Here is a 56,480-nt window from a genome sequence, read left to right on the forward strand (position 1 = left end):
CACGTTTGCCCCTGGTGCGACTTGCCTATTCGGCCCGCCGGTCCCGCTCGGCCGCGGCGGGGTCGAAGGGCGCGTGGCCGGCCTTGTTGAGCACCGGGTTGGCGTACTGGGCGAGCCACCAGTCGCGCAGCTCGGCCGGCACCTGCTGCAGGCGGGCCTGGAAGCGGGCACGGTCGGCGTCGGTGACCTCCGCGAGGTCGACCAGTTCGGGCGCGATGCCCAGCGCCTCCAGGGCGAGTCGGTGGCTGGGGAAGAGGCGGTAGCCAGCGAGCACCTGGCGGTCGATCTCGGCGGCGACGGCGTCCGGGGTGTCGAAGGAGGCGTCGAGCGGCCTGCCAAAGCTGAGCCGCACCCGCCCCTTGTGGCCGGTGATGCCGGCGACGATGGACTGGATGTCCTCGTACTGGGCCTTCTGGTAGGCCCCTTCGTGGTGCACCGCATACAGCTCGCGGGCCTTCTGCACGTCGCAGGGGTCGTACTCGTAGCTGATCGCTACCGGCACCAGGCGCAGTTCGGCGATCGCCTCGCCGAGGCTCGCCTGGCGGTCCTCGGCGCGGCGCGCCATGGTCATCATTTTGATGATCGCCGGGTCGGTGCGGTCGATACCGTCCTTGGCGCGCCCCTCGCGCTGGGCCATCCAGATGGAGTGGTTGTCGGCGGTGATGGAGTGGCGGATATAGCCGGAGAGCTTCTGGTAGGCGGCCAGCATGGCGCGCTTGCCGCGGGCGCTGCGCGGCACGATGAAGCTCTTGTTGAGGCGCATCAGGTCGGTGACGTAGGGCTTCTTGAGCAGGTTGTCGCCGATGGCGATGCGCACCGTGTCGCGCCCGGCCAGGTAGAGGGCGTAGTTGACGAAGGCCGGGTCCAGGGAGATGTCGCGGTGGTTGCCGATGAACAGGTAGGCGGTGCCCGGGTCCAAGGCGTCGAGGCCCTTGGTCTCGAAGGCGTCGGTGGTGGTGCGGATCATCCGCTCCATGTAGCCGGCGACGCGCTGCTGGAAGCCCCGCACGCTCTCCACTCCGCGCACCTGGCGGCGGATGGCGAGGCTTGCCAGGGCGCGCGAGAGCCCCGGCATGACCCGGGAGAGCCGCGGCAGGCGGTAGCGGGTGAGGGCGTCGAGCAGCTCCGGCTCGTGGGCCAGGCGTGCCAGGACGCAGGCGACCTCGTCGTCGTGGTAGGGGCGGATCTCGGCCCAGGGATCCCGGGCGTCGCTGGTGGGTCGGGTCTCGGTCATGGTGGTCAGGCGTCGCTTGCGGTACCCGCCTCGCCGCCCAGCCAGGCGATGAGGCGCTCGATGTTCTCGCCTAGGGCCTGGGCCATCAGCACGAAGTCGGTCTCCAGGCGCAGCAGGGCATCGTCGCCGTCGTCGGCGGCGTTGGCCTCGTCGACCAGGGCATCACCGAAGCGCAGCGACTTGAGCGCCAGGTCGTCATGCAGCACGAAGCTTAGCCGCCCTTCGATCTCCACGGCCAGCTTGCTGGCCTGGCGGCCGCTCTCCAGCAGCTGCTGGATCTCGTCGCTGTCGAGGTCGACCTGGCGGGCACGCAACACGCCGTCGTCGCCCTTGGCCTTGAGCTCCACCTGGTCGCCCAGCACCAGGTCGGCGGGGCGCGAAGCGGGGTCGGTCAGCCACTGGGTCATGGCGCGCATGGGCAGGGCCTGGGTGGCCAGCGGGGTGACCTTGAGGCTGCCCAGGGTCTCGCGCAGCAGGTCGAGCACCTCCTCGGCACGGGTGCGGGAGCTGGCGTTGATGCCGATCAGCCGGCGGCGGGTGTCCCACCACAGGTCGACCTTCTGGCTGCGCACGAAGGCCCGTGGCAGCAGCTCCTCCACCACCTGCTCCTTGAGGGTGAGCTTCTCCTGGCGGCGCAGCTTGCGTCCCTCGCGGGCCTCCACCTCGGCGGCACGCTCGTCGACCTCCTCCTTGACCACGCCGGCGGGCAGCAGGCGTTCCTGGCGCAGGGCGCTGAGCAGTCGCTGGCCCTGCAGCTCGTGGAGGCGGGCGGTGTCGGCGCGTCCGCCGGGGAAGGTCCAGCCCAGGCGGCGTGGATCCTGGCCGCCCAGCGGGCGTGCGGCCTGTTCGGCCAGGGCCTCTTCCAGGGTGGCGGCGTCCAGCTCAGGGGCGTCGTGCAGCCGATAGAGGTGTAAGTGCTTGAACCACATGAAGCATTTTCCCGCAGAAAAGGGGCGCCATTATCACCGAAGGGGGACGGGGGTGCCAGCCTGGATGCTGGGTCGGATTTGAAACGAGTGTTTGAATGCGAGGCGGCGGCGGGCCTAGAATCGAGCCCGGCACCCCATCCACCTTATCCGACGGAGCCCTGCCATGGACCCACGATCCACCCGTACCACCCTGCGCGTGCGCGGCTACCACCTGGACGGCTACGGCCACGTCAACAACGCCCGCTATCTGGAGTTCCTGGAGGAGGGGCGCTGGGCCTATTTCGATGCGCGGCCAGAGCTCTTCGCCCGCCTGCAGCGCGGCGACATCGCCTTCGTCGCGGTCAACCTCAACATCGACTACTGCGCCGCGGCGGTGGCCGGCGACGATCTGGCCATCGACAGCCGCCTGTGCGAGCTGGGCTCGCGCAGCGCCCGCATGGCCCAGGAGATCCGCCGGGTCGCCGACGACACCCTGGTCAGCCGCGCCACCATCACCTTCGTGCTGCTCGACGTGGCGGCCAACCGTGCCATCCCCATCGAGGGCGAGCTGCGCACCCTGCTGGCCCCGCTGGTGGTCGAATAGCGCCTGCCTTTGCCTCGCCCGGGGTGGTATGATGTGACGCTGTTATGGCGCCCCGGGCAACACCACGGCGGGCGGCCAACCTCTTGCAGTGCAAAGGATTCGACGACCCATGGGTGACATCGCCAGAGAGATTCTGCCAGTCAACATCGAGGACGAACTCAAGCAGTCGTACCTCGATTACGCGATGAGCGTGATCATCGGCCGGGCGCTGCCGGATGTGCGCGATGGCCTCAAGCCGGTGCACCGGCGCGTGCTGTTCGCCATGCACGAGCTCGGCAACGACTGGAACAAGCCCTACAAGAAGTCCGCCCGCGTGGTGGGCGATGTCATCGGTAAGTACCACCCCCACGGTGACAGTGCCGTCTACGACACCATCGTGCGCATGGCCCAGGACTTCTCCATGCGCCATGTCCTGGTCGACGGCCAGGGCAACTTCGGCTCCATCGACGGCGACAGCGCCGCGGCCATGCGCTACACCGAGGTGCGCATGTCGCGCCTGGCCCATGAGCTCTTGGCCGACCTCGAGAAGGAGACCGTCGACTGGGTCGACAACTACGACGGCACCGAGCGTATCCCTGACGTGCTGCCCACCAAGGTGCCCAACCTGTTGGTCAACGGTTCCTCGGGCATCGCCGTGGGCATGGCCACCAACATCCCGCCCCACAACATGGTGGAGGTGATCGACGCCTGCCTGGCGCTGATCGACGACTACACCCTCACCGTCGACGACTTGATGGATCACATCCCCGGGCCGGACTTCCCCACCGGGGGCATCATCAACGGCCGTGCCGGCATCCTCGAGGCTTACCGCACCGGCCGCGGGCGCATCTACGTGCGTGCCCGCCACACCATCGAGCATGACGACAAGAGCGGCCGTGACCACATCATCGTCACCGAGCTGCCCTACCAGGTGAACAAGGCGCGGCTGATCGAGAAGATAGCCGAGCTGGTCAAGGAGAAGCGCATCGAGGGCATCGCCGAACTGCGCGACGAGTCCGACAAGGACGGCCTGCGGGTGGTGATCGAGGTCAAGCGCGGCGAGTCCGGGGAGGTGGTGGTCAACAACCTCTTCGCCCAGACCCAGCTGCAGAACGTCTTCGGCATCAACATGGTCGCCCTGGAGGATGGCCAGCCGCGCACCCTCAACCTCAAGGAGGTGCTCGAGGCCTTCATCCGCCACCGCCGCGAGGTGGTTACCCGGCGTACCCTCTATGAGCTGCGCAAGGCGCGTGAGCGCGGCCATATCCTCGAGGGCCTCACCGTCGCCATCTCCAACATCGACGAGGTGATCGAGCTGATCAAGGCCTCGCCGAACGTCGCCGAGGCCAAGGAGAAGCTGCTCGCGCGCAACTGGTCGCCGGGGCAGGTCACCGGCATGCTGGAGCGCGCCGGGGCCACCTCCTGCAAGCCCGAGGACCTCGAGGAGGGCTTCGGCCTCAACCCCTCGGCCACCGAGTACCGCCTCTCGCCGGCCCAGGCCCAGGCGATCCTGGAGCTGCGCCTGCACCGCCTGACCGGCCTGGAGACCGAGAAGCTCCTCGACGAGTACCTCGGCATCCTCGAGAAGATCGCCGAGCTGATGGCGATCCTGGCCTCCGCCGAGCGCCTGCTGGAGGTGATCCGCGAGGAGCTCGTCGCGGTGCGTGACCAGTTCGGCAACCCGCGCAAGACCGAGATCCAGGCCAGCCACCTCGACCTCTCCATCGAGGACCTGATCGCCGAGGAGGACATGGTGGTCACCGTGTCCCGCTCCGGCTACGCCAAGACCCAGCCGCTCTCCGACTACCAGGCCCAGCGCCGTGGCGGACGCGGCAAGTCGGCCACCGCCATGAAGGACGAGGACGTCATCGAGCACCTGCTGGTGGCCTCCACCCACGACACCGTGCTGCTGTTCTCCAACCGCGGCAAGGTCTACTGGCTCAAGGTCTACGAGATGCCGGCGGCCAGTCGCGGCTCGCGGGGCAAGCCGCTGGTCAACCTGCTGCCGCTGGACGAGGGTGAGGCGATCAACGCCATCCTGCCTGTGCGCGACTACGACCCCGAGAGCTACATCTTCTTCGCCACCGCCCGCGGCACGGTGAAGCGCACTAGCCTCGAGCAGTTCTCGCGGCCGCGCAGCGTGGGCCTGATCGCCATCGACCTGGAGGAGGGCGATCGCCTGATCGGCGCCCAGATCACCTCGGGCAGCGACCACGTCATGCTGCTCTCCTCCAACGGCAAGGCGATCCGCTTCGAGGAGGGCAGCGTGCGCGCCATGGGTCGCACCGCCCGCGGCGTGCGCGGCATGCGCCTGCTGGATGACGCCGAGGTGATCAGCCTGATCATCCCCCAGAGCCAGCAGATCGATGCCGAGGCCGGCGTGGAAGGAGAGTCCGAGGGCGAGGAGGGCGCCGCCATCGAGCAGGCCAACGGCGGCCAGATCTATATCCTCACCGCCTCCGAGAACGGCTACGGCAAGCGCACCCGCCTCGAGGAGTTCCCGCTGCGCGGCCGCGGTGGCCAGGGCGTGATCGCCATGCAGACCAGCGAGCGCAACGGCGCGCTCGTCGCCGCCATGCAGGTCTACGCCTCTGACGAGATGATGCTGATCACCGATCGCGGCACCCTGGTGCGCACCCGCGTCGACGAGGTCTCGATCAGCTCGCGCAACACCCAGGGCGTGATGCTGATCCGCCTGGGCAACGACGAGACACTGGTCAAGACGGTGCGCATCGACGAGCCGGAAGACACCCCGGAGGAGGCAGGGGACGTCGACCAGGACGGCCAAGAGGACACGGGGGCAGCCCCCCAAGCCGATTGAGGGGTCTGACCTCAGGGGAGATTCAGGACCTATGACACGCCACTTCAACTTCTGCGCCGGCCCGGCGGCGCTGCCTACCGCGGTGCTGGAGCGGGCCCGCGACGAGATGCTCGACTACCACGGGCGCGGCCTCTCGGTGATGGAGATGAGCCACCGCTCGCCGGAGTATGTCGCCATCGCCGAGAAGGCCGAGGCCGACCTGCGCGAGCTGCTGGCGATTCCCGCCAACTATCGGGTGCTCTTCACCCAGGGCGGCGCCACCCAGCAGTTCGCCGCGGTGCCCTATAACCTGCTGGGCGAGGGCGGCCGACCGAGCTTCGTCGACACCGGCATCTGGAGCCGCAAGGCGATCAAGGAGGCGCGCCACCTCTTCGGCGAGGTGGACATCGCCGCCTCGAGCGAGGCCAACGGCCACACCGCGGTGCCGCGGCCGGAGGCGATCCGCCTCGCCGAGGATGCGGCCTACCTGCACGTCACCGCCAACGAGACCATCGGCGGCCTGGCCTTCGACTACCTTCCCGAGGCGGTCCGCCCCGACGGGCGCGAGGTGCCGCTGGTCGGCGACATGTCCTCGACGATCCTCTCCGGGCCGCTGGATGTTTCGCGCTTCGGGGTCATCTACGCCGGTGCCCAGAAGAACATCGGCCCGGCCGGCCTGGTGGTGGTGATCGTGCGCGACGACCTGCTCGACCGCGCCCGCGCCGACATGCCGACCCTGTTCTCCTACAAGGAGCTCGCCGCGGCGGGCTCCATGGTCAACACCCCGGCCACCTATAGCTGGTACCTGGCCGGGCTGGTGTTCGAGTGGCTCAAGGACGACATCGGCGGCCTTTCCGCCATGGAGGCGATCAACGCCCGCAAGGCGGCCAAGCTCTACGCCGCCATCGACGCCAGTGAGCTCTACGCCAACCCCATCACCCCGGCCAACCGCTCACGCATGAACGTGCCTTTCGTGCTCGCCGACGAGCGACTGGACGCGCCGTTCCTGGCCGAGGCCGAGGCGGCGGGGCTACTGAACCTCAAGGGGCACCGCAGCGTCGGCGGCATGCGCGCGAGCCTCTACAACGCCGTGCCCGAGGCCGCCGTGGACGCACTGATCGATTTCATGACCGACTTTGAACAGAGAAGGGGCTGAGGGATGAGCGAGACTCCCATCGATCTCGAGGCGCTGCGCCACCGCATCGACGACCTGGACAGCGAGCTGCTGCGGCTGATCAACGAGCGGGCTGCCGCCGCCCAGCAGGTGGCCCAGGTGAAGACCGCCGAGGACCCTCAGACGGTCTTCTACCGGCCCGAGCGCGAGGCCCAGGTGCTGCGCCGCATCATGGCGCTCAACAAGGGGCCGCTGGACAGCGAGGAGGTCGCCCGGCTGTTCCGCGAGATCATGTCCGCCTGTCTGGCCCTGGAGCAGCCCATCAAAGTTGCCTACCTGGGCCCGGAGGGCACCTTCACCCAGCAGGCCACCCTCAAGCACTTCGGCGAGAGCGCGGTCAGCCTGCCCATGGCGGCCATCGACGAGGTGTTCCGCGAGGTGGAGGCCGGCGCGGTCAACTACGGCGTGGTGCCGGTGGAGAACTCCACCGAGGGCGTGATCAACCACACCCTGGACTCCTTCATGGACTCCGGCCTGCGCATCTGCGGCGAGGTGGTGCTGCGCATCCACCACCACCTGCTGGTGGGCGAGACCACCCGCCAGGACAAGGTCTCGCGCATCTACTCCCACCCGCAGTCCTTCGCCCAGTGCCGCAAGTGGCTCGACGCCCACTATCCCCAGGCCGAGCGTGTGCCGGTTTCTTCCAACGCCGAGGCGGCGCGGCTGGTCAAGACCGAGTGGCACAGCGCCGCCATCGCCGGCGACATGTCCGCCAAGCTCTACGGCCTGACGCGCCTGGCCGAGAAGATCGAGGACCGCCCGGACAACTCCACGCGCTTCCTGATCATCGGTAACCAGGACGTGCCGATGTCCGGCGAGGACAAGACCTCCATCGTGGTGGCCATGCGCAACCAGCCCGGCGCCCTGCATGACCTGCTCGAGCCCTTCCATCGCCACCAGATCGACATGACCCGCCTGGAGACCCGTCCCTCGCGCAGCGGCGTATGGAACTACGTGTTTTTCATCGACTTCAAGGGCCACCGTGACGAGCCCCGGGTCGCCGCGGTGCTGGAGGAGGTGCGCCTGCGCGCCGCCGAGGTCAAGGTGCTGGGTTCCTACCCGGTCGGCGTGCTCTGAGGCATGGCGGTGACGGAGCCATCCGCGGTCGCCGAAGCGCGCATCCTGATCGTCGGCCTGGGCCTGATCGGCGGCTCCCTGGCCGCGGCCCTGCGTGAGGCCGGCTTTCGGGGCACCATTCTCTCTTGCGACCCGGATGTCGACGAGATCGCGCGGGGCATCGAGATGGGGCTGATCGACGGCGGCGACACCCGCCTCGATGATGTCATCGACGGTGCCACCCTGGTGGTGCTGGCGGTGCCGGTGCTGGCGATGCGTGGCGTGATGCGCGAGCTCGCCGGCCTGCTGGGCCGCGCCGCCCCCGGGGTGGTGGTCACCGACGTGGGCAGCACCAAGGCGGCCATCCGCGACGGTGCCGTCGCCGCCTTCGGGCGGATGCCGCCGAACCTGGTGCTCGGCCACCCCATCGCCGGCTCCGAGAAGAGTGGCGTGGCGGCGGCCAACCCCGCGCTCTATGTCGACCACAAGGTGATCCTGACCCCCGAGCCCGATACCGACCCGGCGGCACTTTCCCGGGTGCGCACGCTGTGGGCGGCGTGCGGCGCCGAGGTGCTGGAGATGGACGTGGCGCGTCACGACCAGGTGCTGGCCCGCACCAGCCACCTGCCGCACCTGCTGGCCTTCTCGCTGGTGGATACCCTGGCGCGCCAGGACGAGCGCCTCGAGATCTTCCGCTACGCCGCCGGCGGCTTTCGCGACTTCACCCGCATCGCCGGCAGCGACCCGGTGATGTGGCGCGACATCTTCATCGCCAACCGCGACGCCGTGCTCGCCTCCCTGGAGGACTTCGAGGCCGGCGTGGCGCGGCTGCGCGACGCCGTGGAACGCGGCGATGGCGACGCCATGCTGGCGACCTTCGACCGTGCCAGCCATGCGCGTCACTACTTCGATACCCTGCTCAACAAGACCAGCTATCAGGCGGAATACCAGATGCAACAGCAAGGTAAGCTGCGCTACCGGGTCAGCCCCGGTGGCGGCGTGACCGGGCGCATCCGCGTCCCCGGCGACAAGTCGATCTCCCACCGCTCCATCATGCTCGGCGCCTTGGCCGAGGGGGTGACCGAGATCAAGGGCTTCCTGGAGGGCGAGGACAGCCTGGCCACTCTGCAGGCCTTCCGCGAGATGGGGGTGGCCATCGAGGGCCCGCACCAGGGGCGGGTAACCGTCCACGGCGTAGGTATGCATGGCCTCAAGGCGCCGTCCGGCCCCCTCTACGTGGGCAACGCCGGCACCGCCATGCGCCTGTTCGCCGGGCTGCTCGCTGGCCAGGCCTTCGACACCGAGCTCACCGGCGACACCTCGCTGACCAGGCGCCCCATGGGGCGGGTGGCCGACCCGCTGCGCCTGATGGGCGCCGAGATCGATACCGCCGAGGGCGGCCGCCCGCCGCTGCACATCCACGGCGGCCGCCCGCTCAAGGGCATCGCCTACGACATGCCTATGGCCAGCGCCCAGGTGAAGTCCTGCCTGCTGCTCGCCGGCCTCTACGCCGAGGGTGAGACCCGGGTGCGCGAGCCGGCGCCGACCCGCGACCATACCGAGCGTATGCTGACCGGGTTCGGCTATGCGGTCCACCGCGAGGGGGACACCTGCTGGCTCGAGGGTGGTGGCAAGCTGACCGCCGCCCCCATCGACGTGCCCTCGGACATCTCCTCGGCCACCTTCTTCCTGGTGGCGGCGGCCATCACCCCGGGCTCCGACCTGGTGCTCGAGCACGTCGGCATCAACCCGACCCGCATCGGGGTGATCAACATCCTGCGGCTGATGGGCGCCGACCTGCGTCAGGAGAACGAGCGCGTGGTGGGCGGCGAGCCGGTGGCCGACCTGCACATCCGCTACGCGCCGCTCAAGGGCATCGAGATCCCCGTGGACCAGGTCCCGCTGGCCATCGACGAGTTCCCGGCGCTGTTCATCGCCGCGGCCAATGCCGAGGGTGTGACCCGGCTGCGCGGTGCCGAGGAGCTTAGGGTCAAGGAGTCCGACCGCCTGCAGGCCATGGCCGACGGCCTGGCCGCCATCGGCGTCGAGCACACCCTGTATCCCGACGGCATCGATATCGTCGGTGGCGCTAATGTTGGCGATCGTGCCGAGGGTCCCAACTACGGTGGCGGGCGCATCGACAGCCTGGAGGATCATCGTATCGCCATGGCGTTCACCATCGCCGGCCTGCGGGCGAGTGACGCCATCGTCATCGATGACTGTGCCAACGTCGCCACCTCCTTCCCCGGCTTCGTCGACCTGGCGCGCAGGGTGGGGCTGACCCTCGAGGAAGAGAGCGGCGAGGAGTGCGCATGAGCGGATCCGAGATCCCGGTACTGGCCATCGATGGCCCCGGTGGCGCCGGCAAGGGCACCATCAGCCGCCTGGTCGCCGAGCGACTGGGCTGGCACCTGCTGGACTCCGGCGCCCTCTATCGATTGACCGCCCTGGCCGCCAGCCGCCACGGCGTGGCCCTCGACGACGAGGCGGCGCTGGCCGAGGTGGCCCGCCACCTCGACGTGGTGTTCGTGGCCGAGGCCGAGGCGACCCGGGTGCTGCTGGAGGGTGACGACGCCACCACCACCATCCGCACCGAGCAGGTGGGCGATGCCGCCTCCCGGGTCGCCGCGCTGCCCGCGGTACGTGAGGCGCTGCTGAGCCGCCAGCGCGACTTCCGCAAGCCCCCGGGCCTGGTGGCGGACGGCCGTGACATGGGCACCGTGGTGTTCACCGCGGCACCGCTGAAGATCTTCCTCACCGCCTCGGCCGAGGAGCGTGCCCACCGCCGGCAGCGCCAGTTGCGGGAGGCCGGGGTGGATGCTAATCTGTCGAGTCTTTTGAAGGAGATTCAGGCGCGCGACGCCCGCGATATGCAGCGCAGCGTGGCGCCACTCAAGCCGGCCGATGACGCCATCACGCTTGATACCACGCGCCTGACGATACCGGAAGTGGTGGATCGGCTGACGGAGCTTCTGACCCAACGTGGTCTGCTCCCCGACGCCTGAAACTCCCTTGCGGCGCCTCCGGCAGCATGTGATGACGTGGCTCGGCACCGACAGCCGAGAGCCGAGCCAGGTCGAACCAGCGCCAACATCGCCGGGGGCTTGGTGAATAAGGCCCGCACTCGCTGGTGGTGCGGAGGAAGCGGCCCTGCCGCACGTTAACGTTGATCACGTAGGAACATCATGAGCGAAAGCTTTGCTGAACTGTTTGAACAGTCTCTCCAGGACATCAACATGGAGCCGGGCGCCATCGTCGCGGCCTCCGTCGTCGACATCGAGGGTGACTGGGTCACCGTCAATGCCGGCCTGAAGTCCGAAGGCCAGATCCCCGCGGCCCAGTTCCGCGACGAGAACGGCGAACTGACTATCGCCATCGGCGACGAGGTCCACGTCGCCCTGGAAGCCGTCGAGGACGGTTTCGGCGAGACCCGCCTCTCCCGCGAGAAGGCCAAGCGCGCCGAAGCGTGGAAGGTGCTGGAAGCGGCCTTCGAGAAGGACGAGATCGTCAAGGGCGTGATCAACGGCAAGGTCAAGGGCGGCTTCACCGTCGACGTCGACTCCATCCGTGCCTTCCTGCCGGGTTCCCTGGTCGACGTGCGTCCGGTGCGCGACACCACGCACCTCGAGAACAAGGAACTCGACTTCAAGGTCATCAAGCTCGACCCGAAGCGCAACAACGTCGTCGTCTCTCGCCGCGCCGTGCTCGAGGCCGAGAACAGCGCCGAGCGTGAGGCCCTGCTCGCCACCCTGCAGGAAGGCCAGCAGATCGTGGGTATCGTCAAGAACCTGACCGACTACGGCGCCTTCGTCGACCTCGGTGGCGTCGACGGCCTGCTGCACATCACCGACATGGCCTGGAAGCGCATCAAGCACCCGAGCGAGATCGTCGCCGTGGGTGACGAGATCACCGTCAAGGTGCTCAAGTTCGACCGCGAGCGCAACCGCGTCTCCCTGGGCCTGAAGCAGCTGGGCGAGGATCCCTGGGTCAACATCAAGGATCGCTACCCGGAAGGTACCAAGGTGCATGCCCGCGTCACCAACCTTACCGACTACGGCTGCTTCGCCGAGCTGGAAGAGGGTGTCGAGGGCCTGGTCCACGTCTCCGAGATGGACTGGACCAACAAGAACATCCATCCGTCCAAGGTCGTGCAGGTCGGCGACGAGGTGGACGTCATGGTGCTGGATATCGACGAGGAGCGTCGTCGTATCTCTCTGGGCATCAAGCAGTGCACCCCCAACCCCTGGGAGACCTTCAGCGCGACCTACAACAAGGGCGACCGTGTCTCCGGCACCATCAAGTCCATCACCGACTTCGGCATCTTCATCGGCCTGGAAGGCGGCATCGATGGCCTGGTGCACCTCTCCGACATCTCCTGGACCGAGACCGGCGAGGAAGCCGTTCGCCAGTTCAAGAAGGGCGACGAGGCCGAGGCCGTGATCCTCTCCATCGACCCGGAGCGTGAGCGCATCTCCCTGGGCATCAAGCAGCTCGATACCGACCCGGTCGCCGAGTTCCTGTCCGTCAACGACAAGGGCTCCATCGTCACCGGCCGTGTGGTCGAGGTCGATGCCAAGCAGGCCCAGGTTGAGCTGGCCACCGACGTCGTGGCGGTGCTCAAGGCCTCCGAGATCAGCGCCGACCGCGTCGAGGATGCCCGCAATGTCCTGAGCGAGGGCGACAGCGTCGAGGCCCGCATCATCGGTGTCGATCGCAAGAACCGCCAGATCGCCCTCTCCATCAAGGCCAAGGAGCAGGACGACACTCGCCAGAACCTGAAGAAGCTGCGCGAGGAGAGCGTCGAGAGCGGTGGCCCGACCACCATCGGCGACCTCATCAAGCAGCAGATGGGTCAGGACTGATCGAGACAGCGTCTCGCCGGACCGAAACCGCCGCCCTCAGGGGCGGCGGTTTTCTTTTTGATGGGGCATCTATCGGACCGTGCCTGTCGATATGTCGAACTCCGCTCTCTTGCGCCGACTATTGTGTTCACTCCGAAACTCAAGTTCAGGGAAGGGTGCCGCCCACACTCTCGATGGGCTGACTTCAGTGCCAATGAGTTTAACTTTACCCTTTACTTGGTAAATCAGCGGGTCGGTCACGTGAAATAGTAACGTCTCGATAAGTACGACAACTTGCGTTAATCGAATAACTCACCCAGACTCTTGCCATAAGACGGTGTTAACCGACATAATGCTTGCCCGTTGTTTCCCGCCAATCCCACCTCAAGGAAAGCGCTAGATGTCACTTCTCAACGACTACATGCAGATGGAACAGCAGCTCAAGGAACTCCAGGCCAATCTGGACAAGCTGCACAACGACAAGCGTCTCCAGACCGAACTCGAGTTCAAGGAGAAGCTCGAGGCGCTGATGAAGGAGTATGACAAGAGCGCCGCCGACGTCATCGCCCTGCTCGACCCGAAGCCCGCGGCGCCTGCCGCCAGGGCTGCCTCTCCCAGCAGCACCGGCGGTCGTCGCAAGCGCAAGCTGAAGATCTACAAGAATCCCAATACCGGCGAAGTCGTAGAGACTCGCGGTGGCAACCAGAAGACGCTCAAGGCATGGAAGGACGAGTTCGGTTCCGACACCGTCGAGTCTTGGCTGGTGCGTGTGGAAGAGTGATCGTAAGCTTCTGACGCGAGGGGCGTGCGTCCCCACGCTCCGAGAGTCAACGGCGCCTGAGAGGCGCCGTTGTTGTTCCTGACCCGAGTCAGCCCTGCTCCTGTGGTATCACTCCCGTCTGTTTCACCGCCCGTTCGGCAGGCGGATTATCGTTTCGTTTCCTCGCCGTCGAGCAACGGCAGCTGGAGCGTCAGCGCCGACTCGGACCTGACCAGTCGTGCCGCATCGCCATTGTAGTGCTCTCCCATCTCCGGCAGCACTGCCAGCAGGGTGACCAGGGTGTCATGGAGCCGCTGGGGGCCGGGCAGGTCGAGGCAGGCGCAGCGGGCCTGGGGCAGCTCGAGCAGCCGCAGGGAAGGGGAAATGGGCAGGCTGCCCGCCGACTCGCCATCCACCAGCACCCCAAGGTCGAGCCGCGGCAGGCCGCTCTGCGGGCCGGGATCGTGGAGCAACAGGAGGGCGGCGGCGCGCTCGCTGGCACCCGGCAGCGGAAGCTGGTAGCCATCGAGCCTCTCCAGCCAGCGACGAGGCGGGGGGAGCGTCTCGCTGGTGGCGTACTCCCGTGCTACCACCGCCGCGCAGGGAGGCAGCGTCTCGACCTCGGGGCGGGGGACGCTGCCGGCGGCCTCTGCCAGGGCCTCGCGCCCCGTCAGGCGATGGTGACGTGGGCTGTGGCGGAAGCGGCGCAGGAAGGCGCGGCTGAAGGCCGAGTGGTTGGTGTAGCCACAGCGCCCGGCCACCGTGCGGATGCTGAGTGGCGTGTGGACCAGCAATCGGGACGCCTTCTCCAGGCGCAATGCCTCGCGGTAGGCGCTGGGCGACTCGCTGTTGCTCAGTTTTGCGTCGACACGGCGCGCCGGGCGGGTAAACACGTAATCCTGGTATCATCTTGTGGTGGGGCCGGGGCCCTTAGCGGCGAGTGATGATCAGGGTATAATCGACGCGTTGTCGGCGGGCCTCTCCCGCCGCCGCCTCCCAGTATCGAGATGGACCCGAATGAAACACCACACCCAACGCAATGGCATGGATGAGCGCGAGAAGCTGCGTCAGTTCCGGGAGCTCGATGATGCCTTCGCCGAGGCGCTGCGCGAGCTGGAGCCTTCGACGGTAGCGGCGAGTGATGCCGAGACGGCCGCGCCAACCGCCCAGGCGGTGCCGCCCTCGGGCGAGGATTTCCAGCGGCGTCTGGAGGCGCTGATGGCGCAGTACGAGCTCTCCGCCGAGCGGGTGCGGGAGCTGGTGGAGACGCTGCGGCGCTTCGACCGCATCGCCTAATCGGTCTCGAGCTCAAGCGCGGCGATGCGCTCGAGCGCCTGGTCGCGGTGGCTGCCGCACAGGTCGGGGTCGAAGGCGAAGCGACGACACACCTCGGGACGCCGCGGATCGCCGAACAGTCGACACAGGTTGTCTTCGTCCAGCTGGACACAGCGCTCCCCGGCAGGCTTGCCGTCTGGCATGCCGGGAATCGGCGAGGAGATCGAGGGGGCGATACAGCAGGCGCCGCAGCCTGGCCGGCATCCCGCCTTCATTTCCCCGGCGCGCGTCTCGCTTCCTACCGTCATGGTGTGGCCTGGGCGATGGCGCCCTTGTCGATTCCCTCGAAAGCCTGCACCCGGGTGTCGTGACCCGTCTCCCGGGCGATCTGCCGGGCCAGCCAGTCGGCGATCCACTCCACCGTAGTTGGCGTCTGCAGCACGTGGCAGCGCTCCTTCGGCAGGCTCAGCGCGAACTCACCCTGGTTCGTGGCGTAGCGGGTAGTCAGCAGCTGATTCCAGCCAGGCTCATCATCGGCGACGATGTCGGCTTGGTCGACCAGGTAGCGATCCGCCAGCCAGTCGGCCCACCGGCGCTCCAGCAAGGGGGCGCGCTTGCCGAGCTGCCAGATATAAAGCCGCGAGCGGTGGCCATGGGCGATACGCTGGCAGTTGCCCGCGTGACGCCGCAGGCCGTGGCTGTAGGTGTAGGCGGCCCCATCGATCTCCTCCTCCCGAAGGCGCAGACGAATATCGCTGACCCGCGGCGGCGGCCGGCGCATCAGCTCCGCCGCCAGGTGGTCGGCCAGGCGCTCGGCGCGGATCTCCCGCCAGGGCAGCAGGGTCAGCGCCTGGTGCGGTGCCCGCAGCTCCATGCTCCAGGGCACGCTAGCGCGCAGGCAGAGTCCCTCGCGGCAGTCGTGGAACTCAAGCCCCGGGGCCCGGGTGGGCACCAGCAGGGTGTGGTCGACGTCGGCATCCAGGCGCTGCTTGATCCACGGCTTCACCTCGCCGAAGTCGAACAGCATGCCATCCTCGCCGAGCTCCCCGTCGAGCTCCACGTTCACGTGCCAGCTGGCGCCGACCAGCCCGCGGGTCGAGCACCACCAGGAGACGTCCAGCTGGGTCAGGCGGTTGACGAATAGCGTCATCAGTCGATTCCCGTGATCTTGTGGGTCTGCAGCGAGAGACGCCACTGGGGGTGGGCCAGGCAGTAGGCCACGCTGGCCGCCACGGTATCCGCAGCGTCGGCGAGGCCTCCGGGTACGGTGTCCATGGGCTGCAGGAAGAAGTGGTCGAAGTCGAGTCGGGCGAAGTGCTCCGGCGGGGCGTCGACCTGGGGATAGACCAGCTTCAGCTCGTCCCCGGCGGTAATCGCCAGGGCGTTGTCGCCCTTGGGACTGACACAGAGCCAGTCGATGCCGGCGGGGGCGGGGAGGGTGCCGTTGGTCTCCGCTGCGACCTCGAAACCGCGCGCCTGCAACGCCGCGATCAGCGGCTCGTCGAGCTGCAGCAGCGGCTCGCCCCCGGTGAAGACCACATAGGGTGTTGCCACTCCCTCCTGGTCCGGCCAGAGCGCGGTCAGATGGTCGGCCAGTGCCTCGGCGCCGGCGAAGCGTCCGCCGTTCTGGCCGTCGATACCGATGAAGTCGGTATCGCAGAAGCGGCAGGCCGCGGTGGCGCGATCCGTCTCGCGGCCGGACCACAGATTGCAGCCCGAGAAGCGGCAGAAGACGCTGGCGCGACCCGCCTGACCGCCTTCCCCCTGCAGGGTATAGAAGGCCTCCTTGACGTGGTACATCAAGCGTCTCCCGTGGCCAGTTCTGCGGCGGGGTCGGGCTGCTGGCAATAGGGCAGGGGGTCCGTGGCGTCGTTGGCGGCGAAGGCCGCCAGGCGCTCGCGGCAGCTGCCGCAGCGCCCGCAGGCAAGCCGCCCGCCCCGGTAGCAGGTCCAGGTGTCGGCGTAGTCGAGCCCCATGGCCAGGCCGTCGGCGAGGATCTCCGCCTTGCTGGCGTGCAGGTAGGGCGCATGGATCTCGACGGCCTCGAAGTTGGCGATGCCCGCCACGGCGTTCATCGCCTCGACGAACGCGGGGCGGCAGTCCGGGTAGAGCACGTGGTCGCCGCCATGGGCGCCGTAGTCGACCCGCCCGGCGCCGATGTTCACCGCCTTGGCGATGGAAAGCGCAAGCAGGATCATGTTGCGGTTGGGTACCACGGTGTCCTGCAGGTTGTCCTCGGCGTAGTCGGCGTCGGGCAGTGCGCGGCCGGCGTCGGTCAACGCGGAATTGTCGATCAAGCCGTGGATGGCGGTGATGTCGACCACCTGGTGCGGCACGCTGAGGCCGCGGCAGACACGGCGCGCGACCTCGAGTTCGCGGGCATGGCGCTGGCCGTAGTCGAAGGAGAGGGCATGGACGTCGAGGCCCTCGCGCAGGGCTCGGTGCAGCACCGTATAGGAGTCCATGCCGCCGGAGTAGATCACCACGGTGGCGCGGCCGGCCGCCTTAGGGGAAGGAGAAGAAGTCATGGGGTCGCTCTGGTCGGAGAATTTGTCGCGCCGCAGCGCGGCGTTCCGGGGTCCGGTCCGGAAGGGGAGGCATTCTACTGGACCCGCAGGGTGAGGCAAACGGCAGAGGCCTGTTGCCAGCGCCATTCGCCATGGCCCTATGGCGTGCTGGTTGCTGCTATAATATGCGCCCCTCATTTCCAGCGCCTTGGTGGCGCCATCGTCCTGACAACGGTGACCTCTCATGCAAGCTCCCGAACTGCTCTCCCCAGCAGGGACGTTCAAGAACATGCGCTACGCCTTCGCCTACGGGGCGGATGCGGTCTATGCCGGCCAGCCGCGCTACTCGCTGCGCGTGCGCAACAACGACTTCAAGCTCGAGAACCTCCACAAGGGCATCGCCTACGCCCACGAGCGCGGCAAGCAGTTCTACGTGGCCTCCAACATCGCGCCGCACAACAGCAAGCTCAGGACCTACCTGCGCGACATGGAGCCGGTGATCGAGGCCGGCCCCGATGCGCTGATCATGTCCGATCCCGGGTTGATCATGATGATCCGCGAGCGCTGGCCGGAGCAGCCGATCCACCTCTCGGTGCAGTCCAACGTGGTCAACTGGGCGGCGGCCCGCTTCTGGCAGCAGCAGGGCATCAGCCGCATCATCCTGTCGCGCGAGCTGTCGCTCGAGGAGATCGCCGAGATCCGGGCCGAGTGCCCGGACCTGGAGATCGAGACCTTCGTGCATGGCGCACTGTGCATCGCCTACTCCGGGCGCTGCCTGCTCTCCGGCTACTTCAACCACCGCGACCCCAACCAGGGCACCTGCACCAACGCCTGCCGCTGGCAGTACAACACCGTGGCCGCGGCCCATGACGAGACCGGCGACCTGGTACCGGCCAACTCCGCCGCGGCCCATGCGGCCAGCGGCGTTTGGACCCCGGAGCAAGGCAGTGGCCTGATCGCCTCAGGGGGCGGCAGCACCCGCCATGGCACCGCCACCGCGGGCGGTGTGGAGGGCCAGGACGAGCTCTCGGCGCTGATCGAGGATGCCACCCGTCCTGGCGAGCTGATGCCGATCTTCGAGGACGAGCACGGCACCTACATCATGAACTCCAAGGACCTGCGTGCCGTCCAGCACGTACCGCGCCTCACCGAGATGGGGGTCACCTCGCTCAAGATCGAGGGGCGCACCAAGTCCCACTACTACGTGGCGCGCACCGCCCAGGTCTACCGCCGCGCCATCGATGACGCCGTGGCCGGCCGCCCCTTCGACATGCGCCTGATGGACGAGCTCGACAACCTGGCCAACCGCGGCTACACGGAGGGCTTCTACCGTCGCCACGTGCATGACGAGTACCAGAACTACGAGCGCGGCAACTCGGTGGGGGTGCACCAGCAGTTCGTCGGCGAGGTGATCAGCTACGACCCCGACCGCGGGGTGCTGGAGGTCGACGTCAAGAACCGCTTCGAGGTGGGGGACTCCATGGAGCTGATGCTGCCCGGCGGCAACCGTCGCTTCACCCTCGAGCATATCGAGAACCGGCGCGGCGAGTCCGTGGGGGCCGCCCCGGGCTCCGGCCATGTGGTGCGTATCCCGGTGCCCGGCGAGGCGATCGCCCCCGAGCGCATCGAGTTCGCCCTGCTGATGCGCGACCTCGGCTGAGACTGTCGCCGGGAGCCGACAGCGTTTCCATTCCGCCTGCACCTTTGAGCGCTATGCTTGTAGCATCACCCCATGGAAACGGAGGTTCCCATGAGCAAGCGATGCGATCTGCGCACGACCCTGGCCCTCGCCGGCCTAGCCCTGCTGCTGGCCACGGGGCCGGCATTGGCACAGCCCCCGGAGCACGCCGGCCAGGGCAAGGGGCAGGAGCAGCGCAAGCTGCCGCCGGGCCAGCAGAAGCAGGAGGGACGCGAGTCCCGCGAGCGGTATCAGGAGGCGCATCGCGACCGCGAGTCCAGGCGGGAGCGTCGTGACGATGGCTATCGAGACCGCGAACGCCGCGACTATCGCGATCGTGACCGGCCCATCATCGACGAGCGCGACCTGCGCCGGCTGTTCGGCGAGCGGCGCGACTGGGTGTCCCGTGACGATCGCGGCGACCTGCCGCCGGGCATCCGCATGAACCTGGAGCGCGGCAAGCCGCTGCCCCCGGGGATCGCCAAGCGCTTCGATGACCGCGTGCTGCGCGACCTGCCGCACTACGACGGCTACGAGTGGCGCCGGGTCGGCCCCGATGCCATCCTGGTCGACGCCGCCAACGAGATCATCTATCGGGTGATCCGCGACGTGCTCTACTAGGCTCGCACGCCTCGGCTCTCAGTCCTGACCATGACGAGCCCGCCCCCGATCGGGGGCGGGCTCGTTGCGTCGCAGGCGCGGTGGGAAGGGCGTAGCGCCGGCGAGGGATCAGCCCTTGCGCAGCGAGGTGTTGAGGTGGTCGACCACCTCGGCCCAGTCGGCATCCTCGTCGATCGCCTCGCGCAGGAACTCCGCCTGCCCCTCGTTCCAGCAGGGGGCGTCGGGCAGGGCGATCTCCTCGGGGATCGGGGCGTGGCGGTCGATGAAGCGCTTGATCGCCTCGGGGTCGGAGGCGAGTCCCAGCTGCTCGAACAGTTCGCTGAAGGGGTGGTCGGGATGTTCCATGGTGGCGCTCCTTGCGTGAGGTGAGGCGGCGCCGGAGGCGGCCGCGGTGGATGCTCCTACCACCATAGCCATTCGTCACCGCCTCTGCTTGATGGGCGTCAACGCTAGGGTGTTCCCGCGCGTGGGCATGCCCCCTCAGGGGCGTTCGCCCACCAGCGGGGTCAGGAAGCGGCGGCGGCGCTCCTCATCGGGAAGCGGCTGGGCGAGCAGGTGCACCAGCTTGGTGAAGGCCGCCTCCGGGGTCATGGCATCTCCGGAGAGCACACCGGCGGCGGCGAGCCCCTGGCCGGCGGCATAGTCGCCGGGCGTGATCGGGCCCTGGGGGCACTGGCTGATCGCCGCCAGCAGCTTGCCCTCGCCGCTGGCGCGTGCCAGTACCCCCAGCAGGGCGGGGTCGTCCGGCAGGTTGCCTCCGCCCCACACCTCCAGCAGGGCGCCCTCGAGGGCGGGGTCGGATAGCCAGGCGTCCAGCTGGCGGGCGGTGATCCCCGGCCACAGCACGATGCGCGCCACGCCGCCGTGGTCGAGAGCGGCGTAGTCGGCGAGCTCGAAGCGTGGCGCACCGCGCTGCTGGCGCTCCAGGCCCCGGCCGGGGTAGAGCACCGCGTCATCGCCGACGCGCTCGCCGAGGAGTGGGTAGTTGGGGCTAGCGAAGGCCTCGGCGTCCCGGGTGTGCCACTTGCGGGCGCGCACGCCACGCAGCAGCCGGCCGCCGAAGGCGATGGCGACCTCCTGGAGCGCCGGGTTGGCGGCGAAGCGCAGCGCCAGGGCGACGTTGTCGGCGGCGTCGCTGCCAGGTGCCTCCAGGGGCTGCATGGCACCGGTCAGCACCACCGGGCGGTCGATGCCCTGCAGCTGGTAGGCGAGGCTGGCGGCACTCCAGGCCAGGGTGTCGGTGCCGTGGAGCACCACGAAGCCGGCGTGGTCGCGGTGGCGCTCGCCGATCATCGCGGCCAGGCGCGACCAGTCGCTCGGGGTGGCGGCGCTGGAGTCGATGGGGGTGTCGACGGCGAGCACCTCGTGGCGGGGCAGCAGGGTGCCGCGCCCCGGCGGCAGTGCCTCGAGGGCGCGGGCCAGGCGCGCTGCGATATCGCCGCCCGGGGCGAGGCCGTGCTCGCTCTCCACCATGCCGAGGGTTCCCCCGGTGTAGATCACCAGCAGCGGGCGGTCGTCAGGGGCGGCGGAAGAGGGCATGGCGGGCTCCGGTCGGTTCAAGACCGGCCCATGATACCCCGCAGCGCGCGAGGCACAACCGCGCTCAGGAGGCCAGGCGCACGGCGTCCATGGAGAGCAGGTCGACCTGCACCTCCAGGGTGTCGAGGTTGCCAAGCTCCAGGATCGGCTCGCCGGCGGCGACGCTGCCCTCGCTCCTAGCCCGTCTGCCCCCAGTCTAGCGGCAGATGGTCCGGTCGACCTTGAGGGCAGCCGGCTAGCGGGTGACCACGCGCCCGTCGGCGTCGCCCTCCAGGCGGCGGTTGCGGCCGGCGAACATCGCGAAGGAGGCCGACAGGGCGCAGATGGCCACCAGCACGCCGGTGATCGTCGCCAGCCCCAGGCCCAGTTGCAGCATCACACCCACGCCCAGCGGCCCCATGGCGGCCAGGGTGTAGCCACCGCCCTGGGCCAGCCCCGAGAGCTTGCCGGCCAGGCGCGAGTTGCCGGTGCGCAGCACGATCAGGGTGAGCGCCAGGCTGAAGCTGCCGCCCTGGCCCATGCCGAGCAGCACCACGCCCAGCCAGCGCAGCGAGGTGGGGGCCTGCAGCAGCAGCCAGAAACCGCTGGCGGCCAGGGTTAGCACGACCAGCAGGGCGGGGCGCTGGTCCCGGCCGAGGCGCGCCAGCCAGGGGGCGGCCAGGGCGGCGGGCAGCTGCACCATCACCGAGGCGCCCATCATCCAGCCCGCCTCGGCCTCGCCGTAGCCACGCTGCACCAGTAGGGTGGGCAGCCAGCCGAAGACGATATAGGCCAGCGACGACTGCAGCCCCATGAACAGCATCACCTGCCAGGCCAGAGGTTGGCCCAGGATCGCGCCCATGGAGCCGCCCCCGCCGGGCAGGGTGGCCTCGTCGCGGCGGGGGGCCAGGGCCACCCAGGCGACCAGGGCCGTCACCGCCAGCGCCGCCCAGCTGGCAAGCCCGAGGGGCCAGCCACCCAGCCACTCGCTGAGCGGGATCGACAGTCCGGCCCCCAGCGCCCCGCCCAGGCACAGCGCCATGGTATAGACGCCAGTCATCAGGTCGGCGCCGGCGGGCAGCTCACGCTTGACCAGCGCCGGCAGCAGGGTGCCGGCCACCCCGATGGCGGCCCCCACCATCAGGGTGCCCAGGAACAGGCTGGCGACCAGCGGCACCCCGCGCAGCGCAAGGCCCGCGGCCAGCAGCGCAAGGCCCGCCGCCAGCGCCCGCTCCGGCCCCAGGCGCCGGGCGAGCCAGGGGGCCAGGGGGGCGAAGAGGCCCAGGCAGAGCACCGGCAGGGTGGTCAGCGCGCCGATGGCCAGCGCCGAGAGGTCGGTCTCCTGCTGGATGCGGGTCAGCAGCGGGGCCAGCGAGGAGAGGGCGGGACGCAGGTTTAGCCCCACCAGCACCATCAGGCCGATGAAGACACCAAGGGTCTGCCTTTGCTGCACCATCTCCGTCGCCCTGGTCACCGTCTCTCCTCCTTGTGTCTGGCCCAGCGTTACGCCTGCTGGCGGCCGCCGCCGTTCCCGCCGCCACGGCGACGACGTTGACGGTTGGCACTCGGTTGGTCGTCGCCGCCGCGACGCGACCCCTGGCCTCGCGCTTGGCCGCTGTCACCGCGACGCTGGCCGTTGCCGCCACGGCCGCCGCCACCGCGCCGGTTGCGGCCGTTCTCGATGGGCTCGGGCTTGGCGTTGGGGTCGGGCTCGAAGCCGGGCTCGATGCGCTTCTCCAGGTCGCGTTTGATCAGCCGCTCGATGCCCCTGAGCAGGCCGTGCTCGTCGACGCAGACCAGCGACACCGCCTGGCCCTCGCTGCCGGCGCGGCCGGTACGGCCGATGCGGTGGACATAGTCCTCGGCGACGTTGGGCAGCTCGAAGTTGACCACGTGGGGCAGCTCGCTGATGTCCAGGCCCCTGGCGGCGATGTCGGTGGCCACCAGCACCTGAAGGTCGCCGCTCTTGAAGGCGGAGAGGGCCTTGGTGCGCGCCGACTGGCTCTTGTTGCCGTGGATCGCCATGGCCGGGATCGCCTGCTTGGAGAGCTGCTCGGCGAGGCGGTTGGCGCCATGCTTGGTGCGGGTGAACACCAGCACCTGGTGCCAGTCATGCTGCTGGATCAGGTGGGCGAGCAGCTCGCGCTTCTTCTCACGGTCGACCCGGTAGATCGCCTGGTCGACGGTCTCGGCGGTGGTGTTGCGTCGTGCTACCTCGATCTTCTCGGGACGGTCGAGCAGCTTGCCGGCGAGCGCCTGGATCTCGTCGGAGAAGGTCGCCGAGAACAGCAGGTTCTGGCGCTGCTCGGGAAGCAGGCGAAGTACCTTCTTGATGTCGTGGATGAAGCCCATGTCGAGCATGCGGTCGGCCTCGTCCAGCACCAGGATCTCCACTTTGGAGAGGTCCACATGCTTCTGCTGCTGGAGGTCGAGGAGCCGGCCGGGGGTGGCGACGAGCACGTCGAGGCCCGGGCGGATCGCGTCCACCTGGGGCTGCTGGCCGACGCCGCCGAAGATGACGTGGCTCTTCAGGGTGAGGTGGCGGCCGTAGTCGGCCACGCTCTCGCCCACCTGGGCGGCCAGCTCGCGGGTCGGGGCGAGGACCAGGGCGCGCACCTGGCGCTTGCCGGGGCGCGGGCCATCGGCCAGGCGCTGCAGCATGGGCAGGGTGAAGCCGGCGGTCTTGCCGGTGCCGGTCTGGGCGCTGGCCAGCAGATCGCCGCCCTTGAGCACGGCGGGGATCGCCTTGCGCTGGATCGGGGTCGGGGTGGTGTAGCCCTGTGCCTCGACGGCACGCAGCAGTTCGGCACGCAGGCCGAGTTCGGAAAAGGTCATGCGGTCTCCGCAGAACGCCGCGGCCGTGCCACGCAAGGCGCGTGGCCAGTCCCGGGCCGGGGCGTGAGAAATTCGGGGGTCAGGTCGCGACAGGAGGGACTCGCTTGGGTGCCGCGTGGTCGCATTATGCCAGAACGCACGCCCCGGCGCAGCTTTTCGTGCAATCACGGATGGCAGCAACGCTCAAGGCGTTGCCGGCGACAGGCCTTTCCGGGGGCGCTGTGAACCCCTCTCTGGGCGCTACCTCGGCCGTCCCTGGTCCTGCGGACTCCCTCCAGGCCTGCCCCCGGCGCCTTTCGCTATCACCGGATGTCTATCTTGGTGGTCCTTGCGGCCGTGTCCGGCGGATGGCCGTGGCGAGCTCGTCGGCGACCGCGTCCCAGCCTTGACCCAGGGCGCGCACCAGCGCCGGGTAGCCGTCCGCCGCCAGCGCCATCTCGGCCGCCAGGCCCTGCATGGCCAGCAGGGTGCCGTCGGCATCCTCCAGGCGCCAGCGCCCGCCGATCACCGCCAGGCCGTCGTGGCGCCCCTGGAAGCGGTCGATCTCCAGGGCCAGGCGCAGGCTGTCGCCCTCCGCCTGGCCGGGACGCTCGAGGACGACCCGGGTGTCGGGCAGACGCGCCGCCAGGCGGTCGCGCAGGCCGCGCTGCAGCTGGGCCGAGAGCGCCTCGGCCCACTGGTGGCCGTTGGCCTCCACCAGGGTGATGTCGTCGACCTGCATGACGATGCCCTCGACATCCAGGTAGTGGGCGAGCCGCGGCGGGGCCAGGCGCAGCTCGTGGGCCGCCTCGGCGCCGCCGGCGGCGGTGACCTCCACCGCCGGCAGGGTGTAGCGCTCGGGGGCCGGCGTGCTGCTGGCGCAGCCGGTGAGGGCGGCCAGTGGCAGGGCCATCAGCAGGGGGAGTAGCCAGCGCCTTGCGGTCATCTCGGGGTCTCCTGGGGTGCGTGATTCGGGCTCGCTCTGCTCGCTTTCCTCACTCTCGCGGTGCCCGGGGGACGGGGTCCTCCGCGTCCAGGCTGTCGAAGAGCAGGGCGCGGGGGTTGTCGGAGAGGGTCCTCGCCACCGGCTGCAGGTCGCGCATCAGCCGCTCCAGGCGCTCCACCGCGCCAACCAGCTGCTGGTAGGCGGCGGACTCCGGTGAGACGCCCTCCAGGGTGTCGCGCAGCTCGGCCAGGGTGGCGTTGAGGTTGGCGGGCACCTCGCGGGTGCCGGGGTCCTCGATCAGTTCGCGCAGCGAGGCGGAGAGGGTGCGCACCTCCGCGAGCATCGCCTCGGAGCTCTGCAGGTTGCGATCGAGGCCCTCGAGCAGCGGCTCGACCTTCAGGTCGTTGAGCTTGGCCAGCAGCTCGGTGATCTGCGACTCGATCAGGGCGAAGCCGCCGGAGGTGGTGGGGAAGACGCGCTGCTCGGCGAAGGTCAGCGGCTCGTACTCACCCTCCAGCTCGCGCTGGAAGTTGAGGTCCACGAACATCGCCCCGGTGAGCAGGTTTCCGCTCTTGAGGGTGGCGCGCAGCCCCAGGTCGAAGAAACGTTCGTAGCGTGTGCGCCACTCCTCGATGTCCACCTCGCGGTTCTCGATCCCCAGCCGCTGGGGTTCGATGCGGATCAGCACCGGAATGGCGAAGCCGCTGCGCCCGGCCGGCTGCTCGGCGGTGAAGTTCCAGGGCACCGCGGCCACGGTGCCGACACGCACGCCGCGGAACTCCACCGGGGCGCCGCGGGAGAGACCGCGCACCGAGTCGTCCACCAGCAGCACGAACTCCAGGTAGCGGTTGAAGGTGCCCTGGCGGGCGTCGTCCTCGTCGGCGTAGAGCCGGAAGGTGGCGTCGGGCTCCACCTGCTGGCCCAGCGGCAGGTCCTCGGGAACGCCGAAGGTGACCCCGCCGCCGAGCAGGGCCTCCAGCGACTCCACGTTGACCCGGAAGCCCTCGGAGTCGAGGCGCAGGTCGACGCCGCTGGCCGACCAGAAGCGGGTGCTGTCGGTGACCAGGGTGTCGTAGGGGGCCTCGATGAAGATGCGGTGCTGCATGCGCCGGGTGGCGGCGTCGAAGGTGGCCTCCTCCACGCGTCCCACGGTGTAGCCTTGGTAGGTGACCGGGTCGCCGACCCTCAGCGAGTTGCCCAGCTGGCTCACCAGGTTGATGCGCAGGCCGTCGGCGCCCGCCGGGGCCACCGGCGGCTGGTCGCTGACCTCGAAGCGGCGCGCCTCCACCTCGCTCTGGCCCGGCTCGAGCTGGATGTAGGCGCCGGAGAGCACGGTCCCCAGGCCGCTGATCCCCTCGCGGCCGACCCGCGGCTTGACCACCCAGAAGCGGCTGTCCTCGACCAGCATCGGCTCGCTGTCCGGGCTCATGCGCGCGGTGATTACGGCGCTGGTGAGGTCCTCGGAGAGATGCATCTGCTCGACGCGCCCCACCTCGACGTTGCGGGTCTTAATCAGGGTGCTGCCGGCCTCGATGCCCTCGGCGTTGGCGATGGTCAGGGTGATCTGCGGGCCGCGGCTGCGGTAGTTGTCCCACACCAGCCAGGCGCCGATCGCCAGCGCCACGATGGGCACGATCCAGATCGGCGAGAAGCGCGCCTGGGGGGAGGGACGGGCGCGGTGCAGAGGGGAATCGGCGTCTTCTTGACGCGTAGCGTCGTCACTCATCCCGGGGTTCCTTCAGGGTGTCGTCCATGGGCAGGCGCGCGGGGCTCGATCTCGTCCGTCGGCAGCGGGCTGTCCCACAGCAGACGCGGGTCGAAGGTCATGGCGGCGAGCATGGTCAGCACCACCACGCCGCCGAAGGCCAGGGCGGCGGGGCCTGGCTCGATGGACATCAGCGCCCCGGCGCGGATCAGGGCCACCAGGATGGCGACCACGAAGACGTCGATCATCGACCAGCGGCCGATGAACTCGGTCAGCCGGTAGAGGCGGGTGCGGGCCGCCGCGTTGAGCTCGCTGCTGCGTTTCACCACCAGGCAGAGCCAGGCCAGCGCCACCAGCTTGCCCACCGGCACGATCACGCTGGCGACGAAGATTACCGCCGCCACCGGCCAGGAGCCCATCTGGATCAGCTCCACCACGCCGCCGATGATAGTGGAGGGGTCGCTGCGCCCGAGGCTGGTGGTGGTCATGATGGGGTAAAGATTGGCCGGCGCGTACATCAGCGTGGCGGCGGCCAGCAGCGCCCAGGTGTATTGCAGGCTCTGGGGACGGCGTGCGTGCAGGCGCTCGCCGCAGCGTTCGCAGCGGCCGTGGCCGGCGGCGTCGAGCTGGCCGATCAGCCCGCAGGTGTGGCAGCCGGTGAGGCCCTGGCCGGCGGCGGTGGTGCCGGTGCGGGTGCCCTGGGGGGCGCGCGGCTCGCCGGCCAGCGAGAACCACATCCAGTCGGCGTCCAGCGACTGGCTGGTCATCAGCAGCAGCACGGCGAAGGCGCAGAAGGCCCAGAAGGAGGGCCCCAGGTCGACGTCGGCCATGCCGGCGATCTTGATCAGGCTGACCAGGGCCCCGACGATGAAGACGTCGGCCATCATCCAGGGCGTCAGCTGGGTCAGCGAGCGGGCGAGGGTGCGGCTGGCCGGTAGCGGGGCATCCCGCAACAGCCCCAGCTGCAGCCAGATCACCCCCGCCAGGTAGAGGGCCGGCAGCACGATGATGGTGAGCACCACCGCCCCGGCCACCACCGGCTGGTGGAAGCCGATCAGGGTGGTGGCGGTCTGGGTCAGCTCGATGCGATTGCCGATGCCCCCCACGCTAAAGCTGATGAAGGGGAAGGCGAGCGCCAGCCCCAAGGCGATCAGCGCCGCCAGCGCCAGCGCCATGCTGCGCTGGGCGGGGCGGAAGTGGCGGGTCACCAGGGTGTGGCCGCAGCGTGGGCAGTCGGCCTTCTCCCCCGGGCGCAGCGGCGGCAGCGCCACCACCCAATCGCACTCCTCGCAGCAGCGCAGGCGTCGCCGCGCCCGCGCCTCGGGCGGCGTGCGCTCGACCCGTGGCGCCTCGCCCTGGAGCAGCGTCGGGGGCGTCAGGCGTCCACGGAGGCGAAGGGGGGAGTGGGCCAAGGGCGGTCTCTCTCGGGCGGTCTCGGTCGGGTGGCGTCGGGCCTGCGGCGAGTGCAGGCCTTTCCGCGGCGCCCGGCACGGGCTTACACTGCGGCGTGCCGCGGTCTGGATGAAGTGTGACATGTCGCCGCGGCCTCTACCATACGCTGGCATTCAGCGCTGAATGTAACGGGGATCCCGATGATAGTACCTGCGGTAGCGGTGGTGGCAGGCCTGGTCCTGCTGGTGTGGAGCGCCGAGCGCTTCGTCGACGGCGCGGCGGCCACCTCATCGCGGCTGGGGCTCTCGCCGCTGCTGATCGGCATGCTGGTGATCGGTTTCGGCACCTCGGCGCCGGAGCTGGTGGTCTCGGCGCTGGCGGCGGGGCAGGGCAATCCCGGCCTGGCGCTGGGCAATGCTTACGGCTCCAACATCGCCAACATCGGCCTGATCCTCGGCCTGGTGGCGCTGGTCTCGCCGCTGGCGGTGCACTCCGCGGTGGTACGCCGCGAGCTGCCCGTGCTCGGCGCCGTCACCCTGCTCTCGGCGCTGCTGATGTGGGGCGGGATGATCGGTCGCCTCGAGGGGGCCCTGCTGCTGGGACTTCTCGCCCTCTTCATGGGGGTGAGCATCTGGCGGGCCCGTGGCGAGGGCGGGGACCCGCTGGCCGCTGTGACCGAGGAGAGCCTGGAGGTTCACCCCATGAGCCTCAAGGCCGGCCTGGCCTGGACCGGCATCGGCCTGCTGCTGCTGGTGGTCAGCTCACGGATCCTGGTATGGGGGGCGGTGGCCATCGCCCAGGGCTTCGGGGTCAGCGACCTGGTCATCGGCCTCACCGTGGTGGCGGTGGGTACCTCGCTGCCCGAGCTGGCCTCCTCCATCAGCGCCCTGCGCCGCCGCGAGCACGACCTGGTGCTGGGCAACGTGGTGGGTTCGAACCTCTTCAACACCCTGGGGGTGGTGGGCCTCGCCGCGGTGATCACCCCCATCGAGGTGGGTCGCGAGGTGCTGCTGCGCGACTGGAGCCTGATGACCGCCATGACGGTGATGCTGGCGGTGTTCGCCATGGGCTGGCGGGGCCGCGAGGGGCGCATCAACCGCTACGAGGGGGCGGCGCTGCTCTCGATGTTCGTCGCCTACACCGCCTGGATGGTCAACCTGGTGGTGACCGGGGGCGGCTGAGGCGAGGCGGGTGCGACAAGGCGCCACGCAACTTCCTCGCCCACCTGCCTGTCGAGACGGGTAGACTGTTCCCAAGTTAAGGATTAATTGAATAATTAAAATGCACTTTCGAGGCGCTGTCATGCGCCTCGCCACGGCCTGCTAGGCTGAAGCGGTACCTCAGGTGGCCAGGTGGAATGCGTCATGGTGTCGGCGAGACTCGGCACCAGAGGCACGACACGCTTCCCAGCGTGCATCCGCATCCCTTGCGTCCGGCTCGTGTCACCCCTGAACCGAGGCAAGCGTCATGGAACTGGATCCCCTCCTGCTGTCGCGACTGCAGTTCGCCTTCGTGGTCTCCTTCCACGCCATCTTCCCGGTGTTCACCATCGGCCTGGCGTCCTACATCGCCGTGCTCAACGGCCTCTTCTACAAGACCGAGAACCCCGCCTGGGACCGCCTGGCGCTGTTCTGGACCCGGGTCTTCGCCGTGGTCTTCGGCATGGGGGTGGTGTCGGGCATCGTGATGTCCTTCCAGTTCGGCACCAACTGGAGCAACTTCTCCCACGCCAGCGCCAACTTCCTCGGGCCGATGCTGAGCTACGAGGTGGTCACCGCCTTCTTCCTGGAGGCCGCCTTCCTCGGTGTGCTGCTGTTCGGGCGCGGCAAGGTGCCCCAGGGGGTCCACCTCTTCGCTGCCATCATGGTGGCCGTGGGTACCTTCATCTCCTCGTTCTGGATCCTCTCTGCCAACAGCTGGATGCAGACCCCGGCGGGGGTGGAGCTGGTCGACGGCCGCTTCCACGTCACCGACTGGGCGGCGGCGATCTTCAACCCCTCCTTCCCCTGGCGCTTCAGCCACAAGGTGATGGCGTCGTTCGTCACCGGCGGCTTCGTGGTGGCCGGGGTCAGCGCCTGGTACCTGCTGGTCGGCCGTGACGTCGAGGCCAACCGCCGGGCGCTCTCCATGTGCCTGTGGCTGCTGCTGGTGCTCACCCCTGCCCAGGCGGTGATCGGCGACTTCCATGGCCTCAACACCCTGGAGCACCAGCCCACCAAGGTGGCCGCCATGGAGGGTAACTGGGAGACCCAGTCGAACGTGCCGCTGCTGCTGGCCGCCTGGCCCGACCAGCTGGCCCAGGAGAACCGTTTCGAGCTCGGCATCCCCAACCTGGCGAGCCTGATCCTGACCCACCACGCCGACGGCGAGGTGCCGGGCATCCGCGAGGTGCCCCCGGAGGAGCAGCCGCCGGTGTGGCTGGTGTTCTGGTCGTTCCGGGTGATGGTGGGCATCGGCCTTCTGATGATCGCCGTGGCCGTGGTCGGACTCTGGCTGCGTCGCGGCGGCCGGCTCTACCGTCACCGCGGCTTCCTGCAGGTGCTGCGCCTGATGAGCGTGACCCCCTTCGTTGCGGTGCTGGCGGGATGGTTCGTCACCGAGACCGGCCGCGCGCCCTGGCTGGTCTACGGCATCATGACCCATGCCGAGGGGCTGACGCCGTCGCTCACCGGCGGCATGGCGCTGTTCACCCTGGTCGGCTATGTGGCGGTCTACGCCGTGGTGTTCGCCTGCGGCACCTACTACCTGACCCGGGTGGTGCGTCAGGGCATGCTGCCCGAGTCGCCCGATGACGATGGCGCCGAGGCGCACCACGCCAAGCGTCCCCTCTCCGCCGCCAACGCCCGCTTCGACGACGACGCGGCCCCGACCTGGAGGCAGTGACATGGCATCCTTCGACCTCTCCCTGATCTGGGCGCTGATCATCGGCTTCGGCGTGATGATGTACGTGCTGATGGATGGCTTCGACCTGGGGCTGGGCATCCTCTACCCCTTCGCGCCCAACGAGGAGGCCCGGGACGTGATGATGAACTCGGTGGCGCCGGTGTGGGACGGCAACGAGACCTGGCTGGTGCTGGGCGGTGCCGGCCTGCTGGGCGCCTTCCCGCTGGTCTACTCGGTCTACCTGCCGGCGCTCTACATCGGGGTCTTCCTGATGCTCGCCGGGCTGATCTTCCGCGGCATCGCCTTCGAGTTCCGCTTCAAGTCGCGGCGCAACCGGGTGTGGTGGAACCGCGCCTTCTGCTGGGGCTCGGCGGTGGCCGCCTTCGCCCAGGGGGCCGTGGTGGGCGCCTATATCCAGGGCTTCCCGGTGGAGGACTTCGTCTACGTCGGCGGCGCCCTGGACTGGCTGACGCCCTTCACGCTGCTCACCGGGCTGAGCCTGATGACCGGCTATGCGCTGCTCGGCGCCACCTGGCTGATCCTCAAGTCCGAGGGCGAGGTGCAGCGCTGGGCCTACCACATCACCCCGGCCCTGCTGGTGGCGGTGCTGGTGGCCTTCGCCGCCATCAGCGTCTGGACTCCGCTGGTCGACCCCGCGGTGTTCGAGCGCTGGTTCGACCACCTGCACCTCATCTGGGTGCTGCCGGCGCTCGCCCTGGGCTGTGCGGCCTGGCTGGCGATGGCGGTGCACCGGCGCCAGGAGGGGCAGCCCTTCGTCGCCACCCTGGGGCTCTTCCTGTTCACCTACCTGGGCCTGGTGGCGAGCAAGTGGCCGGTGATCGTGCCGCCGGACTACACCATCTGGGACGCCGCCTCGGCCCCCGAGTCTCAGCTCTTCCTGCTGATCGGCGTGCTCTTCGTTATCCCCATCGTGCTCGCCTACACCGCCTGGACCTACTGGGTGTTCCGCGGCAAGGTCCGCCCCGGCGACGGCTACCACTGAGCGGTGGCCGAGGCGCCTGAGTCGCGGCGGGCGGCGCGCTGGCTGGCGGCCCATGCCGCCCTCGAGCGGCGCCGCCTCGCCCTGGCGGTGGCCACCGGCCTGGTGGCCACGCTGGCCACCCTGGCCCAGCTGCTGTTGCTGGCCCGCTTCGTGGGGGCCCTGCTGGTCGATGAGGCGCCGCTCGCCTCGCTGCTGCCGCTGGCGCTTGCCATGCTGGGACTGGTCGTACTGCGCAGCCTGGCGCTGTTCGCACAGGAGCGCCAGGGGCTCGCCGCCAGCCTGGCACTGCGCCACCGGGTGCGCGGCGAGCTGCTCGACCACCTGGCACGCCTGGGGCCGGCGGGGCTCGCCGCGCGGCACACGGGCGCGCTGGCCAGCCAGCTGGTGGAGCAGGTGGAGGCGCTGGATGGCTATGTGGCGCGCTACCGGCCCCAGCTCCTCCTGGCACTGCTGCAGCCCCTTGCGGTGCTCGTCGCGGTGGCCTGGCTCGACTGGCTGGCGGCGCTCTTCCTGCTGCTGTCCGCCCCGCTGATCCCCCTGTTCATGGCCCTGGTGGGCATGGGTGCCGAGCGCCTCAATCGCGAGCAGTTCGTGGCGGTCTCGCGCCTCTCCGGCCACTTCATCGACCGGGTGCGGGCGGTGGCCACCCTGCAGCTCTTCGGCCGCACCCGGGAGGCCACCGCCGAGGTGCATGCCGCCGCCGACGACTACCGCCGGCGCAGCCTGCGCACCCTGCGCCTCGCCTTCCTCTCCTCGGCGGTGCTGGAGTTCTTCGCCTCGGTGGCCATCGCCGTGGTGGCGATCTACGTCGGCTTCGGCCTGTTGGGCTACATCAGCTACGGCCCCTCGCCCCAGCTCACCCTCGCCAGCGGCCTGGCGGTGCTGCTGCTGGCACCGGAGTTCTTCCAGCCGCTGCGCGTGCTTTCCCAGCACTACCATGACCGCGCCGCGGCCCTGGGCGCCGCCGACGGCCTGGTGGCACTGCTCGACGAGGACCCCGATGCCCTGCGCGGCAGCGCCGAGGCGGCCCCGCCGGCGCCGGCGGGCCGCCTGGTGGTGCTGGAGGGCGCCTGCGTCGACTACCCCGGGCGCGGTCGCGTGCTGGGGCCCCTGGACCTCACCCTCAGCCCCGGCGAGGTGGTGGCGGTGACCGCCCCCTCGGGGGGCGGCAAGTCGACCCTGCTCCAGCTTCTCGCCGGCTTCCTGGGCCCCGCCGAGGGGCGGCGGTGCACGGCCCCGGGGCTGCGTTTCGCCTGGCTGGACCAGCGACCGCTGCTGGTGCAGGGCAGCCTCGCCGACAACCTGCGCCTGGCCGCCCCCCGGGCCGATGACGCCCGCCTCGTCGCGGCGCTGGAGCGCGCCGGCCTGGGCGAGCTGCTCACACGCCTGCCGGAGGGTCTCGCCACGCCCATCGGGGAGCGCGGCGCCGGGCTCTCCGGGGGCCAGGCCCAGCGCCTGGCGCTGGCCCGGGTCTTCCTCTCCGACGCCCCCCTGGTGCTGCTCGACGAGCCCACCGCGAGCCTCGACGCCGACAGCGAGGCGGCGGTGGTGGCGGCGCTGCGCCGGCTGGCCCAGGAGGGGCGCTGCCTGGTGATCGCCACCCACCATCCGGCGCTGATGGCGCTGGGCGACCGGCGCCTGGCCCTGGATCCGCCGAGGGGAGGGACCGCATGAGCCGACCCCACGAGCCCCCCGCCGGCCTGCTCGCCGAGCTCGCCCCCTGGCTTGCCATGCTGGCCCGGCGTCGCGGGCGGCTGGCCGGCGGGGCGGGGCTGATGGCGCTGACCCTGGTCGCGGGGGTCGGCCTGCTGGCGCTCTCCGGCTGGTTCATCGCCGCCACCGGCCTCACCGGGCTGCTGTTGGCCGCGGGGGTGGCGGCGCGGCTGGACGTCTACCTGCCCGGGGGCGGCATCCGCGCCTTCGCCGTGACCCGCACCGTGGCGCGCTACCTGGAACGGCTCTACAACCACGACAGCGTGCTGCGCCTGCTGGCCGACCTGCGCGGGCGCCTCTTCGCCGTGGTGGCCGGCCTCGATGCCCATGCCCTCGCCCGGCGTCGGGCCAGCGATTGGCTCGGCCGCCTCACCGCCGATATCGACACCCTGGACAGCCTCTTCCTGCGCCTGCTGGCACCGGCGGGGGTGGCGCTTGCGGCGATCCTCGGCCTGGGCGCCTTCCTGGCCCTGTTCGCCCCCGCGGTGGGCGCCGTCGTGGCGGCACTGTTGCTGGCGGGCTGGGGCTGGCTGGTGGTGGGGCAGGCGCGGCTCGGCATGGCCGCCAGCCGGCGCCAGGTCGAGGGGCGCGACGCGATGCGCGGCCGCCTGATTGAGCAGCTGCAGGGGCTCGCCGAGCTCGAGGCCTACGGCGCCCTGGCGGAGCATCGGCGCCGCCTCGAGGCGCTCGAGGATGCCCTCTATCGGGACCAGCGCCGGCTCGGCACCCTGGTGGCGTTGGGCAACGCACTGGTGGCGCTGCTGGTGGGGGGCACGTCCCTGGCGGCGCTATGGCTCGCCGCCACGGCCTGGCAGGCCGGCGCGCTCTCGGGCCCTGTGGCGGTGATGATGCCCCTGGCGGTGCTGGCGATGAACGAGGCGCTGGCCGCCCTGCCGGCGGCTTTCACCTGGCTGGGGGCGCCCCGGAGCGCGGCGGCACGGCTCAACGCCCTGCGCCGGGCCGCCACGCCACCCCCGTCCGGGGAGGGCGACGCGATCCCGCCCGCCGGGCCCCTGGCGGTCGAGCTCGAGGCGGTGTCGCTGCGCTACCCCGGCACGGTGCTGCCGGCCCTGGAGCGGCTCTCCCTGCGCCTGGCCCCCGGCGAGCGGCTGGCGCTGTGCGGCGCCTCGGGGGCGGGCAAGTCCAGCGTGGCGTCGCTGCTGCTGCGCCGGCTCGCCCCCGACGAGGGGCTGATCCGGCTCGGCGGGGTGGCGCTCGCGGCCTGGCCTGAGGAAACCCTGCGCCGACGCGTGGCGGCGCTGACCCAGCGGGTCGACCTGCTCGACGACAGCCTGGCCGCCAACCTGCGCCTGGCGGACCCGCAGGCGGAGGAGGGGGCGCTGTGGGCGGCGCTCGCCTGGGTCGAGCTCGCCGACTGGGCGGCGGCGCTGCCGGAGGGGCTCGCCACTCGGGTGGGCGAGGGCGGCCGGCGCCTCTCCGGCGGCCAGGCGCGCCGACTGGCGCTGGCGCGGCTCTACCTGATGGCGCCCGACCTGGTGCTCCTCGACGAACCCTTCGCCGGCCTCGATGCCGAGACCGTGGTGCGCCTGGGCTCGCGCCTCGATGCCTGGCTCGCCGGTCGCACCGTGCTTTTCCTGGTGCATCAGCTGGATGGCGGTGCCTTCGACCCGCCGGGGATCGATCACGCCCTCACGCTGGTCGAAGGACGGCCGGGGGTCTATACCTGAGCCAACGCCGCGCCCCCAATTCGACCTCAAGGAGTACCCCATGATCCTCAGGGATATCGGCCCGCGTCGGGCCCGCCGCCGCCCGCTGCGCCTCGCCGTGGCCTTCGCCGGCCTCACCATCGCCCTCACCACGGTGGCCTTCTCCGCCACCGCCCAGGCCGAGGGGCTGGCGGTGACCGCCGTCACCCTCTCCTCGGGCGGCCTCGCCGAGGTGGAGCGCCGCGCCACCCTCGAGGGGGACGGCACCCTGCACCTCGACGTGCCCCTGGAGCAGGTGGACGACGTGCTCAAGAGCCTGGTGGTGCGCGACCCCGCCGGTCGCCTCGAGGGGGTGAGCCTCGATGGCCTGGCGACCCTGGAGGAGACCTTCCGTCGGCTGCCCTTCGGCCCCGGGGACCTCGGCTCGGTGGCGCGCTTGGCCCAGGCGCTGCAGGGGGTCGAGGTGCGCGTCAGCGCCGCCGGCCAGCGCCTGGAGGGGCGGGTGCTGGGCGTCGACGAGCGGCGTGACGCGGAGGGGCGCGTCACCCGCACCCTGGCGCTGCTCGATGCCGAGGGCGCCGTGGCGACCCTGGCGCTGGGCGACGATGCCCGGCTGGAACTGCTCGACCCGTCGCTGCGCCAGCGACTGGGCGAGGCCGCCGCGGTCAGCGCCCGCGCCCGCACCGACGAGATGCGCCGCCTGGCCATCGCCCTCGACGGGGAGGGCGAGCGCGAGGTGTCGCTGACCTATGTGGTGGCCGCCCCGGTGTGGAAGAGTGCCTACCGGCTGCTGCTGGAGGGCGACGAGGCGGCCCAGCTGCAGGCGTGGTCGGTGGTGGAGAATGCCAGCGGCAGCGACTGGGACGACGTCGTCCTGACCCTCTCCAGCGGTGCCCCGGTGACCCTGACCCAGCGCCTGCTGGCGCGCTACTGGGCCGAGCGCCCCGAGGTCCCGGTGGGCACCGATGCCATCGCGCCGGTGCGCCCCGACGAGGGCGCCATCAGCGCGCCCCGCGCCGCACGACTGGAGTCCGCCATGGCCTTCGGCGCCGATGCCGCGGCGCGTGCCCAGGCCGCCCCCTCGGCACCCGCCCGACCCGCCGAGGTGCGCGAGGGCGCCACCGCCGCCACCTGGCGCCTGCCGGCTCCGGTGGACCTGGACGCCGGGCGCACCCTGTCGCTGCTCTTCGTCGACGCCGAGGTGCCGGCACGGCGCGTCTCGCTCTACCAACCCGAGCGCGGCGAGCGCCACCCGGTGGCCGCGGTGCGCCTGGAGAACACCACCGGTGCCTGGCTGCCGCCGGGGCTGGTCACTGTCTACGACGCCGGGCTGGGCCATGTGGGGGATGTCGACCTGCCCGGCATCCCGGCCGGCGAGTCGCGCCTGGCGAGCTTCGCCGCCGATCGCCAGGTGCGGGTGGTGGAAAGCAGCCGCCCCGAGGAGCGCCTCGAGCGGATGGTGATCGTCGACGGCGCCCTGCGCCTGACCCACATCTCCCGGCGCATCACCCGCTATGCGGTGGAGAACGATGCCCGGGAGGCCCGCGAGGTGCTGATCGAGCATCCCCGCCGCGAGGGGTGGGAGTTCGCCTCCGAGGCACTCGTCGAGAGCACGCCGAGCCACCGTCGCCTGGCGCTGCGCCTGACCGCCGGGGAGAGCGGCGAGGTGACGGCCGTGGAAACCCTGACTCGCCGCCAGAGCGTGGCCCTGGCGGATGCCGGAGTGGCGCAGCTGGTGGAGTGGCGCGAGGCCGCCGAGGGGGAGACCGCCGAGGGGCTCGAGCGGGTGCTGGAGCGGCGCCGGGCCCTGGCCGAGGTGGAGCGTGAGCTCGAGGACATCGCCCGTGAGCGCGAGCGCGCCGTGGAGGGCCAGGCCCGGATCCGCGACAACCTGGCGGCGGTGGGCACCGACAACGCCCTGGGGCAGCGCTACCTCGCCGACCTGGAGGCCGCGGAGGAGCGCATCGCCGAGCTGGAGGCGCGGCGCACCGAGGCCGAGGCCGAGCGCGAGCGGCGCCGCGAGGCCCTGGCCGAGACCCTGCGCGACTTGCCATGAGGTGGTTGAAGGTCAAGAGGGCGTTGATATCGGGGACTTTGCGCGGCGGCCCGCTTTCTATCAGGATGTGGTGATAGGATCCGAGGAGAGCGAGATGAACCATGCGTGATTTCCTGACCCGCCTGCCCAAGGCCGAGCTGCACCTGCATATCGAGGGGTCGCTGGAGCCCGAGCTGATGTTCGCCCTGGCCGAGCGCAACGGGGTCGCGCTGCCCTACGCCTCGGTGGAGGAGGTGCGCGCCGCCTACGACTTCTCGGACCTGCAGTCCTTCCTGGACCTCTACTACCAGGGCATGAGCGTGCTGCACACCGCCGAGGACTTCCACAACCTGGCCATGGACTACTTCCGGCGCGCCCACGCCGAGGGGGTGGTCCACGTGGAGCTGCACTTCGACCCCCAGGCCCACCTGGCGCGCGGGGTCGAGCTGCCGATCGTCATGGAGGGGCTCTCCCTGGCGCGGCGCGAGGCGGCCCGGGAGCTGGGGCTCTCCACCGCCCTGATCATGGCCTTCCTGCGCGACCGCGACGCCGAGGAGGCGCTCAAGGTGCTGGAGGAGGCCGCCCCCTACTGGGAGATGCTCGACGCCGTGGGGCTGGACAGCGCCGAGCAGGGCAACCCGCCGGAGAAGTTCGTCGAGGTGTTCGAGCGCGCTCGGCGGCTCGGCATCCCGCGGGTGGCCCACGCCGGGGAGGAGGGGCCGCCCGCCTATATCCGCGGGGCGCTGGACCACCTCGGCGTGTGCCGCATCGACCACGGGGTGCGCTGCCTGGAGGATCCCGAGCTGGTCGCCCGGCTGCGCGACGAGCAGACCGTGCTCACCGTCTGTCCGCTCTCCAACGTGCGCCTCAGGGTGGTCGACCGCCTCGAGGATCACCCCTTGCCGAGACTCCTCGCCGAGGGGCTCAACGTCACCCTCAACTCCGACGACCCGGCCTACTTCGGCGGCGGCATGCTGGAGAACTTCCTCGCCTGCCAGCGCGCCTTCGGCTGGGACGAGGCGACCTTCCGCCGGCTGGCCGGCAACGCCATCGAGGCGGCCTTCGTCGACGAGGCGCGCCGCGACGAGCTGCGCCGCCTGCTGGCCGAGGCATAGCCCAGTCGCTACCTTGGCTTCCTGAAACGCCGAAGGGCCGCCCATGGGCGGCCCTTCGGCGTTTCGGTACCGGCGATCAGCCTCAGGTGGTGGCCAGCAGCACCACGCAGAGGGCCGCGGAGACCCACATGGCGGGGCGGATCTCGCCGGCCTTGCCGGTGGTCAGCTTGATCAGCACGTAGCTCAGGAAGCCGAAGGCGATGCCCAGGGTGATGGAGTAGGTGAGCGGCATCAGGATGATCGCCAGGAAGGCGGGGAAGGCCTCCTCGTAGCGGCTCCAGTCGATGCGGCCGATGGGCGAGAGCATGAAGAGCCCCACCAGCACCAGCGCCGGGGCGGTGGCGATGCCGGGCACCAGCGACAGCAGCGGCGACAGGAACAGGAAGGGCAGGAAGAGCATGGCGATGGTCACCGCCACCAGGCCGGTGCGCCCGCCCTGGGCGACGCCGGCGCCGGACTCGATGAAGGTCTGGGCGGCGCTGGTGCCGAGCGGCGCGGCGATCATCGAGGCGAAGGCGTCCACCGTCATGGAGCGCTTGAGGTTGCGGGGATTGCCGTCCTTGTCCTTGAGGTCCGCCGACTCCGAGAGCGCCATGAAGCAGGAGAGGGCGTCGAAGAAGTTGGTGAACAGCATCACGAAGATGAAGGGCAGGTAGGCGACCTTGAGCGCCCCCCAGATATCCACCTGCATCACCGCGCCGAAGTCGGGCCAGGCGGCCAGGCCGCTCCACTCGACGACCATCTCGCCGCCCCACAGCCGACCCATGGGGGTGGCCAGCAGGGTGGTCAGGGCGATGCCAAGGATCAGGGCACCGTTCATGCGCAGGATCACCATCACCGCGGTGGCCATCAGGCCGATGAAGAAGGTCAAAAGGCCCGGGCCGAAGCTGCCCAGGGTCACCAGGGTGGCGTCGCTGCCGACGATGAAGCCGGCGTTCTTGAGCCCGATGAAGGTGATGAACAGGCCGATGCCGCAGGTGATGGCGTAGCGCAGCGAGGCGGGGATCGCCTCGATGATCGCCTTGCGCACGTTGAACACCGCGAGCAGGGCGAACAGCACCCCGGACCAGAACACGCAGCCCAGGGCCACCTCCCAGGAGAGGCCGGCGCCCAGCACCAGGGTGTAGGTGAACAGCGCGTTCATGCCCATGCCCGGGGCCACCAGGATGGGGTTGCGGGCGTAGAGCCCCATGGCCAGGCTGCTCATGAAGCTGATCAGCACGGTGGCGGAGAGTGCCGCGGAGAAGGGGATACCGGCCTCGGAGAGGATCGCCGGATTCACTACGATGATGTACATCGAGGCCAGGAAGGTGGCGATGCCGGCGAGGATCTCGGTCCTGAGGCTTGAGCCGCGTCGGCTCACGCCGAAGAAGCGGTCGAGCCAGGGGGCGTCGGAGGCTGAGGCGGCGCTGGTCGCCTCGCCGGGAAGGGAGGAGGTCTCGGTTGTCATGGCGAACCCGTTGTTGTTGTGAGTGAACTTTGTCAGTCAGTCGTCGCGGCGGTGCTGGAGGCGCCCGGCCGCCCAGGTCTCGGCCACGCAGCGATCGTCGCCCATCATCATCAGCGCGAAGAGGGTCTCGGCCAGGCTGCGGCTGCGTGCCGTGCGCCGGGCCAGCAGCGGCGTGGCGGCGGGGTCGAGGACCACCAGGTCGGCGTCCATGCCCGGCGCCAGGCGGCCGATGCGATCGTCGAGCGAGAGCGCCCGGGCGTTGCCCAGTGTCAGTCCGAAGAGCCCCTGCCAGGCGGTCAGCGGCTGGCCGCGCAGCTGGCCCACCTGATAGGCGGCCTTGAGCGTGGCGAGCCCCGAGAGGTCGGTGCCGCCGCCCACGTCGCTGGCGTAGGTGACGTTGAGGGCCATCTCCCGGGCGGCCTGGCGGTCGAAGAGCCCGCTGCCCAGGAAGAGGTTGGAGCTGGGGCAGAACGCGAGGTTGGCGCCGCGCTCGGCGAGCCGCCCGCGCATCTCCTGATCGAGGTGGATGCCGTGGGCGAAGGTGCTGCGCGGGCCCACCAGGCCTGACTGCTCGTAGACCTCCAGGTAGTCACGGCTGCCCGGGAAGAGCTCGGCCACCCAGTCGAGCTCGCCGGTGTTCTCGGCCAGGTGGGTCTGCAGCCAGAGGCTTTCGTCGTTGCGCAGCAGCGCCCCGGTGGCGTCGAGCTGCTCGCGGGTGGAGGTGGGGGCGAAGCGCGGGGTCAGGCTGTAGCCGAGGCGCCCCTTGCCGTGCCAGTCGCCGATCAGACGCTCGCTGTCGCGGATGCCGCCCACCACGTCGTCGGTGAGCCCCGTCGGCGCGTGGCGGTCCATCAGCACCTTGCCGGCGAGCATGCAGAGGCCGCGGCGGTGGCTGGCCGCGAGGAAGGCGTCCACCGAGACGGGGTGGCTCGAGCAGAATACCTGGGCGGTGGTGGTGCCGACCCGCAGCAGCTCGTCGAGGAAGGCCTCGGAGAGCGCCGCCGCATGATCGGGGTCGGAGAAGCGCAGCTCCTCGGGGAAGGTGTAGTCGTTCAGCCAGTCGAGCAGCTGGCGCCCGTAGGAGGCGATGATCTCCAGCTGCACGTAGTGGACATGGCTGTCGATAAAGCCGGGCACTATCAATTTTCCCCGATGATCGATGATCTCGATGCCGGGGGGCAGGTCGGGGGCCAGGGTGGCGTAGTCGTCAACGGCACGGAGTCGGCCGTTCTCGATCCACACCGCGCCATCGGGGTGGTGGCGTACGCTGCCCGGCGCCGGGGTGTCGTCGTCGCCGGGGTCGGCATCGAAGCTCAGCAGTTCGGCGCGCAGCACGCGCGAGTCGTTGTGGGTCATCTCGTCAGGGGCTCATGAATGAAACAGGTCACGCAGCTCGGCGGGGTCGAGGCCGCGCTGGTCGGGGTGTTTAGCCTCGGCGGTCAGCGGCAGCAGCTCGGCGATGGTGGCCAGCGCGATGGCGTAGGGGCGCTTGTCGCCGCCGGAGTCGCCGATCGGGCAGCGTACCCGGGCCAGCGCCGACTCATCGTGGCCGGCGTCCCGCAGCCGCGAGCGGAAGCTGGCCCACTTGCTCCTTGATCCGATCAGGCCCAGCGAGACCGTATCGCCGCGGGCGAGAAGGGCATCCACCAGAGCGCGGTCCTCGGCGTGGTCGTGGGTCATCACCAGGGCGTGGCTGCCGGCGGGCAGCGCGGCCACGGCGGCGGCCGGGTCCGTGGTTCGCCGGCACTCCAGGCGCGGGATCTCCTCGCCCCAGGACGGGAAGGCGTCGTCGCGGCTGTCGTGCCAGACGATGCGCCAGCCCAGGGGGGCGGCCAGCCGCACGATCTCGCGGCCGACGTGGCCGGCCCCGAACAGCGCCAGGGTCACGGGGCTGCCCGGGAAGACCTCCAGCAGCACGTTGACGAAGCCACCGCAGCACTGGCCGCTGCGCCCGCCGAGGCTGAAGGCCTCGAGGCTCATGCCGGGCTCGCCGGCGGCCAGGCGGCTTCGGGCGGCCTCGATGGTCTGCCACTCGAAGGTGCCGCCGCCCAGGGTGTCGAAGACGTCATCCGCGGTGATCACCATCCGCGCCCCGGGCTCCCGGGGGGTGGAGCCGGCGCTGGTCACCTGGGTGGCCAGGGCATGGGGCACCCCCTCGCGCTGCAGCCGGTGCAGGGCGGCGTGCCAGCTCTCGGCCTGCCGGCTCATGGCGTCGACTCCCCGCGGCGGCGCAGCGCCTCGGCGGCCATCAAGACACGCTCCGGGGTGGCCGGGGTGTCCAGGCGTGGCGCCTCGCGGTAGGAGGTGAGGCTCGCCAGGGCGTCGCGCAGCGCCGACCACACCGAGATGGCCAGCATGAACGGCGGCTCGCCCACCGCCTTGGAGCGGTAGAGGCTCGCCATGGAGTTGGGGTGGCCCTCCATCAGCTCGACGTTGAAGCGCGGCGGCAGGTCGCCGAAGGTGGGGATCTTGTAGGTGGCGGGGCCATCGGAGATCAGCCGCCCGCCCTCGTTCCATTTGAGCTCCTCGCTGGTCAGCCAGCCCATGCCCTGGATGAAACCACCTTCCACCTGGCCGGCGTCGATGGCCGGGTTGAGGGAGTCACCGACGTCGTGGAGGATGTCGACCCCCTCCACCCGGTACTCGCCGCTCAGGGTATCCACGCGTACCTCGGCCACCGCGGCGCCGAAGGCGTAGTAGTAGAAGGGGCGCCCCTGGCCGGTCTGGCGGTCGTAGTGGATCAGCGGGGTGGCGTAGAAGCCCTTCTCGGAGAGCGAGACCCGCCCGAAGTAGGCCGTCTGCACTAGCTCGCCCCAGGGGATGCGCCGCTCGCTCTCACCCCACCCCGCCACCAGGTGGCCGTCCTCAAGGCGCATGCCTTCGCGGTCGAGGGCATGCCCTTGATAAAAGTGCTCGGCGGCGAAGTCGAACAGGCGTTCCTTGAGCCGCAAGCAGGCGTCCCGGGCGGCCATGCCGTTGAGGTCGGCGCCGCTGGAGGCCGCGGTGGGCGAGGTGTTGGGCACCTTGTCGGTGCGCGTGGCGGTGATGCGCACGGCGTCGAGGTCCAGCGCCAGCTCCCGGGCCACCACCTGGCAGATCTTGGTGTGCAGCCCCTGGCCCATCTCGGTGCCGCCGTGGTTGATCTGCACGCTGCCGTCGGTATAGACGTGGAGCAGGGCGCCCGCCTGGTTGAGGTGCTGGGCGGTGAAGGAGATGCCGAACTTCACCGGGGTCAGCGCCAGGCCGCGCTTGACCACCGGGCTCTCGGCGTTGAAGGCGGTGATCTCGCGGCGGCGTGTCCAGTAGTCGCTGCTCGCCTCCAGCCGCGCCACCAGCTCATGCAGCAGGCCGAGCTGCTCCACGCTCTGGCCATAGTGGGTAACGTCCCGACCCTGGCGGTAGAGGTTGCGCTTGCGGATGGTGAGCGGATCCTCGCCCACGCGCCGGGCGATGTCGTCCATGGCCGCCTCGATCACCATCATCCCCTGGGGGCCGCCGAAGCCGCGGAAGGCGGTGTTGGAGGCGAAATGGGTACGCGCCCGATGGCCGGTGACCCGGGCCGCGCCCAGGGAGTAGGCGTTGTCGGCGTGGAACATGGCGCGGTCGACGATGGCATCCGAGAGGTCCGGCGAGTAGCCGCAGTCGCCGATCACGGTGATCTCGCCGCCCTGGATCACGCCCTGCGCGTCCACCCCCAGCCGGTAGCGGTTGTGGAAGGGGTGACGCTTGCCGGTGACCCGCATGTCGTCGCCGCGGGGCAGGCGCAGCTTGGCCGCGCGGCCGGTGCGTCGGCTGACCAGGGCGGCGATGCAGGCCCAGGGCGAGGCCTGAGTCTCCTTGCCGCCGAAGCCGCCGCCCATGCGGCGCACCTCCACGGTGACGGCATGCAGGGGCACCCCCAGCACCTCGGCCACCAGCTTCTGGGTCTCGCTGGGGTGCTGGTTGGAGGTGTGCACCACCACGCCCTCGTCCTCGGTGGGGGTGACCAGGCAGGCCTGGCCCTCCAGATAGAAGTGCTCCTGGCCGCCGACGAACTGCTCGCCCTCCACCATCAGCGGTGCCTCGGCGAGGCTTGCCGCCCAGTCGCCGCGCTCCTGCACATGGGTAGGGCGCACGAACTCGCCGCGCTCGGCGGCAGCCACCGGGTCGAGGCTCGCCGGGCACTCGTCGATTTTCACGACGCCTGCATCAAGGGCCGCCTTCACCGCCTCCCGGGCGGCGCGATGGCTCTCGGCGGCCACCGCGAAGAGCACCTGGCCGGCGTAGCTGATCTCCTCCTCAACGAAGAGCGGATCGCCGGGAAAGACCGGGCCGATGTCGGTGTGGCCGGGCACCTCGTGAAAGCCCACGGCGTCCACCACGCCGGGCAGGGCGCGGACCCGGTTGAGGTCGAGGTGCCTCAGGCGGCCATGGGCCACCGGCGAGAGGGCGAGCGCCAGGTGCAGGCAGTCGGCCGGCACCTTGAGGTCGTCGATATAGGCGGCCCGGCCGGTGACGTGCTTGATGGCGCTCTCGTGGGCGCGAGCGCTGCCGGCGCCGCCCTGGCCCAGGGTCTCGCGGGCGACCGGGCCCGAGCCCTGGATACGTCCCTCGAGGTCCCGGCGCGCCGCGGCGGCGTCGGTATCGAGGTCGACGTGACGGGTGTCGGGCGCCTTGGTGGAAAGCCTAGTGAGCGTACGCATCGAGCATCACCTCCCGGGCGCTGGTGGCTGTCGTGTCCTGGCCGTCGGCGGTTACCACCAGGCGCAGGCGTTCGAGCAGGTTGGCGGCGGAGAAGCGGCGGTAGTCGGCGCTGCCACGCACGTCGCTCATGGGCTGGAAGTCCTCCGCCAGGGCGGCGCGGGCCGCCGCGAAGGCCGCCTCGCTGGGGGCCTGCCCCTCCAGCGCCGCTTCGGCGGCCGCGGCGCGCTTGGGTATCGCCGCCATGCCGCCGAAGGCGAGGCGTACGTCGCGCAGCACGCCGTCTTCCAGGCGCCAGGCGAAGGCACCGAGCACCGCAGAGATGTCGTCCTCGCGCCGCTTGGAGAGCTTCCAGACCTTCAGGTGTCGTCCCGCCTCTGGCCTGGGCAGGAAGATGGCGCGGATCACCTCGCCTTCGCACTCCTTGTCCTGGTTCAGGGCGGTCTTCTTGTAGTCGAGGAAGAAGTCGTCGAGGGGCAGCTCGCGCTCGGCGATTTCCTCACCGTCTCCGGGACCGGCGAGCCATAGCCGCGCGCCCAGGGCGAGCAGCACCGGCGGGGTGTCGCCGATGGGGGAGGCGTTGGCGATGTTGCCGCCCAGGGTGCCGCGGTTGCGGACCTGGGCCGAACCCAGCCGATGCAGCAGGTGGGCGAAGGCCGGGTAGTGCTCGGCGAGCAGCGGCTCCAGGCGCGCATAGGTCACCGCGCCGCCGATCCACCAGCCGGCGCGGCCATCCGCGAGGGTGGTTTCCTCGAGGGCAGCGAGCTCGGCTACCCGGGTGACGTCCACCACCCGCGGGAAGCGGGCCAGACGCTGGGTCACCTCGAGCCACAGGTCGGTGCCGCCGGCGACGATCGGCGCCTCGGGGTGGGCACGGCGCTCGGCGATCAGCGCCTCCAGGGTCGTGGGCTGGATGAAGGCGGCCTCGGGCGTCGCCTCCGTCGCCGGGGCCGCGGCGTCCACGGCGAGGTCGAGCCACTCGTGACGCGCCTCGGGGTAGTCGCCCATGGCCAGCGCCGCGTCGCGGATCGGGCGGTAGCCGGTGCAGCGACAGAGGTTGCCGCCCAGCGCGGCCTCCAGGCGCTGCGGGGTCAGGGGCGCCGGACGCTCTCCACCTCCCCGTCGCTGGCTTTCATGCAGGGTGAATAGCGACATCACGATGCCCGGGGTGCAGAAGCCGCACTGGCTGCCGTGGTGCTCCACCATGGCCGCCTGGGCGGGGTGCAGGGTCTCGCCCCGGGCCAGCCCCTCCACGGTGACCAGAGCACGGCCCTGTAGCTGGTGGGCCGGGGTGATGCAGGCGTTGGCGGCGTGGTAGCGGGTCTTGCCGTCGGCATCGGGCGCGCCGATGGCCACGGTGCAGGCGCCGCAGTCGCCGGAAGCGCAGCCCTCCTTGGTGCCGGTCTGGCCCAGGGTGTCGCGCAGGAGCTCGAGCACGCTGGTGTCGGGCGAGGCCTCGCACCGGCGGGGCTGCCCGTTGAGCAGGAAGTCGATCATCGCCTTGTCTCTATTGTTGATTGCGACTCGTTGTTGCGACCGTCGATCGCGTCAGGGATTCGTCTCAGGAAGCTTCTTGACCATTCGGTCAGGAATGGTATCAGCATGGTCCAGATACCAGTGCTTTGCAAGCTTCCGGGGCATGCGGCAAACTCGCCGCAACCTTTCATATGGCCAGGAGGCGCTTGATGAGCCAGGGCGATGTCCCCGCGAACCCCAGGGGGGAGGGTGGCAACGGCGCTACCCGAGAGCGCAACGAGCGCGAGATCCTGGCCGCTGCCGAGCGGGTCTTCGCCGCCCACGGCTACCGAGGCGCCAGCCTGGCCACCATCGCCGAGCAGGCGGGGCTGCCCAAGTCCAACGTGCTCTACTACATGGGCAGCAAGCGGGGCCTCTACGTTCGCCTGCTGGAGCGGATGATGGCGCGCTGGAACGCCCTGCTCGACGACATCTCGGTGGACGACGACCCGGCCGAGGTGCTGGAGGCGTTCATCCGCAGCAAGATGCAGCTCTCTCGGCGCCATCCCGAGGGCTCGCGGCTCTTCGCCGCCGAGATCCTCGGCGGCGCCCCCTTCCTGCAGGAGTACCTGCGCGGCGACCTGCGCGACTGGGTGCAGGCGCGCGCGGCGATCTTTCGACAGTGGGCCGAGCGTGGCCTGATGGATCCGGTGGATCCGGTATGGCTGATCTTCCTGATCTGGTCGGCCACCCAGCACTACGCCGACTTCGAGGCCCAGGTGCTCGGCATCACCGACCGCGAGTCGCTAAGCGACGCCGACGTGGAGGCGATCACCGCCTTTTTGACCCGGGTGATCCTCAAGGGGTGCGGTGTGACGTCCAGGCCACAAGGCGCATGATAGGATGGATATGAAACAGGGCATGGTCGGTGGAGGCGCGACATGAACACGGCAAAGCAGGATGTACGGCAGATGCTCGAATCGCTGCCCGAGGATTGCTCCCTCGAAGACATCCAGTATCACCTCTATGTCACCGAAAAGGTCCGGCGTGGGCTCACCCGAGCTGAGCACGAGGGGACATTGAGTCAGGCACAGGTCGAGGAGAGGCTGGCCAAGTGGCTGCGACGCTAGTCTGGTCACCGGAAGCCCTCGAGGACCTTGAGCTTATCGCTGAGTACATCGAGCGTGATTCCGCGTTCTACGCATCGGCAGTGGTCGGCAAGCTGGTGGCCAAGGCGCGCGATATAGCCGAATTCCCCGACAGCGGCCGTGTTGTACCGGAATTCAAGGATCCTACCCTTCGAGAAGCCTTCGTTTATAGCTATCGTCTTGTTTATCAAAGTGGTGATGACACAGTGCTGATTGTCGCCGTCGTGCATGGTAAACGCCTTCTCGAGAACAGCGGTCGCTTCGAGTAAGCCAGCATGACGTCACTTCCCATCGAGTCCCGTCTGCCCGCCATCCAGGCGGCCCTGGCCGATCATCCCCGTGCGCTGCTGGTGGCCGAACCCGGCGCCGGCAAGACCACCCGGGTGCCGCTTTCGCTGCTCGAGGCGCCCTGGGCCCGCGAGGGGAGGTTGCTGCTGCTGGAGCCGCGGCGGGTAGCGGCGCGCCTGGCCGCCGGCTTCATGGCCGAGAGCCTGGGCGAGCGGGTCGGGGAGACCGTCGGCTACCGCATGCGCGGCGAGAGTCGCGTCGGCCCGCACACCCGCCTGGAGGTGGTCACCCAGGGGGTGCTGACACGGATGCTCCAGGAGGACCCGCTGCTCGAAGGCGTGGCCGGCATCCTCTTCGACGAGTTCCACGAGCGCAGCCTGGAGGCGGACCTGGGCCTCGCGCTGGCGCTTGATGCCCAGTCGGTGCGCGACGACCTGCGCCTGCTGGTGATGTCGGCGACCCTGGATGTCGAGGCCCTGCTCGGGGTGCTGGGGGAGGCGACCCCGGTGATTGACTGCCCCGGGCGCAGCTACCCCGTCGAGACTCGCCACCGCGCCCTCAATGCCCGCGACGACACCGCCCCCCAGCAGGCCCGGGCGCTGCTCGAGGCCATGACGGCGCAGGCAGGCGATGCCCTGGTGATCCTGCCCGGGGTGGCGGAGATTCGCCGGCTGGCCCGTGAGCTCGCCGGCCGGGCACCTGAGCTTGCGGTGATGGAGTTGCACGGTCGCCTGCCCCTGGAGGCGCAGCGCCGCGCCCTGCGCCCGGACCCCGAGGGACGCCGGCGGGTGGTGCTGGCCACGGCCATCGCCGAGTCCAGCGTCACCGTGGACGGCGTGCGCCTGGTGATGGACGCCGGCCTCGAGCGGGTACCGGTGTTCCAGCCCAGAAGCGGCCTGACGCGCCTCGAGACCCGCCGCGTCAACCGCGCCAGCGCCGACCAGCGCCGTGGTCGTGCCGGCCGCCAGGGGCCGGGCCTCTGCCTGCGGCTGTGGGCCGAGGAACAGCCGCTGGTTCCCCATGGCGAGCCGGAGATCCGCCAGGCCGATCTGGCGCCGCTCGCCTTCGAGCTGGCCCGTTGGGGCATCACCGACCCGAGCCAGTTGGCCTGGGTGACCCCGCCACCCGCCGCGGCGCTGGCCGCCGGGCGCGAGCTGCTGCATCGCCTGGGCCTGCTTGACGACGCCTTCCATCTGACCGAGTCGGGGCGCTCCGCCGCCCGCTGGCCGACCCATCCGCGCCTGGCGGCGATGCTGGAGCGCTCCCATGGGCTCGATGCGCTGCCGCTGGCCTGCGCCCTGGTGGCGCTGCTGGAGGAGCGTGGCGGCGACGCGGAGCGCGACCTGGAACGGGCGCTGCAGGCGCGGCTGCGCGAGCCCCGCGCCCATCGCCAGTGGCGGCGCGACGCCGAGCGCCTGGCCCGTATCGCCGGTGTGCCACTCGAGGTGGCGAGCCTGGCCCCGCTGGGGGCGCTGCTGGCCCTGGCCTACCCGGAGCGCATCGCCCAGCGCCTCGACGAGCCCGGGCGCTTTCGCCTGGCCGCCGGCGGCCTGGCGACCCTGCCCGAGGCGCATCCCCTGGCCCACGCCGAGCTGCTGGTGGCCGCGGAACTCTCGGGCGAGGCGAGCGGGGCACGGATCTACCGGGCGGTGGGACTTTCTCAAGCGCGGCTGGAGGCGCTCTATCCCGAGTGCACCGAGTGGCGCCCGCGCCTGGAGTGGTCCGATGAGCAGGGCCGTCTTGTCGGCGAGCAGGTGCGCGGCCTGGGGGCCGTGGTGCTCGAACGCCGCCCGCTCCAGCGGTTGCCCGCCGAGGCGGTGCGCGAGGCCCTGCTCGAGGCGCTACGCCGCCGCGGCCTGCCGCGGGATGAGTCGCTCACCCAACTGCGCGGCCGCCTGGCGCTGCTGCGGGCGACCCTGGTTGATGACTGGCCGGAGGCCAGCGAGGAAGCGCTGCTTGCGACCCTCGCGAGTTGGCTCGGCCCGCACCTCGACGGCATCACGCGCCTGGAGGCCGTGGAGCGCCTGCCGCTGGCTCGCTTTTTGCTGGACACCCTCGACTGGCCGCTGCGTGCCCGGCTCGACGCGCTCGCCCCCGAGCGCCTGGCAGTGCCCAGCGGCGCCCGACACCGGGTCGACTACGCCCCCTGTCTGGAGGGCCAGCCGCCGGTACTGGCGGTGAAGCTGCAGGAGTGCTTCGGCTGGGAGGCCTCTCCGCGGGTGGCCGACGGACGCGTGGCGGTGCTGCTGCATCTGCTCTCGCCGGCGCGGCGTCCCCTGCAGGTCACCGACGACCTGGCGAGCTTCTGGGCGGGCGGCTACGCCGAGGTGCGCCGCGAGATGAGGGGGCGCTATCCCAAGCACCCCTGGCCCGAGGACCCCACTACCGCCGAGGCCACCGCCCGCACCAAGCGGCGTTAGCCTCCGTCAGCCTAGGCCTCATTGCCGCGGCGCAGCAGGCGTTCCGCCGGCACCACTACCTCGAGGGGCCAGGCGTGACGCCATGCCCCCTCGAGCCCCCTGGCCGCGACCAGCGTCGGCCAGGCCAGCAGTGCCAGGTAGCCGAGGCGTCTCATGATGCTTCCTCCTGTCGCCGCGGCGGCGCCGGGGCGAGGTAGCCCACGCCGATGCACAGCAGCCCGTAGCCGATAAACGAGGCGATGCCCAGCAGGTTGCCGAGGTGCTGGCGATCCACCGCCACCAGCTTGACCAGTACCACCGCCATCAGCAGTGCGGAGAGTTGCCACAGGGTGCGCTGCCGGCGCCGCGAGCCCAGCACCCAGCCGATCACGCCGAGCAGGCTCCACAGCAGGGTGAGGCCGGTCTGCACCAGGCCGAGTTCCAGCATCGCCGGCGACCAGGGGGCACCGCCCGCCAGATGCGTCCCGCGCAGCAACTCCACGGTGAGCAGCAGGAAGGCCGCGGCCCCCAGCAGGGCCGGGGCGTGGCGGTCTGCCGCCGCAGGCCAGAGGCCACCCCGCCAGAGCTGCCAGGCGACCAGCAGCGTCGCCCACTGCACCAGCGCCAGGGGATTGGCCAGCGGCAGCCAGGGCAGCGGGAAGGGGGCGCCGGCGCGTGGCAGCAGCGCCACCCAGGCGAGGGCCAGTACCAGCAGCAGGCCGGTCGCGAGCGACATGCGCCAGGCCTGTGCCGGCTCGGCCAGGGGGCGCAGCACCCAGCCGGGTCGGTGGCAGAGCAGGGCAGCGAGCGTGAGCCAGGGCAGCAGCGCGGCGGCGAGCTGCCAGGCGGGTGCCAGGTTCAGGGGGAGCGGTTGCAGCAGCAGGGTGCTGAGGAAGAGTGGCGTGGAGGCGAGCCAGGCCCCCTGGGCCCAGGCGGCGGGCGGCAGGGGCTCGTCCTGGAGCGCTTCGGAGTGTCGCGCCAGCCCCTGCAGCTGGCGATAGCCGAGCACGATCACCAGGGCCCAGCCCCAGGGGGCGAGGGGACCGATGGCGAGAGGCACGGCGAGTATGCGCTCGAGCGCCCCGGCCAGCAGGAGGGCCGTGAGCAGCAGTGAGCCGGCGACGCCCCAGGCCAGCGCCGTAGCCGGCCGGCGGCGGTAGCGCTCGGCCAGGGCCAGTCCGGTGAGTGCCAGCAGTGCCAGGCGCCAGTCATCGGCCATGGCCGGGGCGGCGAACAGGTCGATCTCCCGGGCGGTGATGGAAAGCCACCAGGCCAGGCCCCAGGCGAGGGCGGCCAGCGCCCAGCGTGGGTAACCGCCTCGCCATAGGGTCTCGGCGGAGACGAGGCCCGCCGCGGCAAGGATCACCCCGGCCATGAAGGCGGCGTTGGCGACGGGAGTGTCCACGGCCCAGGCGAAGACAAGGCTGCCAAGCAGCGTCAGGCCGGCCACCAGCTGCAGGGACAGGCCGGCGAAGCGGGGCAGCAGGCGGTGCTGGCGCAGGCCCAGCCATATCAGGGCGGCCCCCTCCACGGCGAAGAGCGCGGCGCTGACTCGCGCCGAGAGTGCCAGCGGAATCGCCAGGGTGGCGAAGCCCAGTGCCAGGGCGGCGTGGGCCTCACCGAGCGGACGCGTGCGCGCCTGGCGCAGCAGCCAGCTGGCGAGCAGGGCATAGAGCAGAGCGATGCCCAGGGCACACAGGGCCAGCGACAGCCGCTCGCCCTCGAGCAGCGCCGCCTGGAGACCGAACGCCACTAGCGGCGTGCCGAAGACCAGGCTGCCGTCGATGCGGCTGTCCGTCCTGTGCGGCGACGCCTGCGCTTGTCGGCGCCTGGCGTGGAGGATCGGGACCAGCAGGTAGAGCAGGAAGAACAGTGCCAGGAAGGGCTGGGCCACCGCGTAGTGCCGGGGGCTGTAGTCGAGAACGCCCCAGGCGGTGGCGATGGCGAAGGTGGCCACGAAACCCAGCAGGTCGAGTAGGCGCCAGTGGCGCACCCAGGCGATGGCGAAGATGCCCAGGTTGAGCAGCGCGTAGTAGCTGAACAGTACCAGCGGATCGCCAGGAGCACGGGCCAGCCACAGCGGCGCGAGAAAGCCCGCCAGACTGCCCAGCACGGCCAGTGCCAGCGCATTCTGGAGTGTGCCCAGCACCCCGAGCCCGGCCACCAGTGCCACGCTGAGCAGGAAGGCCAGCGGCAGGGGTAGCAGCGCGAAGCGCTGGGCGGCGGCGAAGATCACCATCAACAGCACGCCGATGGCCCCGCCCTGCAGGCTCAGCGCGAACACCCGCCGGGTGCGACGCTGCTGCCAGCCGAAGCCCAGGGCGGCCACCGCCAGGACGGCGATGCCAGCCAGGCGCAATTTGATGGAGAGGGTCAGCCAGCCCTGGGTGGAGGCGTGGCGGATCAGTGCCGCGAGCCCCGCGAAGAGCACCAGGATACCGATCTTGACCGGCAGATTGCCCTCGCTGAGCCAGCCTGCCGCGGTGCCTCGCACCCGCCGAGCTCCGCTGGCCAGCCGGCGGGCGAGGCCGTCGCGCCAGAGGGGGCGTCGGCTCGTGCCTGCCTCGACCTTCCTGCCCCGGGAGGGAGTGGCCATCGCGTCCTCCACGGCGGGTCGGGCCAGGGCCGCCTCCAGTGACTCCACCCGACGCGTCAGGCGGGCGAGGCGCACCAGGGCGACGATGGCCACCAGGCTCGGCAGCCCCAGCAGGAGCAGCAGCAGTGTCAGCAGCAGCGGCATGGCCTTCCTCTCTGGCTGGGGTTACTCAGGACACCCGCGACCTCCACAGCATGGGCCACAAGCGTGCCGCTGTCGTTGGTGCCGTGGGGTCAGCGCCGCCGTCGCAGCACCCACTTCTCCGCCTCGATCACCAGGTAGATGGCCACGCTCACCAGCAAGATCGCCAGCCAGTGGGGGGCTTCGAGCCCTTCACCGCCGAACACCAACTGCATGAACGGCAGGTAGGTCCAGCCCAGCTGCAGCAGGGCCACGGCGGCGATGGAGCCCCATATCGGCTTGCTGCCGAAGATCCCCTGGAGCGAGAGGGTGCTGGCGGTGAGGAAGCGACTGTTGATCAGGTAGGCGGCACTGCCCGCCACCAGCATGTTCACCGCGCCCGCGCGGGCGAGCTCGATGCTGCCGCCCTGGGCGTTGAGTATCCAGGAGAAGACCCCGAACACGCCGAGCAGCAGCAGCATCGAGACGAAGCCCACCCGCCACAGCAGGAAGAGGTCGAGCAGGGCGGCGTCGGGGTTGCGGGGCCGGCGACGCATCAGGTCCCCCTCGCCCTTCTCGAAGGCCAGTGCCAGACCCAGGGTCACCGCCACCACCATGTTGACCCATAGCGCCTGCACCGGGGTCACCGGCAGCTGGGTGCCGGCCAGCACGGCGAGCAGGATCGCCAGCCCCTGGGCGCCGTTGGTGGGCAGCAGGTAGGTGATGGTCTTGCGGATGTTGTCGTAGACCTTGCGTCCCTCGCGGATGGCTCCGACGATGGTGGCGAAGTTGTCGTCGGCCAGCACCATCTCCGCGGCCTCCTTGGCGGCCTCGGTGCCCTGGATGCCCATGGCCACGCCGACGTCGGCGCGCTTGAGCGCCGGACCATCGTTGACCCCGTCGCCGGTCATGGCACAGATGCCGCCGTGGGACTGCATCGCCTGGACCAGGCGCAGCTTGTGCTCCGGCGCGGCCCGGGCGAAGACGTCCACCTCGAGGATCACCTCGGCAAGCTCGGCGTCGGACATCGCCTCGATCTCGCGGCCGCTGATCGCCCGTTCGGTATGGGCAAACCCCAGCTGGCGGGCGATGGCCAGGGCGGTAACGGCATGGTCGCCGGTGATCATCACCGGACGGATGCCGGCGGCTAGGCACTCCTTCACCGCCTCGATGGCCTCGTCCCGGGGCGGGTCGAGAAGCCCTACCAGGCCCAGCAGCACTAGGCCGTCCTCGGCGTGGTGATCCTCGAGCGACTCGACGTCATGGAGGGGCTTCTCGGCCAACGCCAGCACCCGCAGCCCCTGACCGGAGAGGGCATGGATGCGCTCTTCCCACTCGGCGTGATCGAGTTCGCTGTCCTCGCCATCCTCCTGGCGCACGCGGTGGCACATCTCAAGCAGGCGGTCCGGGGCGCCCTTGACCAGCAGGCAGTGGCGTCCGTCGATCTCATGCAGGGTGGCCATGTACTTGTTAGCGGACTCGAAGGGGATGGCGTCCTGGCGGTCGTGATCGCCGCGCAGGGTGCGCGCCTCCAAGCCCGCCTTGGCGGCCGCCACCACCAGGGCGCCTTCGGTGGGATCGCCGTGGATCTTCCAGTGGCCCTCTTCGCGGGCCAGTTCGGCGTCGTTGCAGAGCACGCCGACCTTGAGGAAGTGGCGCAGGGCGTGGTGGTCGTCGAGGTTCAGCGGCGCCTGCTGTGCCTCGCCGTCCTCGTCCAGCGTGTGGAAGTCACCCTCGGGGGCGAAGCCGGTGCCGTCGATGCGGATTTCGCCCTGGGGCAGCCAGATCGACCGGGCGGTCATCTCGTTGCGGGTCAGGGTGCCGGTCTTGTCGGAGAAGATGGTGGAGATGGAGCCCAGGGTCTCCACCGCCGGCAGGCGCCGGATGATGGCGTTGCGGCGGGCCATGGCCTGCACCCCCAGGGCCAGGCCGATGGTGACGATGGCGGGCATGCCCTCGGGAATCGCCGCCACGGCGAGGCCTACCGCGGCCATGAACATGTCGCCGACGGGCTGGCCGTGGACCAGCACGCCGAAGGCCGCGGTGAGGATGGCGATCACCAGGATGATCAGGGCCAGCACGCGACCGGCACGATCGATCTGGCGCAGCAGCGGTGTCTTGAGCTGCTCGACGCCACGCAACATCTCGGAGATGCGGCCCAGCTCGGTGCGTGTGCCGGTCTCCACCACCAGGCCCCGTGCGGCGCCCTGGACCACGATCGTGCCGGCGTAGGCCATGCCGGTGCGGTCGCCCAGGTCGGCGTCCTCTGCTACCGGCGGAGTATCCTTGTCCACGGCGGTGGACTCGCCGGTCAGGGAGGCCTCCTCGGTGCGCAGCCGCCTGGCTTCCAGCAGGCGCAGGTCCGCCGGCACCCGGTCACCACTCTCCACCATCACCACGTCCCCCGGCACCAGCTGCTCGGCGGGGATCGTCCGACGCCTGCCGTCGCGCAGCACCTGGGCCTGGGGCGAGAGCATGTTGCGGATGCTCTCCAGCGCCTGCTCGGCCTTGCCCTCCTGCAGGAAGCCGATCAGGGCGATGATCAGCACCACCCCGAAGATGGCGATGGCGTCCAGGGTGTGGCCGAGCCCCAGGCTCGCCACCGCCGCGCCGATCAGCACCAGCATCAGCACATTGGCGAGCTGCTCGAGGAAGCGCTTCCAGGCCGGGCGTGCCTCGGCCTGCTGCAGCTGGTTGGGGCCGTATCGCTGGAGACGTGCCTCCGCCTCGGCCTCGCCGAGCCCATCGGCGGAGGCCTCCAGGCGTGTCAGGGCCTCCTCGCCGGTCAGGGCGTGCCAGGCGCCCGCCTCCCGCTGTGATTCGTTCATCCCGTGATCTCCAGCCGGTCATGGTCCATGCCGCCAAATGTATCACATCTCATGCTGCGCTGCAGTGACGCGGGACAGGGTTCCGGGTGCAAGTCGCTGAAACACCGGCCGTGAGGGACGTCAGCGCGTCTCGGGCGGCTCGCCGGGCACGCGGTAGCGGGTCGGGGCGTTCCGGCGCTCCTCCGGGGTCAGCGTCTCGTCCTCGGCAGGCACGCCCCACACCGTCTCGCTCTCGCGGTCCGGGTAGGTGTAGGTGGTGCAGCCGGCGAGCAAGGCCAGGGCGAGGGCGGCGACAAGCGGTCGAGTGATGGGCATGGGGGCTCTCCAGAGGGGATGCGAGGCGCCGGCCGGCGTCGCCGCCGGCCGGCAGAGCGTTACTCGGCGGGTCTACCCGGACCAGCCGGCGAGGATCGGCACATAGACCACCAGCAGCAGCACCGCGATCAGGCCCAGCAGGTAGGGAACGATCGCCCGGGTGATGCGCTCCAGCGGCAACCGGGTCACCGAGGAGGCCACGTAGAGGTTGATCGCCACCGGCGGGGTGATCATGCCGATGGCCAGCCCCATGACGATGATCAGCCCGAAGTGGATGGGGTCGATGCCCAGCCGGGTGACCAGCGGCAGCAGCACCGGGGTGAGGATGATCAGGGCGCTGGCGGTCTCGATGAAGACGCCGGTGAGCAGGATCACCGCCACCACCAGCAGCATGATCACCAGCGGGTCGGTGGAGAGCGACAGCACCGCCTGGGCGATGGCGCCGGGCACTTGCCAGCTGGAGAGGGTCCAGCTGAGCACCGCCGAGGTGGCGATCACCAGCATGATCACCGAGGTGGTAATGGCCGAGCGCATCAGGATGGCGTAGACCTCCTTCAGCGTCAGGTCGCGGTAGACGAACAGCGACACCAGCAGGGCGTAGTTGACCGCCACCACCGCCGCCTCGCTGGGGGTGAAGACCCCCGAGAAGATCCCGCCGAGGATGATCACCGGGGTCATCAGGCCCCAACTGGCGCTTTTGAAGGTGCGCCAGATGGTGGCCGCGGAGAGGGCGGTGCCGTGGGGGTACTGGCGGCGGTAGGCCTGGACGATGGCGATGGCCGAGAGCCCCACGCCCATGGCGATGCCCGGCAGGATGCCGTTCAGGAACAGCGATGATACCGACTGCTGGGCGATCACCGCGTAGATGATCATCGGCACCGAGGGCGGGATCACCACGCCGATGGTGCCGCTGGCGGCGATCAGGCTGGCCGCCGAGGCGGGCTCGTAGCCCTTCTTGCGCAGCTCCGGCACC

General features: G+C 70.4%; 46 protein-coding genes (1 of these 46 running past the window's edge). 22 read left to right on the forward strand and 24 right to left on the reverse strand.

Going from position 1 to position 56,480, the window contains the following annotated elements:
- Positions 1-25 precede the first annotated feature (25 nt).
- Both Q673_RS32655 and Q673_RS32660 read right to left on the reverse strand, forming a co-directional pair.
- Complete coding sequence (locus tag Q673_RS32655; RefSeq protein WP_023006976.1) at positions 26-1,234, reverse strand: 1-acyl-sn-glycerol-3-phosphate acyltransferase; 1,209 nt, start codon at positions 1,232-1,234, stop codon at positions 26-28.
- Positions 1,235-1,239: 5 nt separating this feature from the next.
- Positions 1,240-2,163 carry a recombination-associated protein RdgC gene (locus Q673_RS32660; protein ID WP_023006977.1) on the reverse strand — a complete coding sequence of 308 codons (924 nt, stop codon included), beginning with the start codon at positions 2,161-2,163 and terminating at the stop codon, positions 1,240-1,242.
- A 163-nt stretch (positions 2,164-2,326) separates the two neighbouring features.
- Between Q673_RS32660 and Q673_RS32665 the strand changes: the two genes are divergently transcribed.
- From Q673_RS32665 to Q673_RS32700, 8 genes are all read left to right on the forward strand, one after another.
- The gene (locus tag Q673_RS32665) at positions 2,327-2,746 is read left to right on the forward strand and encodes an acyl-CoA thioesterase (protein ID WP_023006978.1); all 420 of its coding nucleotides are present in this window, start codon (positions 2,327-2,329) and stop codon (positions 2,744-2,746) included.
- 109 nt (positions 2,747-2,855) lie between these two features.
- Positions 2,856-5,546, forward strand: a complete 2,691-nt coding sequence (gyrA, locus tag Q673_RS32670; RefSeq protein ID WP_023006979.1) for a DNA gyrase subunit A — start codon at positions 2,856-2,858, stop codon at positions 5,544-5,546.
- A gap of 31 nt (positions 5,547-5,577) precedes the next feature.
- Positions 5,578-6,681, forward strand: a complete 1,104-nt coding sequence (gene serC, locus Q673_RS32675) for a 3-phosphoserine/phosphohydroxythreonine transaminase (RefSeq protein WP_023006980.1) — start codon at positions 5,578-5,580, stop codon at positions 6,679-6,681.
- Positions 6,682-6,684: 3 nt separating this feature from the next.
- A complete protein-coding gene (gene pheA, locus Q673_RS32680; protein WP_023006981.1) occupies positions 6,685-7,776 on the forward strand; it encodes a prephenate dehydratase in 1,092 nt (363 codons plus the stop codon).
- A 9-nt stretch (positions 7,777-7,785) separates the two neighbouring features.
- On the forward strand, positions 7,786-10,071 hold the full coding sequence (locus Q673_RS32685; RefSeq protein WP_442778056.1) for a bifunctional prephenate dehydrogenase/3-phosphoshikimate 1-carboxyvinyltransferase: 2,286 nt from the start codon (positions 7,786-7,788) through the stop codon (positions 10,069-10,071).
- On the forward strand, positions 10,068-10,760 hold the full coding sequence (gene cmk / locus Q673_RS32690; protein ID WP_023006983.1) for a (d)CMP kinase: 693 nt from the start codon (positions 10,068-10,070) through the stop codon (positions 10,758-10,760). Before Q673_RS32685 ends, cmk begins: the two co-directional genes overlap by 4 nt.
- A 180-nt stretch (positions 10,761-10,940) precedes the next feature.
- Positions 10,941-12,617 carry a 30S ribosomal protein S1 gene (gene rpsA, locus Q673_RS32695; protein ID WP_031218574.1) on the forward strand — a complete coding sequence of 559 codons (1,677 nt, stop codon included), beginning with the start codon at positions 10,941-10,943 and terminating at the stop codon, positions 12,615-12,617.
- Between the two features lie 379 nt (positions 12,618-12,996).
- A complete protein-coding gene (locus tag Q673_RS32700; protein WP_023006985.1) occupies positions 12,997-13,377 on the forward strand; it encodes a histone-like nucleoid-structuring protein, MvaT/MvaU family in 381 nt (126 codons plus the stop codon).
- 146 nt (positions 13,378-13,523) lie between these two features.
- Here the strand turns inward: Q673_RS32700 and Q673_RS36630 are convergent, their stop codons facing one another.
- The gene (locus Q673_RS36630; protein WP_152527143.1) at positions 13,524-14,249 is read right to left on the reverse strand and encodes a helix-turn-helix domain-containing protein; all 726 of its coding nucleotides are present in this window, start codon (positions 14,247-14,249) and stop codon (positions 13,524-13,526) included.
- 124 nt (positions 14,250-14,373) lie between these two features.
- On the opposite strand from Q673_RS36630, the gene Q673_RS32710 reads away from it, so the two are divergent.
- Positions 14,374-14,652, forward strand: a complete 279-nt coding sequence (locus Q673_RS32710; protein ID WP_023006987.1) for a hypothetical protein — start codon at positions 14,374-14,376, stop codon at positions 14,650-14,652.
- On the opposite strand, the gene Q673_RS0118680 is transcribed toward Q673_RS32710, so the two are convergent.
- From Q673_RS0118680 to queC, 4 genes are read right to left on the reverse strand one after another with little or no spacing between them, the layout of a single operon-like run.
- A complete protein-coding gene (locus tag Q673_RS0118680; RefSeq protein ID WP_031218576.1) occupies positions 14,649-14,906 on the reverse strand; it encodes a YkgJ family cysteine cluster protein in 258 nt (85 codons plus the stop codon). The two genes, Q673_RS32710 and Q673_RS0118680, sit on opposite strands and share 4 nt — an antisense overlap.
- 29 nt (positions 14,907-14,935) lie before the next feature.
- Positions 14,936-15,781, reverse strand: coding sequence for a 6-pyruvoyl trahydropterin synthase family protein (locus Q673_RS32715; RefSeq protein WP_023006989.1), 846 nt, complete (start codon positions 15,779-15,781; stop codon positions 14,936-14,938).
- Entirely contained in the window at positions 15,781-16,431 is a 651-nt protein-coding gene (gene queE / locus Q673_RS32720) for a 7-carboxy-7-deazaguanine synthase (protein WP_023006990.1), read from the reverse strand. Before queE ends, Q673_RS32715 begins: the two co-directional genes overlap by 1 nt.
- The gene (gene queC, locus Q673_RS32725; protein ID WP_023006991.1) at positions 16,431-17,159 is read right to left on the reverse strand and encodes a 7-cyano-7-deazaguanine synthase QueC; all 729 of its coding nucleotides are present in this window, start codon (positions 17,157-17,159) and stop codon (positions 16,431-16,433) included. The genes queE and queC overlap by 1 nt, the downstream gene beginning before the upstream one ends.
- A gap of 223 nt (positions 17,160-17,382) precedes the next feature.
- On the opposite strand from queC, the gene trhP reads away from it, so the two are divergent.
- Both trhP and Q673_RS32735 read left to right on the forward strand, forming a co-directional pair.
- Positions 17,383-18,798, forward strand: a complete 1,416-nt coding sequence (gene trhP, locus Q673_RS32730; RefSeq protein ID WP_031218578.1) for a prephenate-dependent tRNA uridine(34) hydroxylase TrhP — start codon at positions 17,383-17,385, stop codon at positions 18,796-18,798.
- 90 nt (positions 18,799-18,888) lie between these two features.
- On the forward strand, positions 18,889-19,437 hold the full coding sequence (locus tag Q673_RS32735; RefSeq protein WP_023006993.1) for an anti-virulence regulator CigR family protein: 549 nt from the start codon (positions 18,889-18,891) through the stop codon (positions 19,435-19,437).
- Between the two features lie 108 nt (positions 19,438-19,545).
- Here Q673_RS32735 and Q673_RS32740 read toward each other — a convergent pair whose 3' ends face one another.
- The 7 genes from Q673_RS32740 to Q673_RS32770 form a co-directional block, all read right to left on the reverse strand.
- Positions 19,546-19,782 carry a DUF2789 domain-containing protein gene (locus tag Q673_RS32740; RefSeq protein ID WP_023006994.1) on the reverse strand — a complete coding sequence of 79 codons (237 nt, stop codon included), beginning with the start codon at positions 19,780-19,782 and terminating at the stop codon, positions 19,546-19,548.
- Between the two features lie 135 nt (positions 19,783-19,917).
- The gene (locus Q673_RS32745) at positions 19,918-20,976 is read right to left on the reverse strand and encodes an asparaginase (protein ID WP_023006995.1); all 1,059 of its coding nucleotides are present in this window, start codon (positions 20,974-20,976) and stop codon (positions 19,918-19,920) included.
- Positions 20,977-21,211: 235 nt separating this feature from the next.
- Positions 21,212-22,369: an MFS transporter gene (locus tag Q673_RS32750; RefSeq protein ID WP_081712080.1), complete on the reverse strand. Its 1,158-nt coding sequence runs from the start codon at positions 22,367-22,369 to the stop codon at positions 21,212-21,214.
- 89 nt (positions 22,370-22,458) lie between these two features.
- Positions 22,459-23,790 carry a DEAD/DEAH box helicase gene (locus Q673_RS32755; protein WP_023006997.1) on the reverse strand — a complete coding sequence of 444 codons (1,332 nt, stop codon included), beginning with the start codon at positions 23,788-23,790 and terminating at the stop codon, positions 22,459-22,461.
- A gap of 313 nt (positions 23,791-24,103) precedes the next feature.
- Complete coding sequence (locus Q673_RS32760; RefSeq protein ID WP_023006998.1) at positions 24,104-24,715, reverse strand: PqiC family protein; 612 nt, start codon at positions 24,713-24,715, stop codon at positions 24,104-24,106.
- A 49-nt stretch (positions 24,716-24,764) separates the two neighbouring features.
- The gene (pqiB, locus tag Q673_RS32765; RefSeq protein ID WP_023006999.1) at positions 24,765-26,441 is read right to left on the reverse strand and encodes an intermembrane transport protein PqiB; all 1,677 of its coding nucleotides are present in this window, start codon (positions 26,439-26,441) and stop codon (positions 24,765-24,767) included.
- Positions 26,438-27,784: a paraquat-inducible protein A gene (locus Q673_RS32770; RefSeq protein WP_200861422.1), complete on the reverse strand. Its 1,347-nt coding sequence runs from the start codon at positions 27,782-27,784 to the stop codon at positions 26,438-26,440. Before Q673_RS32770 ends, pqiB begins: the two co-directional genes overlap by 4 nt.
- A gap of 228 nt (positions 27,785-28,012) precedes the next feature.
- On the opposite strand from Q673_RS32770, the gene Q673_RS32775 reads away from it, so the two are divergent.
- From Q673_RS32775 to Q673_RS32805, 7 genes are all read left to right on the forward strand, one after another.
- Positions 28,013-28,993, forward strand: coding sequence for a calcium/sodium antiporter (locus tag Q673_RS32775; RefSeq protein ID WP_031218580.1), 981 nt, complete (start codon positions 28,013-28,015; stop codon positions 28,991-28,993).
- Positions 28,994-29,279: 286 nt separating this feature from the next.
- Complete coding sequence (locus tag Q673_RS32780) at positions 29,280-30,695, forward strand: cytochrome ubiquinol oxidase subunit I (RefSeq protein WP_023007002.1); 1,416 nt, start codon at positions 29,280-29,282, stop codon at positions 30,693-30,695.
- A gap of 1 nt (position 30,696) precedes the next feature.
- Entirely contained in the window at positions 30,697-31,698 is a 1,002-nt protein-coding gene (gene cydB / locus Q673_RS32785; RefSeq protein WP_023007003.1) for a cytochrome d ubiquinol oxidase subunit II, read from the forward strand.
- A gap of 3 nt (positions 31,699-31,701) precedes the next feature.
- A complete protein-coding gene (gene cydD / locus Q673_RS32790; protein WP_023007004.1) occupies positions 31,702-33,372 on the forward strand; it encodes a thiol reductant ABC exporter subunit CydD in 1,671 nt (556 codons plus the stop codon).
- Entirely contained in the window at positions 33,369-35,099 is a 1,731-nt protein-coding gene (cydC, locus tag Q673_RS32795; protein WP_023007005.1) for a thiol reductant ABC exporter subunit CydC, read from the forward strand. Before cydD ends, cydC begins: the two co-directional genes overlap by 4 nt.
- Before the next feature lie 40 nt (positions 35,100-35,139).
- Positions 35,140-37,134: a DUF4139 domain-containing protein gene (locus Q673_RS32800; protein ID WP_023007006.1), complete on the forward strand. Its 1,995-nt coding sequence runs from the start codon at positions 35,140-35,142 to the stop codon at positions 37,132-37,134.
- Between the two features lie 101 nt (positions 37,135-37,235).
- A complete protein-coding gene (locus Q673_RS32805) occupies positions 37,236-38,228 on the forward strand; it encodes an adenosine deaminase (protein WP_023007007.1) in 993 nt (330 codons plus the stop codon).
- An 82-nt stretch (positions 38,229-38,310) separates the two neighbouring features.
- Here the strand turns inward: Q673_RS32805 and Q673_RS32810 are convergent, their stop codons facing one another.
- From Q673_RS32810 to xdhA, 5 genes are read right to left on the reverse strand one after another with little or no spacing between them, the layout of a single operon-like run.
- The gene (locus tag Q673_RS32810) at positions 38,311-39,678 is read right to left on the reverse strand and encodes an NCS2 family permease (protein WP_023007008.1); all 1,368 of its coding nucleotides are present in this window, start codon (positions 39,676-39,678) and stop codon (positions 38,311-38,313) included.
- A gap of 36 nt (positions 39,679-39,714) precedes the next feature.
- Positions 39,715-41,034 carry a guanine deaminase gene (gene guaD / locus Q673_RS32815; RefSeq protein ID WP_023007009.1) on the reverse strand — a complete coding sequence of 440 codons (1,320 nt, stop codon included), beginning with the start codon at positions 41,032-41,034 and terminating at the stop codon, positions 39,715-39,717.
- Positions 41,035-41,046: 12 nt separating this feature from the next.
- Positions 41,047-41,886 (reverse strand): xanthine dehydrogenase accessory protein XdhC, encoded by an 840-nt coding sequence (gene xdhC / locus Q673_RS32820; RefSeq protein WP_023007010.1) that lies wholly within the window; start codon positions 41,884-41,886, stop codon positions 41,047-41,049.
- Positions 41,883-44,360, reverse strand: a complete 2,478-nt coding sequence (xdhB, locus tag Q673_RS32825; RefSeq protein WP_023007011.1) for a xanthine dehydrogenase molybdopterin binding subunit — start codon at positions 44,358-44,360, stop codon at positions 41,883-41,885. The genes xdhC and xdhB overlap by 4 nt, the downstream gene beginning before the upstream one ends.
- Positions 44,344-45,855 (reverse strand): xanthine dehydrogenase small subunit, encoded by a 1,512-nt coding sequence (gene xdhA / locus Q673_RS32830; RefSeq protein WP_023007012.1) that lies wholly within the window; start codon positions 45,853-45,855, stop codon positions 44,344-44,346. Before xdhA ends, xdhB begins: the two co-directional genes overlap by 17 nt.
- 188 nt (positions 45,856-46,043) lie before the next feature.
- Between xdhA and Q673_RS32835 the strand changes: the two genes are divergently transcribed.
- The 4 genes from Q673_RS32835 to hrpB are packed head-to-tail and all read left to right on the forward strand — an operon-like array spanning position 46,044 to position 49,669.
- Positions 46,044-46,712 carry a TetR/AcrR family transcriptional regulator gene (locus Q673_RS32835; protein WP_023007013.1) on the forward strand — a complete coding sequence of 223 codons (669 nt, stop codon included), beginning with the start codon at positions 46,044-46,046 and terminating at the stop codon, positions 46,710-46,712.
- 42 nt (positions 46,713-46,754) lie between these two features.
- Positions 46,755-46,943, forward strand: coding sequence for a hypothetical protein (locus Q673_RS32840; RefSeq protein ID WP_023007014.1), 189 nt, complete (start codon positions 46,755-46,757; stop codon positions 46,941-46,943).
- Positions 46,928-47,230, forward strand: coding sequence for a type II toxin-antitoxin system RelE/ParE family toxin (locus Q673_RS36175; protein WP_081712078.1), 303 nt, complete (start codon positions 46,928-46,930; stop codon positions 47,228-47,230). Before Q673_RS32840 ends, Q673_RS36175 begins: the two co-directional genes overlap by 16 nt.
- A 6-nt stretch (positions 47,231-47,236) precedes the next feature.
- Complete coding sequence (gene hrpB, locus Q673_RS32850) at positions 47,237-49,669, forward strand: ATP-dependent helicase HrpB (RefSeq protein WP_023007016.1); 2,433 nt, start codon at positions 47,237-47,239, stop codon at positions 49,667-49,669.
- Between the two features lie 11 nt (positions 49,670-49,680).
- Here the strand turns inward: hrpB and Q673_RS36760 are convergent, their stop codons facing one another.
- The 5 genes from Q673_RS36760 to Q673_RS32870 all read right to left on the reverse strand — a co-directional run.
- The gene (locus Q673_RS36760; protein WP_023007017.1) at positions 49,681-49,824 is read right to left on the reverse strand and encodes a hypothetical protein; all 144 of its coding nucleotides are present in this window, start codon (positions 49,822-49,824) and stop codon (positions 49,681-49,683) included.
- On the reverse strand, positions 49,821-52,388 hold the full coding sequence (locus Q673_RS32855; RefSeq protein ID WP_023007018.1) for a DUF2339 domain-containing protein: 2,568 nt from the start codon (positions 52,386-52,388) through the stop codon (positions 49,821-49,823). Before Q673_RS32855 ends, Q673_RS36760 begins: the two co-directional genes overlap by 4 nt.
- Before the next feature lie 89 nt (positions 52,389-52,477).
- Entirely contained in the window at positions 52,478-55,192 is a 2,715-nt protein-coding gene (locus tag Q673_RS32860; RefSeq protein ID WP_023007019.1) for a cation-translocating P-type ATPase, read from the reverse strand.
- A 120-nt stretch (positions 55,193-55,312) separates the two neighbouring features.
- The gene (locus tag Q673_RS32865; RefSeq protein ID WP_023007020.1) at positions 55,313-55,507 is read right to left on the reverse strand and encodes a hypothetical protein; all 195 of its coding nucleotides are present in this window, start codon (positions 55,505-55,507) and stop codon (positions 55,313-55,315) included.
- Between the two features lie 72 nt (positions 55,508-55,579).
- On the reverse strand, positions 55,580-56,480 hold the 3' portion of the coding sequence (locus Q673_RS32870; RefSeq protein ID WP_023007021.1) for a TRAP transporter large permease. It continues 359 nt past the right edge of the window; the window shows 901 of its 1,260 coding nt (coding positions 360-1,260); its start codon lies off the right edge, out of view; it ends in the stop codon at positions 55,580-55,582.

Origin of the sequence: Halomonas sp. PBN3 (assembly GCF_000475415.1) — a bacterium.
GTDB classification, from domain to species: Bacteria; Pseudomonadota; Gammaproteobacteria; order Pseudomonadales; family Halomonadaceae; genus Halomonas; species Halomonas shengliensis.

What these genes read in the sequence shown, in the direction of transcription:
- Q673_RS32655 (WP_023006976.1), bottom strand. Translation starts at nt 1,234, where the DNA reads ATGACCGAGACCCGACCCACCAGCGACGCCCGGGATCCCTGGGCCGAG.
- Q673_RS32660 (WP_023006977.1), bottom strand. Translation starts at nt 2,163, where the DNA reads ATGTGGTTCAAGCACTTACACCTCTATCGGCTGCACGACGCCCCTGAG.
- Q673_RS32665 (WP_023006978.1), top strand. Translation starts at nt 2,327, where the DNA reads ATGGACCCACGATCCACCCGTACCACCCTGCGCGTGCGCGGCTACCAC.
- gyrA (WP_023006979.1), top strand. Translation starts at nt 2,856, where the DNA reads ATGGGTGACATCGCCAGAGAGATTCTGCCAGTCAACATCGAGGACGAA.
- serC (WP_023006980.1), top strand. Translation starts at nt 5,578, where the DNA reads ATGACACGCCACTTCAACTTCTGCGCCGGCCCGGCGGCGCTGCCTACC.
- pheA (WP_023006981.1), top strand. Translation starts at nt 6,685, where the DNA reads ATGAGCGAGACTCCCATCGATCTCGAGGCGCTGCGCCACCGCATCGAC.
- cmk (WP_023006983.1), top strand. Translation starts at nt 10,068, where the DNA reads ATGAGCGGATCCGAGATCCCGGTACTGGCCATCGATGGCCCCGGTGGC.
- rpsA (WP_031218574.1), top strand. Translation starts at nt 10,941, where the DNA reads ATGAGCGAAAGCTTTGCTGAACTGTTTGAACAGTCTCTCCAGGACATC.
- Q673_RS32700 (WP_023006985.1), top strand. Translation starts at nt 12,997, where the DNA reads ATGTCACTTCTCAACGACTACATGCAGATGGAACAGCAGCTCAAGGAA.
- Q673_RS32710 (WP_023006987.1), top strand. Translation starts at nt 14,374, where the DNA reads ATGAAACACCACACCCAACGCAATGGCATGGATGAGCGCGAGAAGCTG.
- Q673_RS0118680 (WP_031218576.1), bottom strand. Translation starts at nt 14,906, where the DNA reads ATGAAGGCGGGATGCCGGCCAGGCTGCGGCGCCTGCTGTATCGCCCCC.
- Q673_RS32715 (WP_023006989.1), bottom strand. Translation starts at nt 15,781, where the DNA reads ATGACGCTATTCGTCAACCGCCTGACCCAGCTGGACGTCTCCTGGTGG.
- queE (WP_023006990.1), bottom strand. Translation starts at nt 16,431, where the DNA reads ATGTACCACGTCAAGGAGGCCTTCTATACCCTGCAGGGGGAAGGCGGT.
- queC (WP_023006991.1), bottom strand. Translation starts at nt 17,159, where the DNA reads ATGACTTCTTCTCCTTCCCCTAAGGCGGCCGGCCGCGCCACCGTGGTG.
- trhP (WP_031218578.1), top strand. Translation starts at nt 17,383, where the DNA reads ATGCAAGCTCCCGAACTGCTCTCCCCAGCAGGGACGTTCAAGAACATG.
- Q673_RS32735 (WP_023006993.1), top strand. Translation starts at nt 18,889, where the DNA reads ATGAGCAAGCGATGCGATCTGCGCACGACCCTGGCCCTCGCCGGCCTA.
- Q673_RS32740 (WP_023006994.1), bottom strand. Translation starts at nt 19,782, where the DNA reads ATGGAACATCCCGACCACCCCTTCAGCGAACTGTTCGAGCAGCTGGGA.
- Q673_RS32745 (WP_023006995.1), bottom strand. Translation starts at nt 20,976, where the DNA reads ATGCCCTCTTCCGCCGCCCCTGACGACCGCCCGCTGCTGGTGATCTAC.
- Q673_RS32750 (WP_081712080.1), bottom strand. Translation starts at nt 22,369, where the DNA reads ATGGTGCTGGTGGGGCTAAACCTGCGTCCCGCCCTCTCCTCGCTGGCC.
- Q673_RS32755 (WP_023006997.1), bottom strand. Translation starts at nt 23,790, where the DNA reads ATGACCTTTTCCGAACTCGGCCTGCGTGCCGAACTGCTGCGTGCCGTC.
- Q673_RS32760 (WP_023006998.1), bottom strand. Translation starts at nt 24,715, where the DNA reads ATGACCGCAAGGCGCTGGCTACTCCCCCTGCTGATGGCCCTGCCACTG.
- pqiB (WP_023006999.1), bottom strand. Translation starts at nt 26,441, where the DNA reads ATGAGTGACGACGCTACGCGTCAAGAAGACGCCGATTCCCCTCTGCAC.
- Q673_RS32775 (WP_031218580.1), top strand. Translation starts at nt 28,013, where the DNA reads ATGATAGTACCTGCGGTAGCGGTGGTGGCAGGCCTGGTCCTGCTGGTG.
- Q673_RS32780 (WP_023007002.1), top strand. Translation starts at nt 29,280, where the DNA reads ATGGAACTGGATCCCCTCCTGCTGTCGCGACTGCAGTTCGCCTTCGTG.
- cydB (WP_023007003.1), top strand. Translation starts at nt 30,697, where the DNA reads ATGGCATCCTTCGACCTCTCCCTGATCTGGGCGCTGATCATCGGCTTC.
- cydC (WP_023007005.1), top strand. Translation starts at nt 33,369, where the DNA reads ATGAGCCGACCCCACGAGCCCCCCGCCGGCCTGCTCGCCGAGCTCGCC.
- Q673_RS32800 (WP_023007006.1), top strand. Translation starts at nt 35,140, where the DNA reads ATGATCCTCAGGGATATCGGCCCGCGTCGGGCCCGCCGCCGCCCGCTG.
- Q673_RS32805 (WP_023007007.1), top strand. Translation starts at nt 37,236, where the DNA reads ATGCGTGATTTCCTGACCCGCCTGCCCAAGGCCGAGCTGCACCTGCAT.
- Q673_RS32810 (WP_023007008.1), bottom strand. Translation starts at nt 39,678, where the DNA reads ATGACAACCGAGACCTCCTCCCTTCCCGGCGAGGCGACCAGCGCCGCC.
- guaD (WP_023007009.1), bottom strand. Translation starts at nt 41,034, where the DNA reads ATGACCCACAACGACTCGCGCGTGCTGCGCGCCGAACTGCTGAGCTTC.
- xdhC (WP_023007010.1), bottom strand. Translation starts at nt 41,886, where the DNA reads ATGAGCCGGCAGGCCGAGAGCTGGCACGCCGCCCTGCACCGGCTGCAG.
- xdhB (WP_023007011.1), bottom strand. Translation starts at nt 44,360, where the DNA reads ATGCGTACGCTCACTAGGCTTTCCACCAAGGCGCCCGACACCCGTCAC.
- xdhA (WP_023007012.1), bottom strand. Translation starts at nt 45,855, where the DNA reads ATGATCGACTTCCTGCTCAACGGGCAGCCCCGCCGGTGCGAGGCCTCG.
- Q673_RS32835 (WP_023007013.1), top strand. Translation starts at nt 46,044, where the DNA reads ATGAGCCAGGGCGATGTCCCCGCGAACCCCAGGGGGGAGGGTGGCAAC.
- Q673_RS32840 (WP_023007014.1), top strand. Translation starts at nt 46,755, where the DNA reads ATGAACACGGCAAAGCAGGATGTACGGCAGATGCTCGAATCGCTGCCC.
- hrpB (WP_023007016.1), top strand. Translation starts at nt 47,237, where the DNA reads ATGACGTCACTTCCCATCGAGTCCCGTCTGCCCGCCATCCAGGCGGCC.
- Q673_RS36760 (WP_023007017.1), bottom strand. Translation starts at nt 49,824, where the DNA reads ATGAGACGCCTCGGCTACCTGGCACTGCTGGCCTGGCCGACGCTGGTC.
- Q673_RS32855 (WP_023007018.1), bottom strand. Translation starts at nt 52,388, where the DNA reads ATGCCGCTGCTGCTGACACTGCTGCTGCTCCTGCTGGGGCTGCCGAGC.
- Q673_RS32860 (WP_023007019.1), bottom strand. Translation starts at nt 55,192, where the DNA reads ATGAACGAATCACAGCGGGAGGCGGGCGCCTGGCACGCCCTGACCGGC.
- Q673_RS32865 (WP_023007020.1), bottom strand. Translation starts at nt 55,507, where the DNA reads ATGCCCATCACTCGACCGCTTGTCGCCGCCCTCGCCCTGGCCTTGCTC.